Origin of the sequence: Streptomyces hyaluromycini (genome assembly GCF_002217755.1) — a bacterium.
GTDB classification, from domain to species: domain Bacteria; phylum Actinomycetota; class Actinomycetes; order Streptomycetales; family Streptomycetaceae; genus Streptomyces; species Streptomyces hyaluromycini.
Genome location: NZ_BCFL01000016.1, coordinates 1 through 57,671, shown reverse-complemented (window position 1 = coordinate 57,671; position 57,671 = coordinate 1). Strand labels below are relative to the sequence as shown.

Genomic DNA, 57,671 nt, shown 5'->3' with positions numbered 1-57,671 from the left:
CGCGTCCCTGTACCTCAACGACCAGGACAAGATGCCGCTGCAGAACGTCATGATCCAACTGGTCCAGAAACAGCAGGCCCCGGTGGGACTGGGGCAGGCGATCAAGACGGGCGAACTGTCTGGGCTCGCCGTGCAGATGGCGGTGATGGTGATGGCCCTGCTGCCGGTGGCGGTCCTGTCCCCGTTCGTCCAGAAGCACTTCAAGAAGGGGATGCTCACCGGGGCGGTGAAGGGGTAGCCGACGTCGCCTTCGGGGCGGGGCGGTCGGGGAGCGTCGGCGACTGCGGGTGCGTGGGGGCTGGTCGCGCAGTTCCCCGCGCCCCTTACGGGGCGCTGCCCAGCCGCCCCTCCCCAGCCACCCAGCTGCGGGCAGGCGTGCCGCAGGGCGGCACGGGTGGGCGCAGCGGCACCCCGCAAGCGCGGGCAAGCGAAACCCCCCGCCCCCAGCCCCCACCCCGGACCACCCACCCAACCCACGCCCACTGAAGGTTCCCCATGCCCACCCTGAGCCGCAGAACCGTCCTCGCCGGCACCGCAGCAACCGCCGCCCTCACCGCCCTCCCGATCCCTGCCGCCCACGCGGCCGAGCCCCAGCCGCAGGCGTACCGCTGGCGCAACGCAGTGATCGGCGGCACCGGATTCGTCACCGGCGTCCTCTTCCACCCCACCACCCCCGGCCTCGCCTACGCCCGCACCGACATCGGCGGCGCCTACCGCTGGGACGCCCGCACCGCCCGCTGGACGCCCCTCACCGACCACCTCGGCTGGGACGACTGGAACCTCCTCGGTGTGGAGGCCCTCGCCGTCGACCCCGCCCACCCCGACCGGCTCTACCTCGCCCTCGGCACCTACGCCCAGTCCTGGGCCGGCAACGGCGCGGTCCTGCGCTCGGACGACCGCGGTGCCACCTGGACCCGTACCGACCTCAGCGTGAGACTCGGCGCCAACGAGGACGGCCGGGGCATGGGCGAACGCCTCCTCGTCGACCCGCGGGACAGCGACACCCTCTGGCTGGGGACCAGACACGACGGACTGCTCAGGTCGACCGACAGAGGCGCCACCTGGGCGGCGGCTGACGGCTTCCCGGCCACCCCGTCCGCCTCCGGCCAGGGCGTCAGCCTCCTCGTCGCCGTCGGCCGTGCCGTGTACGCGGGCTGGGCGGACGGGGACGGCGGCGCTTCCGCTGTCAATCTCTACCGCACCACCGACGGCACCACCTGGGAGGCCGTCTCCGACCAGCCCACCGGCACCGCCGCCAAGATCCCGGTCCGCGCCGCCTACGACCGCCACGCCCGCGAGCTGTACGTGACGTACGCCGACGCCCCGGGCCCCAACGGCCAGTCGGACGGCAGCGTGCACAAGCTCGCCGTGGCCACCGGGCGGTGGACGGACGTCACCCCGGCCGTGCCCGGCGGCAGCGACACCTTCGGCTACGGCGGGGTCGCCGTCGACGCCCGCCGGCCCGGCACCGTCGTCGTCTCGACGAACAACAGGTGGTCGGCCGTGGACACCCTCTACCGGACCACCGACGGCGGCCGCACCTGGACGTCCCTCAAGGACTCCGCCGTCTTCGACGTGTCCGAGACTCCTTTCCTGAAGTGGGGAGGCGACGAGCCCAAGTTCGGGTGGTGGATCCAGGCCGTCGCCGTCGACCCGTACGACTCGAAGCACATCGTCTACGGCACCGGCGCCACCCTCTACGGCACCCGCGACCTCGTCCACTGGGCCCCGCGGATCCGCGGCCTGGAGGAGACGTCCGTCCTGCAGCTGGTGTCGCCCCCGGTCGGGGAGGCGCACCTGCTGAGCGGCTCGGGGGACATCGGCGTCCTGTACCACGAGCGGCTCACCGCGTCTCCGTCCCGCGGTATGGCCACGAACCCCGTGTTCGGGTCGGCGACGGGGCTCGCGCAGGCCGCGGGCCGGCCGGCGTACGTGGTCCGCACCGGCTGGGGCGACAACGGCAACGGCGCCTTCTCGGACGACGGGGGCCGGACCTGGGCGCCCTTCGCCGCCCAGCCCTCCCTCGCCCATGACGCACCGGGGCCGATCGCCGCCAACGCCGACGGCAGCGTGCTGCTGTGGTCCTTCGTGCACTGGGACGGGACCAAGTACCCCGCCCACCGGTCGGACGACAACGGCGCCACCTGGACCGAGAACTCCTCCTTCCCGAAGGGCGCCACGCCGGTCGCCGACCCGGCCGACCCGACGCTCTTCTACGCGTACGACACCGACACTGGAACGCTACAAGCCAGCACTGACAGTGGCCGATCATTCACGGCGCGTGCGACCGGGCTGCCCTCCGGTGACAGCCAGTTCCAGCTGGTCGCGGCCCCGCACCGGTCGGGCGACCTGTGGCTGAGCGTCAAGTGGAACGGGCTGTACCGGTCCACCGACGGGGGCGTGAGCTTCACCAAGGTCGCCAGCTGCTGGGCCGCCTACACCCTCGGCTTCGGCAAGGCCGCCGACGGTGCCGACTACCCGGCGATCTACCTCGTCGGCTCCACCGAGTCCAGCACCGCCGTATACCGCTCCGACGACGAGGCCGGGACCTGGGTCCGCGTCAACGACGACCAGCACCAGTGGGGCTGGATCGGGCAGGCCGTCACCGGCGACCCGCGCGTGTACGGCCGGGTCTACCTCGCCACCAACGGGCGCGGCATCCAGTACGGGGATCCGGTCCGATGACCGCCGGACGAAAGCCGCCGAGCATCTCCGACACCACCCGCGGGCGGATCCTCTTCGGCGGCGACTACAACCCCGAGCAGTGGCCCGAGGAGACCTGGCACGAGGACGTGCGGCTGATGAAGGCCGCCGGGGTCAACTCCGTGACCATGGGCGTCTTCTCCTGGGCGAGGCTCGAACCCCAGCCGGGGGACCGGGACTTCGGCTGGCTGGACCGGCTCATGGACCTGATGCACGGCCACGGCATCGGCGTCGTCCTCGCCACCCCCACCGCGTCCCCGCCGCCGTGGCTGGGGCGGCTGCACCCGGACACCCTGCCCCGGGACGCCGAAGGGCGCACCGAGTGGTGGGGCGGCCGCCAGCACTTCTCGCACTCCAGCGCCACCTACCGCCGCTACGCCGCCGCCATCACCGAGGACCTCGCCGCCCGCTACGCAGGCCACCCCGCCCTCACCCTGTGGCACATCAACAACGAGTACTGCACCTTCGACTACGGCGACGAGGCCGCGGCCGCCTTCCGCCGCTGGCTGCGGGCGCGCTACGGCACCCTCGACGCCCTCAACTCCGCCTGGGGCACGGCCTTCTGGAGCCAGGGCTACGACACCTGGGACGGCATCCTGCCGCCGCGTCACGCCCACTACATGAAGAACCCCACCCAGGTGCTGGACTTCTGCCGCTTCACCTCCGACATGCTCCTGGAGTGCTACGCGGCCGAACGGGACATCGTCGCCCGGCACACCCCGCACATCCCGGTGACCACCAACTTCATGCCGCTCTGGATCGGCCAGGACGCCTGGCGCTGGGCGGCCGAGGAGGACGTCGTCTCCGTCGACCTCTACCCCGACCCGCGGGATCCGCTGGGCGCGCAGCACAGTGCGCTCGTCCACGACCTCACCCGCTCCCAGGCGCGCGGCCCCTGGATGCTCATGGAACAGGCCGCCGGGCCGGTCAACTGGCGCGGGGTGAACCACCCCAAACCCCGCGGCCTGAACCGCCAGTGGTCCCTCCAGGCCGTGGCCCGGGGCGCGGACGCCGTCTGCTACTTCCAGTGGCGGCAGTCGAGGCAGGGCGCGGAGAAGTTCCACTCCGGGATGGTCAGCCACGCGGGGGAGGAGGGCCGTACGTACCAGGAGGTCAGGCAGCTCGGCTCCGAACTCGCCCGCATCGGCGACGAGGTGACCGATCGTCACGTCGGCGCGGGCATCGCGATCCTCCACGACTGGCACTCCTGGTGGGCCGGCGCCCACGAAGGCCGGCTCTCCACCGAGGTGGACCTCCCCGACGTCCTGCACGCCTGGCACCGGGCCCTGTGGGAGTCGAACCTCACCACCGACTTCGCCCACCCCGAACACGACCTGTCCTCCTACAAGCTGGTCGTCGTCCCGCAGCTCTACCTCCTCACCGACACCGCGATCGACAACCTCCTCGCCTATGTCCGCGGCGGCGGCACCCTGGTCAGCGGCTTCCTGACCGGCATCGCCGACGAGGACGACCGGATCCGTCCCGGCGGCATGGACGCACGGCTGCGCGAGCTGTTCGGCATCCGCACCCTGCACGAGTGGTGGCCGCTGGACGCGGGGGAGAGCGTCGCCTGCGAGGGCTTCCGGGGGATCCTGTGGTCGGAGGAGATCGAGGCCGCGCCCGGGGTCACGGAGACCGTGCCGTACAAGGGCGGGGAACTCGACGGGCTGCCGGCCGTGCTGCGCACCGGGCGGGCCTGGTATCTCTCCACGCTCCCGGAGCCGGAGGCGCTGCGCAAGCTGCTCGGTCGGATCGCGGCGGACGCGGGGGCGCGCCCGGTGCTCGACGGCCTGCCCGCGGGCGTCGAGGCGGTCCGCCGGGGCGAGTTGCTGTTCCTGTTCAACCACGGCCGTGAAGAGGTGAAGATCCCCTTCATGGGAACACATCGAGACCTGCTGACCGGTACGGCCGTCACGGACGAGATCCTCCTCGGCCGCTACGGAGTGGCGGTGCTCAAGCCATGACCACCACCACCGGCACCGGCACAGACGCCACCACCGGCCCCGTCCACGGCACCTGGGAGCCCGCCCCGGCCGCCCGCTGGGAGGACGCCTTCCTGAGCGGCAACGGCCATCACGGCGTCCTCGTGTTCGGCGAACCGAACGACGACCGCGTCATCGTCACCCACCACACCCTCGTCCGCCCGAACGGCGGCGAACACGCCCGCCCGCCGCACCTGGCGGCCGAACTCACCGGGGTGCAGGACAGGTTGCTCGCCGGGGAGTCCGACGCCGCCGAGAGCTTCACCGACGGCCGCCCGCTCCAGTGGGTCCAGCCCTTCCACCCCGCCTTCCAGATCCGGCTGCGCAGGCCGCACGGCCGGCCCGACGGCTACCGCCGCTCCGTCGACTTCACCACCGGCGAGGTCACCGCCACCACCGCCGACCGGACCAGCAGGGTCTTCGTCTCCCGCGCGGACGACGTGATCGTGCAGCAGATCACCGGAACCGCCGACCTCGGCATCGCCCTCGACCACCAGCTCCCCGGCGCCCCGTCCGGCCTCGGCGTCGGCCACGGCGCGCTGCGCACCCCCGAGGGCGCCCTGCTCAGCCTCCGCGCCCGCTACCCCGGCAGCGACCGCGCCTACACCGGCGTCACCCTCGTCGCCGTCACCGGCGGCACCACCGAACTCGTCCCGCCGGGCGTCCGCGTCACCGGCGCCGAGTCCGTCCTCCTCCTCACCCGCGTCCGCCGCCACACCGGCGAGCTCGACGTGACCGCCGAGGCGCGCCGACTGGGCGACCTGCTCGCCGGCCGGCCGTCGTACGACGCACTGCTCGCCCGCCACCTCGGCCCGCACCGCACCGCCTACACCCGCGTCATCCTCGACCTGGCCGCCGACCCGGCCGAACGCGCCCTCCCGGGCTCCCAGTTGCTCGAAAAGCGCGCAGAAGCAGCGCTCCTGGAAAGGCTCTTCGCCGCCGGCCGCTACCACCTGCTCTCCGCCTCCGGCCTCAACCCGCCCCGCCTGACCGGACTGTGGACCGGCGACTGGGACACCGCCTGGTCCGGCGCCTTCACCAACGACGCCAACGTCAACCTCCAGACGGCCTCGGCCGCGGCCGCCGCCCTTCCCGAAGTCACCGAGGCCTGCGCCGCACTGATCGAGCGCCAGCTCGGCGACTGGCGGGAGAACGCCCGCGCGGTGTTCGGCGCCCGGGGTGCGGTCGCGCCCGCGCACAGCGACGGCGAGTCCGGGCTGGCCTACCACTTCAGCCGGGAGTACCCCCTGCACCTGTGGACGGCCGGCGCCGACTGGCTGCTCAAGCCGCTCGTCGACCACGACGAGATCCGCGGCGAGCGCGATCCCCGCACGGCGGCGGCGCTGGCCGAAGCCGCCCGGTTCTACGAGGACTTCCTCACCCGCACCGACGCCGACGGCCACCTCGTGATCGTTCCCTCCTACTCGCCCGAGAACCGGCCCGCGAACGCCGGTTGGGGTGCGGTCAACGCGGCGATGGACCTCTCCGCCGCCCGGCACGCCCTGCGCACCGCGGCCGACTACCACCCGGGCCCGGACGCCGACCGCTGGCGGGCCCTCGCCGACCGGCTGCCCCCGCACCGGACCAACGCCGACGGCGCGCTCGCCGAATGGGCCTGGCCCGGCCTCGACGACACCTACGACCACCGCCACCTCAGCCACCTCTACGGCGTCTGGCCGCTGGACGAGATCACCCCGTACGACACCCCGGAGCTCGCGGCCGCCGCCCACCGCGCGCTCGAACTGCGCGGCGCCGAGAACGACTCGGCCCACGGCCACCTCCACCACGCGCTCGTGGCGGCCCGCCTGCGCGACGGCGCCCGCGTCGCCGCCGCCCTCGACCGGGTCCTGGACGGCGACTTCTTCCACGCCTCCCTGATGAGCGCCCACTACCCGGACCGCGACGTCTACAACGCCGACGCCGCACACGCGCTGCCCGCCGTGCTCATCGAAGCCCTCGTGCAGTCGACCCCGGACCGCCTGGTCCTGCTTCCGGCGCCGCCGGCCGCCCTGAGCACTGGCCGGCTCCACGGCATCCGCACCCGCTTCGGCGCCGGACTCGACCTCTCCTGGACCCCCGACGGCGCGCGAGCCGTCCTCACACCGCACCGGTCGCTCCGCATCGACCTGTGGACTTCCTCCGGCCGTCGGCCGCTCGACCTCGTCGCCGGAGAAGACCACGTCCTCACCCTGGGGACGTGGTAGCCACCGCACCTCCCCCCACCCATGGAAGGGACACCATGGCAACACGCACGCTCGGCAGGGTCGCCACCGCCCTGATCGCCCCCGCGCTCGCCCTCGGCGCCACCGTCGGTCTGGCCGCGGCCCCCGCCTCGGCCGCCGTCTGGAGCTCCTGCGACCAGTGGGGCAACACCATGCTGAACGGCTACACCCTCTACAACAACATCTGGGGCTCCGGCGCCGGCACCCAGTGCATCTGGGCCAACTCCGGCACCAACTGGGGCGTCAACGCCAACCACCCCAACACCGGCGGCATCAAGTCCTACCCCAACTCCAAGAAGGTGATCAACAAGACGATCACCTCGCTGGGGTCGCTCACCAGCAGCTACAACGTGACCGTGCCGTCGTCCGGCGCGTACAACACGTCGTACGACATCTGGGACACCGGATACGCCAACGAGATCATGCTCTGGGTCAACAAGACCGGTGCCGTCGGACCGCTCGGCACCTCGCAGGGCACCCTCACGCTGGGCAGCAACACCTGGACCGTCTACAAGGGCAACAACGGCTCGAACAACGTCTACTCGTTCGTCCGCAGTTCCAACTCCACCTCCGGCACCATCGACATCCTGCCGATCCTGAAGTGGATCAAGGACACCAAGGGCTGGTTCGGCAACGTCACCATCGGCGACGTGCAGTTCGGCTTCGAGATCACGTCCTCCTCCGGCGGGCTGGACTTCACCGTCAACAGCGAGAGCGTCAGCAGCAGCTGAGTCACCGGGGCGGCCCCGCCACAGGCGGGGCCGCCCCTCGCGCCGTCACGCCCGGTCGACCTCGGCGCGCAGCGCGTTGTAGTCCGCGAAGGCCGTGTCGACGTCCGCGCGGGTCAGGCCGTAGCGGGCCAGGTCGTAGCTGTGCACGCGGGTCCCCTTGGGGCGCGCGGCGACCGCCGGGAGACGGGCCGCGTCGGCCTCGGTCCAGCGGGCGCCGACGGCCGCGTAGAGCTTCGGGGCGCCCGCGGCCGGGTCGGCGCCCAGCCAGGAGTACGGCACGTCGACGAGGGACTCGCGGGGGATGAGGGCGCGGGACGCGAGGCCGCGGGCGGCGGAGCGGGCCAGCAGCTCCAGCCAGGTGGCGCCGATCCAGTGCAGGTCGAGGGGACGGGTGTTCACCGCCATGCCGTGCTCGACCAGGCTGCAGAACGAGGCCACGGCGGTGGCCGGATCGCGGTGCGTCCACACGATCACGGCGTCCGGGAAGACCGCGCGCAGCGCGTCCAGGTTCTCCAGGTGCAGCGGTGACTTCAGCACCCAGCGGCGGCGCGGGCGGCCGTACTGGAGCACCTGGTAGATCTGCTTGAGGTAGCGGTAGTCGGCGTCGAAGTCATGGGTCTCGTGCCAGGGCAGGTACTCCGGGATCACCGCCTGGGACAGCGGCATCACCGTGTGCGGCAGCGCGAAGGTGCACTCCTCCGGGCCCTCGGGCCGCAGGTTGTGGATGTGCCGGAAGCGCGGGGAGAAGAGGTTGATGCCGCCGACCAGGCGACGGGCGGTCGTGATCGCCTTCTCCCGCTCCTCCGGAGGGAGTTCGAGGCCGGGGGTGAGCAACTCCCAGAGCAGCGGGCAGCGGTGTTCCGCGGAGAGGGAGAGGATGCCGTGGGTGAGCGTGGTGGCGGTACGCGGCAGGCCCACCACGAACACCGGCCGCTCGACGGGCTCCCGCTCGATCTCGGGGTGTTCGGCGAGCAGTCGGCGGATCCGGGCCCGGTTGGCGAGATGCCGGCCGACGTGTCCGCGCGCGGACAGCCAGCCGACCGGGGTGAGATGCTCGGCTTTCGCCCAACATCGCAGCAGGTGACGGAAGTCGTCGGCGAACCGCTCGTCGCCCTCCGCGGTCCCGGCCGCGTCGAGCAGCCGGTCGAAGGCCCGGTCCGGCGTGCGGCGGGCGCGGAAGTCGGGTCTGAGGAGCAGGTTGGCGAGCGTGAGGGGGAACGGACCTGAGGGCACGGCAGCGGAACCCTTCGTGGGGGACAGGGGAGGGGATACTGACTACCCCCTCCAACTGCCCGACCACACCGACGAGTTGAGACATTTACCGGCAGGTAACGAGAGGCGTCGCAATCCGGCCGGACTACTCGGTGACCGGTAGTTCCGCCCCGTCCCGCAGGAACAGCGGGATGCGGTCCAGCGGCGCGTCCACGGTCACCGCCGCACCGCCCTCGTACGACTCGCCCGTCCACGCGTCCGTCCACCGGGCGCCCGCCGGCAGATACGCCGTCCGGGCCGTGGCGCCCGCCGTCAGCACCGGCGCCACCAGGAGGTCACGGCCGAAGAGGTACGCATCGTCGACCGTCCAGGCCGCCTGGTCTTCGGGGAACTCCAGGAACAGCGGCCGCAGCACCGGCAGGCCCTGCTCGTGGGCCTCCCGCATGACCTGGAGGACGTACGGCCTCAGGCGCTCGCGCAGCCGCAGGTACTTCTCCAGGATCGCGCCGGCCTCGTCGCCGTAGGACCACACCTCGTTCGGGCCGCCGGTCATGTCGGGGCCCAGCGGCATGCCCGGGTCGCGGAACCCGTGCAGACGCATCAGCGGGGAGAGCGCGCCGAACTGGAACCAGCGGACCATCACCTCGCGGTAGGCCGGGTCGTCAGGGTCGCCGCCGTGGAAGCCGCCGATGTCGGTGTTCCACCAGGGGATGCCGGACAGGGCCGTGTTGAGGCCGGCCGCGATCTGGTGGCGCAGGGCCGTGAAGTCGGTGCCGATGTCGCCGGACCACAGCGCGGCGCCGTAGCGCTGACTGCCCGCCCACGCCGAACGGTTGAGGGTGACGACCTCCTCGCCCTCGGCCCGCAGGCCCTCGTAGAACGTCCGGGAGTTCTCGGCCGGATAGCTGTTGCCGACCTCCAGTCCTGGGCCCGTCCAGTAGCGCAGGTTCTCCTGGAAGCCCGGCTTCAGCTCGGGCTCGCAGGCGTCCAGCCAGAAGGCCGTGATGCCGTACGGTTCCAGGTAGTTCTCCTTGACCTTCGACCACACGAACTCCCGGGCGTCCGGGTTGGTGGCGTCGTAGAACGCCACCTGGACGGTCGACGCCACCCCCTTGTCCGGCCAGTCGGCGTGCGCCGTCGGGCCGTACTGGGTGCCGATGAAGTGGCCGCGCTGCTCCATCACCGGGTGGTTCTCGCTCAGCGGGGACACCGACGGCCAGACGCTCACCACCAGCTTGACGCCCAGCTCGTCCAGTTCGCGGACCATCGCGGCCGGGTCCGGCCACTCCTTCGGGTCGAACTTCCAGTCGCCCAGGTGGGTCCAGTGGAAGAAGTCGCAGACGATCGCCGAGAGGGGCAGGCCCCGCCGCTTGTACTCCCGGGCCACGGCGAGGAGTTCGTCCTGGGTGCGGTAGCGCAGCTTGCACTGCCAGAAGCCCGCCGCCCACTCCGGCAGCATCGGCGAACGGCCGCTCACCGCACTGTAGTTGCGCTGTCCGTCGGCCGGAGTGCCGACGGTGATCCAGTAGTCGAGCTGGCGGGCCGAGTCGGCTACCCAGCGGGTGCCGTTGCCGGCCAGCTCGACGCGGCCGATCGCCGGGTTGTTCCAGAGCAGGGTGTAGCCGCGGCTGGAGACCAGGACCGGGACCGAGACCTCGGCGTTGCGCTGGACCAGGTCCAGGACCAGGCCCTTCTGGTCCAGGCGCCCGTGCTGGTGCTGGCCCAGGCCGAACAGCTTCTCGCCCTCGTAGGCGGCGAACCGCTGCTCCAGACGGTGGTGGCCGTTGCCGACCGCGGTGTAGAGACGCGGGCCGGGCCACCAGAAGTGGGCGCGCTCCTCGGCCAGCACCTCCGAGCGGTCGTCGGTGCGCAGGAACCGGACCAGGCCCTCGGCGGACACCTCGACGGTCAGGCCCCCGACCGTCAACTGCCCTTCGGCGTCACCGATCTTGACGGTCGACTCGGTGGCGGGGGGCTCGTCGAGCAGGGCCCCCGGCAGGCCTTCGAGGATCGGCCCGCCGAGCCGGGCGCGCACCCGGACCGCGTCCGGCCCCCACGGCTGTATCCGCAGCGTCTCCTGACGGCCGCTCCACTCCAGGGCACCGTCGCGCTCGCGGAAGGTGCCGACGGTGGGGGACGACTGCGCGAGGCTGACCTTGGGCCGGTCGTCCGCGGACTGGATCTGGGCAGACTGATTCATGTCACGTGCTCCTGAAGGAGTGCAGACAGGGGGGTGCCCCGGAACGGCGGGGCACTGCAAAGGGGTCAGGACCCGGCCGGTGCCGGTCCCGTGCTCGCCCGTACCGTCAGCTCGGGTGCGATCAGCACGACTTCGTCACTGCCCCGGCCGTCCAGCTTGGCGACCAGGTGTTCCACGGCGTACCGGCCCATCTCCTGGGCGGGGATGGCGACCGAGGTCAGCCGCACCGAGGCCTGGACGGCGACCTGGTCCGGGCAGATCGCGACCACGGACACGTCCTCCGGCACGGCCCGGCCCTGCTGGCGCAGCAGCGCGAGCAGCGGCTCCACCGCGGACTCGTTCTGGACGACGAAGCCCGTGGTGCCGGGGCGTTCGTCGAAGATCCGGGCCAGCGTGACGGCCATCGCGTCGTACCCGCCCTCGCACGGCCGGTGCAGCACCCGCAGGCCCACCTCCCGGGCCCGGGACCGGAGTCCGTCCAGGGTGCGCTCGGCGAAGCCGGTGTGCCGCTCGTAGACGGCAGGGGCCTCGCCGACGACAGCGATGTCACGGTGACCGAGCTTCGCGAGGTGCTCCACACACAGCGCGCCGGTCGCCCCGAAGTCGAGATCGACGCAGGTCAGACCGGAGGTGGAGGCGGGCAGGCCGATGAGCACGGAGGGCTGGTCGGTCTGGCGGAGCAGCGGCAGCCGCTCGTCCTCCAGCTCCACGTCCATCAGGATCATGGCGTCGGCGAGCCCGCTGCCGGTGACCCGGCGTACCGCGTCCGGACCCTCCTCGCCGGTGAGCAGCAGGACGTCGTAGCCGTGCAGGCGGGCCGTGGTGGCCACCGCGATCGCGATCTCCATCATCACCGGCACGTACATGTCCGTACGCAGCGGGATCATCAGCGCGATGATGTTCGACCGGCTGCTGGCCAGGGCGCGGGCGCCCGCGTTCGGGTGGTAGCCCAGCTCCCGGATGCTCTGCTCGACCCGCTGCCGGGTGGTGGTGGAGATGGACCGCTTGCCGCTGAGGACATAGCTCACCGTGCTCGCCGAGACTCCGGCGTGCTGGGCGACCTCGGCGAGGGTGACCATCCAGCTCTCCAAGTTTTGTGAAGCGCTTCGACAGTGCGCATTGCTGACAGGTGGCGAGTGAGGGTGGTTCGACAGTAGCTTCAGTGCGGGTGGGTGTCCATAGGCTGTCGAAGCGCTTCGACAGCGAATTGATGAGACGCCCTCGGCAACCTTTCCAGGGGGCGGCGGCCACAAAGAGGTCGTACGGCCGTCCGACGGGTCGTACCGCGAACCGTCCCCCGGAAGGACCCCTCGATGCAACACCGCAGACCGCGCCTGTCCAAGACGGCGAAGACGCTGCTGGCCGCCTCGGTCGCGCTCGCCGCCGCCGCGGGCGTCACCGTGGCGCAGGCCGGCGAGTCGAGCAAGAAGTGCACCGCCTTCGACACCGTCACGCTCGGCAAGTATTACGTGAACAACAACCTCTGGGGGCAGGACAAGGGCACCGGCAGCCAGTGCGTCTGGGACAACTCCCAGTCGGGCTCGACCATCTCCTGGGGGACGTCCTACACCTGGGCGAACAACAGCAAGGGCACCGACGCGGACGTCAAGTCGTACGCCAGCACGGTCCTCGGCTGGCACTGGGGCTGGAAGGTCGACAAGGCGTCCACCGGACTGCCGATCCGGGTCGGCGACCGCAAGAAGGTCACCACCAGGTGGAACTTCTCGCTCAGCTCGGCCCCCGGGACCCTGGACGTGGCCTACGACCTCTGGCTGCACGCCAAGAACACCGCGGACTGGCAGGACCAGCCCACCGACGAGATCATGATCTGGCTCAACCGCCAAGGCGGCGCCGGCCCGCTGGGCACCAAGTACGGCAGCGTCAGCCTCGACGGCGCGATGTGGGACATCTACCAGGGCAACATCGGCTGGAACGTCTACTCCTTCGTCCGCCGTGCCAACACCACCGGCGCCACGCTGAACATCGACGACTTCACCCAGGCCCTGGTCCGCCGCAAACTGCTCGGCAACGACAAGTACCTCTCCGGCATCGAGGCCGGCACCGAGGTCTTCAAGGGCTCGGGGCGGCTGGACACCAAGTCGTACTCCGTCGACATCGGCTGAGAAGCGCGTCGCGCCGGCCGGCCCGTCAGCCGATCGGACCGCGAGGACTGGTGGGGGCGGCCCGTTTCGGGTACCAACGATCCAGTAGCACTGGTCGGTAACGAACGGTCCTCAACAACCCCTTTTGTGGCGAGGTGAGCCTTAATGTCCGCCCCCACCGCCAAGAAACCCACCGTCACCGAGCGGGAGGCCCGCCAGGTGGCGGAGGCCGCCCGGGAACAGGACTGGCGCAAGCCCAGCTTCGCCAAGGAACTGTTCCTCGGGCGCTTCCGGCTCGACCTCATCCACCCGCATCCGCTCCCGGCGGACGAGGACGTGCAGCGCGGCGAGGAGTTCCTGGCCCGGCTGCACGAGTTCTGCGAGACGAAGATCGACTCGGCGCTCATCGAGCGCGAGGCGCGCATCCCGGACGAGGTGATCGCCGGCCTCAAGGAGATCGGCGCCCTCGGCATGAAGATCGACACCAAGTACGGCGGCCTCGGCCTCACCCAGGTCTACTACAACCGGGCCCTCTCCCTGGTCGGCTCCGCCAACCCGGCGGTCGGCGCGCTGCTCTCCGCCCACCAGTCGATCGGCGTGCCGCAGCCGCTGAAGATCTTCGGCACCCAGGCGCAGAAGGACGCCTTCCTGCCGCGCTGCGCCCGCACCGACATCTCGGCGTTCCTGCTCACCGAGCCGGACGTCGGCTCGGACCCGGCACGCCTCGCCACCACCGCCGTACCGGACGGGGACGACTACGTCCTCGACGGGGTGAAGCTCTGGACCACCAACGGCGTGGTCGCCGACCTGCTCGTGGTCATGGCCCGCGTGCCCAGGACCGAGGACAGCAAGGGCGGCATCACGGCCTTCGTCGTCGAGGCGGACTCGCCGGGCATCACCGTCGAGAACCGCAACGCCTTCATGGGCCTGCGCGGCATCGAGAACGGCGTCACCCGCTTCCACCAGGTCCGGGTCCCGGCCGCCAACCGCATCGGCGCCGAGGGCGCGGGCCTCAAGATCGCCCTCACCACGCTCAACACCGGGCGGCTCTCGCTGCCCGCGATGTGCGTGGGCGCCGGCAAGTGGTGCCTGAAGATCGCCCGCGAGTGGTCGGCGGTCCGCGAGCAGTGGGGCAAGCCGGTCGCGCTGCACGAGGCGGTCGGCTCCAAGATCAGCTTCATCGCGGCGACCACCTTCGCCCTGGAGGCGGTCGTCGACCTGTCCTCCCAGATGGCCGACGAGAACCGCAACGACATCCGCATCGAGGCCGCCCTCGCCAAGCTCTACGGCTCCGAGATGGCCTGCCTGATGGCGGACGAGCTGGTCCAGATCCGCGGCGGCCGCGGCTTCGAGACCGCGGAGTCGCTGGCGGCCCGCGGCGAACGCGCCGTCCCCGCCGAGCAGCTCCTGCGCGACCTGCGCATCAACCGCATCTTCGAGGGCTCCACGGAGATCATGCACCTGCTGATCGCGCGCGAGGCCGTCGACGCCCACCTCTCGGTCGCCGGCGACCTCATCGACCCCGACAAGTCCCTCCAGGACAAGGCGAGGGCGGGCGCGAACGCGGGCGTCTTCTACGCCAAGTGGCTGCCGAAGCTGGTCGCGGGACCGGGCCAGCTCCCCACGTCGTACGGCGACTTCAAGCACGGCGCGGACCTCGCCCCGCACCTGCGCTACGTGGAGCGGCACGCCCGCAAGCTGGCCCGGTCCACCTTCTACGCCATGTCCCGCTGGCAGGGCCGGATGGAGACCAAGCAGGGCTTCCTGGGCCGGGTCGTGGACATCGGCGCCGAGCTGTTCGCGATGAGCGCGGCCTGCGTGCGCGCCGAACTGCTGCGCCGCCAGGGCGACCACGGCCGCGAGGCCTACCTGCTCGCCGACGCGTTCTGCCGGCAGGCCCGCATCCGCGTCGACGAGCTGTTCACCCGCCTGTGGTCGAACACCGACGACCTGGACCGCAAGGTCGTCAAGGGCGTGCTCGGCGGCTCCTTCGAATGGCTGGAGCGGGGGATCGTCGACCCGTCGGGCGAGGGCCCGTGGATCGCCGACGCGACCCCCGGGCCGTCCCGGCGGGAGAACGTCCGCCGCCCCTTCGAGTGAGGCCGCTCAAGTGAGGCCGCTCGGGCAAGGCTGCTCGGGCAAGGCTGCTGAAGTAGCGATTCAGCAGTACTTGTCGCTCGGATCCCGCGTCGTCCAGGAGCAGGAGTCGACCTTGGCGCCGCTCGCCTTGGTCAGCGTCGCCGTGTCGCTGGTGTTGTTCCACACGTAGGCACGGCGGTTCTGGTACTTGTCCGACGCGGTGTCCGTGCCGCTGCCGGTGTGCACCTTCATCGTCTTGTGGGCGCCGATCTTGACGCTCTTGAAGGTGTACCGGTGGTTGGAGGTGTCCTTCAGAATCCAGCCCTTGAGCGAGACGGCCGAGCCGCCGGTGTTCTTGATCTGCACCCACTCGGCGTTGAGGCTGGCGTTGGAGCGGTTGTCGGTGCCCGGGCTGTCGAACCAGACGTGGTAGATGGTCACGCCCCCGGCCGCCTGGGCCGGGGTGCTGAGCAGGGTGCCGGTGAGCAGCGCGGCGCCCGCGAGCGCGGGCAGGGCGGCGCGTATGCGCGGAGTACGCATGGAGAGATCCCCCCAGGATGTCGTCCAGAAAGGGCCGGTCGTCCACCGGCCCGACTGAAGTGTTATCACATGATCTTCACGCGAACCTCACAAAGGGAATTCCACTCGATACGGCGCCAAGAACTGATAAGGCACCCCCGTGCGGGACGCGCTGTCCTCCCGGCCGCCGGAAGCGGCCACAATGGGGGGATGACCGACAGTCCCGCCAGTCCGGCACCCCTCGCCGACCCGCACCTCGTGTACGACCCGCTCGCGGGCGACGGCCCGAAGGACGTGGTGATCCTCGGCTCCACCGGATCGATCGGCACCCAGGCCATCGACCTCGTCCTGCGCAACCCCGACCGCTTCCGGGTCACCGCCCTGTCCGCCCACGGCGGCCGGGTCGCCCTCCTCGCCGAGCAGGCGCACCGGCTGCGGGTGCGTACCGTCGCGGTCGCCCGCGAGGACGTCGTACCGGCGCTGCGCGAGGCGCTCACGGCGCTCTACGGCCCCGGCGAGCCGCTCCCCGAGATCCTCGCCGGACCCGACGCGGCCACCCAGGCCGCCGCCTCCGACTGCCACACCGTCCTCAACGGCATCACCGGCTCCATCGGCCTCGCGCCCACCCTGGCCGCCCTGGAGGCGGGCCGCACCCTCGCGCTCGCCAACAAGGAGTCGCTGATCGTCGGCGGCCCGCTGGTGAAGGCGCTGGCCAAGCCCGGCCAGATCATCCCGGTCGACTCCGAGCACGCGGCGCTCTTCCAGTCGCTGGCGGCGGGGACCCGGGCCGACGTCCGCAAGCTGGTCGTCACCGCGTCCGGCGGGCCCTTCCGCGGCCGTACCAAGGCCGACCTGGCGCACGTCACCGTCGAGGACGCCCTCGCCCACCCCACCTGGGCGATGGGACCGGTCATCACGATCAACTCCGCGACCCTGGTCAACAAGGGGCTGGAAGTCATCGAGGCGCACCTCCTCTACGACATTCCCTTCGATCGCATTGAGGTGGTCGTGCATCCGCAGTCGTATGTCCACTCGATGGTCGAGTTCACGGACGGATCCACGATCGCGCAGGCGACGCCCCCCGACATGCGGGGGCCGATCGCCATCGGTCTCGGCTGGCCCGAACGGGTCCCGGACGCGGCGCCCGCCTTCGACTGGAGCAAGGCCTCCACCTGGGAGTTCTTCCCGCTGGACAACGAGGCCTTCCCGTCCGTGAACCTGGCACGGCACGTCGGTGAGCTCGCGGGCACGGCGCCGGCGGTGTTCAATGCGGCCAACGAGGAGTGCGTCGAAGCCTTCCGCGGTGGTCTGCTGCCGTTCAACGGCATCATGGAGACCGTGACGCGGGTGGTCGAGGAACACGGCACCCCTCGTACGGGAACTTCACTGACCGTGCCGGACGTCCTCGAAGCGGAGACCTGGGCACGGGTCCGGGCCCGGGAACTGACAGCGCAGAAGGCGACCGCGGAGGCGCGTGCATGACAGCCCTGATGATGATCCTCGGCATAGTCGTCTTCGTGATCGGCCTGCTGGTCTCGATCGCCTGGCACGAGCTGGGGCATCTCTCCACCGCCAAGCTCTTCGGCATCCGCGTCCCGCAGTACATGGTCGGCTTCGGCCCGACCATCTGGTCGCGGCACAAGGGCGACACGGAGTACGGCATCAAGGCCGTCCCGCTGGGCGGCTACATCCGCATGATCGGCATGTTCCCGCCGGGCGCCGACGGCCGGGTCACCGCCCGCTCCACCTCCCCCTGGCGCAGCATGATCGAGGACGCCCGCTCGGCCGCCTTCGAGGAGCTCCAGCCCGGCGACGAGACCCGCCTCTTCTACACGCGCGCCCCCTGGAAGCGCGTGATCGTGATGTTCGCGGGCCCCTTCATGAACCTGATCCTGGCGGTCGCGCTCTTCCTCACCGTCCTGATGGGCTTCGGTATCAGCCAGCAGACCACCACGGTCAGCTCGGTCTCCCAGTGCGTGATCGCGCAGAGCGAGAACCGCGACACCTGCAAGAAGACCGACGCCTCCTCGCCGGCCGCGGCGGCGGGCCTGAAGGCCGGCGACAAGATCGTCTCCTTCAACGGCGTGCAGACGACGAGCTGGAACCAGCTCTCCGACCTGATCCGGTCGACCCCCGGCAAGGAGGTCGCGATCGTCGTCGACCGCAAGGGCCAGGACGTCACCCTGCACGCGAAGATCGCCACCAACCAGGTCGCCAAGAAGGACTCCAGCGGCCAGATCGTCCAGGGCCAGTACGTCACCGCCGGCTTCCTCGGCTTCAGCGCCGCCACCGGCATCGTCCGCCAGGACCTCGGCGACTCGGTGACCTGGATGAGCGACCGCCTCGGCGAGGCCGTCGACTCCATCGCGAGCCTGCCCGGCAAGATCCCGGCCCTGTGGGACGCGGCCTTCGACGGCGCCCCCCGCCAGCCGGACTCCCCGATGGGCGTGGTCGGCGCGGCGCGGGTCGGCGGCGAGATCTTCACCCTGGACATCCCGCCCACCGAGCAGCTGGCCATGGCGCTGATGCTGGTGGCCGGCTTCAACCTCTCCCTGTTCCTCTTCAACATGCTCCCGCTGCTGCCCCTGGACGGCGGGCACATCGCGGGCGCCCTGTGGGAGTCGCTGCGCCGGAGCCTGGCCAAGGTACTGCGCCGCCCGGACCCCGGCCCGTTCGACGTGGCGAAGCTGATGCCGGTGGCCTATGTGGTGGCGGGGATCTTCGTCTGCTTCACGTTGCTCGTCCTGGTGGCCGACGTGGTTAACCCCGTGAAAATCTCCTAGCCACACCACGTTCGAAGCGGCCCGGAACACTGTGTTCCGGGTCGCTTCCATCGAGTGGGTTTACGGGTGGGGGATGTGCTCACTCCTGTGCCGGTGCCGTAATCTCGAAGCCTGGAACCCGCTCACGACGGGACCTGGACCTAGATCCACGACTTGGGGTTGCACAGCAGATGACTGCGATTTCTCTCGGCATGCCGTCCGTTCCGACCAAGCTCGCCGAGCGCCGGAAGAGCCGGCAGATCCAGGTCGGCTCCGTGGCGGTCGGCGGAGACGCCCCGGTCTCGGTCCAGTCGATGACCACCACCCGTACGTCCGACATCGGCGCGACGCTCCAGCAGATCGCCGAGCTGACCGCGTCCGGCTGCCAGATCGTGCGCGTGGCCTGCCCCACCCAGGACGACGCCGACGCGCTCGCCACCATCGCGAAGAAGTCCCAGATCCCGGTCATCGCGGACATCCACTTCCAGCCGAAGTACGTCTTCGCCGCGATCGAGGCCGGCTGCGCCGCGGTCCGGGTGAACCCCGGCAACATCAAGCAGTTCGACGACAAGGTCAAGGAGATCGCGGCGGCCGCGAAGGACCACGGCACCCCGATCCGCATCGGCGTCAACGCCGGCTCCCTGGACCGCCGTCTGCTCCAGAAGTACGGCAAGGCGACCCCGGAGGCCCTGGTCGAGTCGGCCCTGTGGGAGGCGTCCCTCTTCGAGGAGCACGACTTCCGGGAGATCAAGATCTCGGTCAAGCACAACGACCCGGTCGTGATGATCGAGGCGTACCGCCAGCTCGCCGCCCAGTGCGACTACCCCCTCCACCTCGGTGTCACGGAGGCGGGCCCGGCGTTCCAGGGCACCATCAAGTCGGCCGTCGCCTTCGGCGCCCTCCTGTCCCAGGGCATCGGCGACACGATCCGCGTCTCGCTCTCCGCGCCTCCGGTCGAGGAGGTCAAGGTCGGCAACCAGATCCTGGAGTCCCTCAACCTCAAGCAGCGCGGCCTGGAGATCGTCTCCTGCCCGTCCTGCGGCCGCGCCCAGGTCGACGTCTACAAGCTCGCCGAAGAGGTCACCGCCGGCCTCACCGGCATGGAGGTCCCCCTCCGCGTCGCCGTCATGGGCTGCGTGGTGAACGGCCCCGGCGAGGCCCGTGAGGCCGACCTCGGCGTCGCCTCCGGCAACGGCAAGGGCCAGATCTTCGTCAAGGGCGAGGTCATCAAGACGGTCCCCGAGTCGAAGATCGTGGAGACCCTCATCGAGGAGGCCATGAAGCTGGCCGAGCAGATGGAGGCGGAGGGCACGGAGTCGGGGGAGCCGTCGGTGTCGGTGGCGGGCTGAGGAAGCCCTCGTCCTGAAGGGGCTCCGCCCCTGGACCCCGCTCCTCAAACGCCGGAGGGGCTGAATTACTCAGCCCGTCCGGCGTTTGAGGACGAGGCCGCAGGCCGAAGCGGGGGTCTGGGGGGCGGCAGCCCCCAGGGACGGGAGCCTCCCGGCGGCCACTTCACAGTGCACGGGGCGGCACGGCCAAGCTTCCGCAGGTACAGTGCGGAGATCAGCAGAACCCCAAAGCGTGAGGCCCCGCACGTGTTGACGCAGACCACCTCACGGGTGCTCGAACCGAGTGACCTGGACGCCGCGCTCGCCGTACTCGACCGCGAGCCGGTCACGAACGCCTTCGTGACCTCGCGCGTCCAGGTGGCCGGCCTCGACCCCTGGCGCCTCGGCGGCGAGATGTGGGGCTGGTACGAGGACGGCATGCTCACGTCCCTCTGCTACGCCGGCGCCAACCTGGTCCCGATCTGCGCCACCCCGCGCGCGATCCGGGCCTTCGCGGACCGCGCCCGCCGGGCGGGCCGCCGCTGTTCCTCCATCGTCGGCCCCGCCGAGGCCACCGCCCAGCTGTGGCGCCTCCTGGAACCGCACTGGGGCCCGGCCCGCGAGGTCCGCCGCCACCAGCCCCTGATGGTCACCGACCGCATGCCCGCCGACATCGCCCCGGATCCGTACGTCCGCCGCATCCGCAAGGACGAGATGGAGGCGATCATGCCGGCGTGCGTGGCGATGTTCACGGAGGAGGTGGGCGTCTCGCCGATGGCCGGCGACGGCGGCCTCCTCTACCAGGCGAGGGTCGCCGAACTCGTCGGCTCCGGCCGCTCGTTCGCCCGGCTCGACGACAGCGGCAAGGTCGTCTTCAAGGCGGAGATCGGCGCGGCGACGTCCGAGGCCTGCCAGATCCAGGGTGTGTGGGTCGCCCCCGAGTACCGGGGCATGGGCATGGCGGCCCCCGGAATGGCAGCGGTCCTGCGCTACGCACTGGCCGACGTGGCCCCCGTGGTGAGCCTCTACGTCAATGACTTCAACACGGCGGCGAGAAGGACGTATCTGAGGGTCGGCTTCCAGGAGGTCGGAGCCTTCATGAGCGTGCTGTTCTAGCCCGACGTCCAGGTCACGCGCTCCGTCAGGGGCGCGGGGAACTGCGCGACCAGCCACACACAACCGCACCCGGACGGCAAACCGGAACCCCCTGTACCCTCCCCACATGACCCTCGTGATCGGCCCCCTGGACCTCCCCGCCCACGTGGACGAGGCCCTCGCAGTCCAGGCCGTCGCATTCGGCCTCGGCCCCGACGAGGTTGCGGTCCGCCGCCAGATCGTCCTCCGCCACATGCAGTACGCCGGCGCCAGGGCCCTCGGTGCCACGGCCGACGGCCTGCTCGTCGGGTTCGTCTACGGCATGCCGAACTCCCGCACCCACTGGTGGTCCACCGTCGTGGAGCCCTACCTCCGCGCCCAGGGCAACGCCGACTGGCTCGACGACTCCTTCGTCATCACCGAGCTGCACGTGCACCCCCGCCACCAGAACCGGGGCATCGGCCGCCGCCTGATCACGCTCATCACCGACGGCGCCGCCGAGCCCCGCTCGATCCTCTCCGCGATCGACACCGACAGCCCGGCCCGCGGCCTGTACCACTCCCTCGGCTACGTCGACCTGGCCCGCCGGGTGAACTTTCCCAGCGCTCCCAAGCCGTACGCCGTGATGGGTGCGCCCCTGCCGCTCCGCCGTAAGTGACCCGTCGCCGCTAACCGATTTCCACCGGCACAGCGTGCCCGGCTAACCTCCTAGCCATCAACCTTTTCCGGCAGGAGTACGAGAACCATGGCGAACGCACCGGTCCAACGCATGTCCCAGTTGATGGCGAAGACGCTGCGTGACGACCCGGCGGACGCCGAGGTCCTCAGCCACAAGCTCCTCGTCCGCGCCGGCTACGTCCGCCGTACGGCGGCCGGTATCTGGTCCTGGCTGCCGCTCGGCCTGAAGGTGCTGTCCAACATCGAGCGGATCGTCCGCGAGGAGATGGACGCGATCGGCGCCCAGGAGGTGCTGCTCCCGGCCCTCCTGCCCCGGGAGCCGTACGAGGCGACCGGCCGCTGGGACGAGTACGGCCAGGAGCTGTTCCGCCTCCAGGACCGCAAGGGCGGCGACTACCTCCTCGGCCCGACCCACGAGGAGATCTTCACCCTGCTGGTGAAGGACCAGGCGTCCTCCTACAAGGACCTGCCGGTCATCCTCTACCAGATCCAGAACAAGTACCGGGACGAGGCCCGCCCGCGCGCCGGCATCCTGCGCGGCCGCGAGTTCCTGATGAAGGACTCCTACTCCTTCGACCTGGACGACGACGGCCTCGCGAAGTCGTACGCCCTGCACCGCGCGGCATACCAGCGGATCTTCGAGCGCCTCGGCCTCGACTACCGCATCGTCGCCGCCACCGCCGGCGCGATGGGCGGTTCGAAGTCGGAGGAGTTCCTGGCCCCGGCCGAGGCCGGCGAGGACACCTTCGCCGACTGCCCGAACTGCGACTTCGCGGCCAACACCGAGGCGATCTCTTACACGCTGAAGCCGGTCGACGCCTCCGGCGTGCCCGCTCTCGAGGAGATCCCGACCCCGGACACGCCGACCATCGAGACCCTCGCCGCCCACCTCGGCGTCCAGGCCTCCGACACCCTGAAGAACCTCCTGGTGAAGGTCGACGGCGAGATCGTGGCCGTGGGTGTACCGGGCGACCGCGAGGTCGACATGGGCAAGGTCGAGGAGCACTTCGCCCCGGCCGCCGTCGAGCTGGTCAACGAGTCCGACTTCGCCGGCCGTCCCGACCTGGTCCGCGGTTACGTCGGCCCGCAGGGTCTCGGCGAGAAGGTGAAGTACATCGCCGACCCGCGCATCGCCCCCGGCACGGCCTGGATCACCGGCGCCAACAAGGAGGGCACGCACGCCAAGAACGTCGTGGCGGACCGTGACTTCACCGTCGACGAGTACGTCGATGTCGTCGTCGTGCTGGAGGGCGACCCCTGCCCGAAGTGCGGCACCGGCCTGAAGCTGGACCGCGCCATCGAGATCGGCCACATCTTCCAGCTGGGCCAGAAGTACACCAACGCGCTCAAGCTCGACGTCCTCGGCCAGAACGGCAAGCCGGTCCGGGTGACGATGGGCTCCTACGGCATCGGCGTCTCCCGCGCCGTCGCCGCCCTCGCCGAGCAGACCGCCGACGAGAAGGGCCTGGTCTGGTCCCGCGAGGTCGCCCCGGCCGACGTGCACGTGGTCGCCGCGGGCAAGGCCCTGCAGACCGAACTGGCCCTGGACGTCTCGGAGAAGCTGCGGGCGGGTGGGCTGCGCGTCCTGGTCGACGACCGCGCCGGGGTCTCCCCGGGCGTGAAGTTCACCGACGCCGAGCTGATCGGCGTACCGCAGATCCTGATCGCCGGCCGCCGCTCCGGCGAGGGCGTCCTGGAGCTCAAGGACCGCAGGACGGGCGAGCGCGAGGAGCTGACGGTGGACGAGGCGATCGCCCGCCTGACCGCCAACTGAGCCTCAACTCCCGCCGCGGCGGCCCCCGGTGACACACCGGCGGCCGCCGCGGCTTTTCAGGAACGTCTCAGACAGTTCTTCCGATCCGTATGGGAGCCTCACAGACTTCTCTCAGGCCGATACCCGAACGTAATGCGTGACAGAGAGTCACGCAGGAGGGGATCGGTCATGACCGAGAGAGTGCAAGGCAGGGAGCCGGGGGACCGGCGGGAGAGGGGCGCGGCCGCGGCGGTCCGCCGGGGGACCCGGCGCACGGCGGCTCTGGCGGCGGCGGTCACGCTCGCCGCGGCGGCCGGGGTGTTCGCCCTGGTCGGCACGATGCAGTCGGACGCCGAGACGACGGCAAGCAGCGGCAGCGGTACGACGTCGAGCTCCAGCAGCTCCGGAAACAGCTCCGACTCGACCTCGGACACGGACAGTTCCTCGTCCTCCAAGTCGACCGACTCGTCCGGTTCCTCCAGTTCATCCAGCTCGTCCTCCTCGGACCTGCAGTCCTCCTCCGACGGCCTCACCTCGGGCAGCGGCTCCACCGACTCCACGTCGGGGGCGTCATGACCGCCGCCCGCGCTCTTCGGCCGACCGCCGCCGAGTGGCGTGCCCTCGGCACCACCGTCCGCCTGGTCGTCACCGATCCGGCCCTGCTGGACTCCTGCAACCTGCTTCTCGCCCGGCAGCTCGCCGAGGTCGACGCGGCCTGCAGCAGGTTCCGCACCGACTCCGAACTGGCCGCCCTCGACACCACCCACGGCCGCCCGGTCCGGGTCAGCCCGCTGCTCGCCGAGGCCCTCGCCGTCGCCCTGCGCGCGGCCCGGGCGACGGACGGCACGGTGGATCCGACCGTCGGCTCGGCGATGGACGCGATCGGCTACGACCGCGACTTCACCCTCGTCCGCGAGGACGACCGCCCGGTCTCCCTGCGGGTGCGCCGCGCCCCGGGCTGGCGCAAGGTCACCCTGGACCCGGCGACCGGCACGGTCACCGTCCCCGAGGGCGTCCGCCTCGACCTGGGCGCGACGGCCAAGGCCTGGGCCGCCGACCGGGCCGCGCGGATGCTCGCCGACACGGCCGGCTGCGGAGTGCTGGTGAGCCTCGGTGGCGACACCGCCGTCGCCGGCGAGCCCCCGGCGGGCGGCTGGCAGATCCGTGTCCAGGACATCACCGGACCGGTGGACGAGACGCCCGCGCAGGGGCCGTACGACACCGTCGGCCTGCGCTCCGGGGGCCTCGCCACCTCCGGCACCAGCGCCCGCCGCTGGCAGCGCGGCGGCTACGACCTCCACCACATCGTCGACCCGCGCACCGGACTGCCGGTCCGCTCCCCGTGGCGCACGGTCTCGGTGGCCGCGGCCACCTGCGCGGACGCCAACGCGGCCACCACGGCGGCCCTGGTCAAGGGCACCGGCGCGGAGCGCTGGCTGACCCGCCTGGGCCTGCCGGCCCGCCTGGTGGCGCACAACGGCACCGTCGTCACCACGCCCGGCTGGCCCGCCTCCCTCGCGGCGCTGGAGGCGGCGGCGTGACCTCCGAGACCCTCTGGTACGCCAACCGGGCCACCGGCGCCGTCTGCCTGGTCCTGTTCACGGTGGTCGTCCTCCTCGGCATCGCCGTCCGCCTCCGCACCCGCCTCCCCGGCCTGCCGCGGTTCGGCACCATGAGCCTGCACCGCACGCTCTCCCTCTCCGCCACCGCCTTCCTGGCCCTGCACATCACCACCGCGGTCGTCGACGGCTACGTCAGCATCAGCCCCCTCGACACCCTCGTCCCCTTCGTCTCCGACTACCAGCCGCTCTGGCTCGGCCTCGGCACGGTCGCCTTCGACCTCATGCTCGCGGTCCTGGTCACCAGCCTCCTGAGGGACCGCCTCGGCCACCGCACCTGGCGGGCCGTGCACTGGCTGGCGTACGTCTCCTGGCCCGTCGCCCTGGTCCACGGCATCGGCATCGGCACGGACGCCGGCACCGACTGGATGACCTGGCTGACCGTGGCCTGCGTCGCGACGGTGATCACCGCCTTCGCCCTCCGTACCGCGCAGGCCGTCCGCGCCTCCCGCCAGACGCCCGCCGCACTGCTGCACACCGAAGGGGCCCACTGATGACCACGCTCTTCACCGACGTCTACATGTCCCCGCGCCTGCTGGCCCCCGGCGGCACCCCGGCCGACCTCACCACGCACGAACAGCGCTACGGCCCGCTCGCGTACGGCGATCCGGCGGCCCTCCTGCGCACCCTGGCCGAATCCGGGCTCACCGGACGAGGCGGGGCGGGCTTCCCGGCGTACCGGAAGTTCGTCGCGGTCGCCGACGCGGCCCGCCGTGGCGAGCGCGCACCTGTCGTCGTCGCCAACGGCGCGGAGAGCGAGCCGGCCAGCCGCAAGGACCGGACCCTGCTCCGGCTGTCACCCCATCTGGTCCTGGACGGGCTGCAGTTGGCGGCCGAGGCGGTCGGCGTGGCGGAGGCGTACCTCGCCGTCGAGGACGGCGCCTCCTACCTGGAGGCGGCCCTCGCCCAGCGCCGCGACCCGGTGCGCGTGCAGGTCGTGCGCCTGCCCGCCCGCTTCCTCTCCGGCCAGGCCTCGGCCCTCGTCCAGTACCTCTCCGGCGGCCCCGCCCGCCCCGCCCACCCGGTCCCGCCGGTCCGCGAACGCGGGGTGCGGCGCGCCCCCACCCTGGTCCAGAACGTGGAGACCCTGGCCCACCTGGCGCTGATCGCCCGCTACGGCGCCGCCTGGTTCCGCTCGGCGGGCACCCCCGCCGAACCGGGCAGCACCCTGTGCACCGTGCACGTGCCGGGCCGCGAAGTCCGGGTCGTGGAAGCCCCGTTCGGCATGCCCGTCGGCCGGCTCCTCCCCCTGGAGGGCGCGTCCGCGGCCCTGATCGGCGGCTACCACGGCACCTGGATCCCGGCCACCGAGGCCGCCCAAGTCCCCCTGTCCTCCGCCTACTTGGGCGCAAACGTACTGGCCGCCCTGCCCGCCGACCGCTGCGGCCCGGCCGAAACCGCCCGAGTCCTGCGCTACTTGGCGCTGCAGTCGGCGGGCCAGTGCGGGCCCTGCCTCAACGGCCTCCCGCGCATGGCCGCGGCCTTCCAGACCCTGGCCACCCCCGGCCCCCAGGGCACCACCCGCACGGACATCTCCCGCTGGGCGGGCCTGGTGGAGGGGAGAGGCGCCTGCCACCACCCCGACGGCACGATCCGCCTGGTCCGCAGCGCGCTCACCACCTTCGCCACCGAACTCGACGCCCACGCCCACGGCCACTGCACCGCGACCGACCACACCCCGCTGCTCCCCGTACCGGCGGAAGGGATCTGACATGGACCAGCACATCACCATCGACTGGACGTCCTGCCAGGGCCACGGCCTGTGCGCAGAGCTGCTCCCGGAGCACATCACCCTCGACGAATGGGGCTACCCCCTGGTGGACGGCCGCCCAATACCCCCACGCACGAGGAAACGAGCCCGCAGAGCGGCGGCCGACTGCCCCGTCCTGGCCTTGAAACTGAGGGAAGGGTAATCCCCTAGGGGCGCGGGGAACTGCGCCACCAGCCCCACCGGACCCGCAGCCGAAGTCGTCAAACCCACCCGGCGAATTCAAGCAACAGCTCCGCATCCCTCGGCCGCCCCACCCTCCGCGCACGGACACCCGACTCCACCGCCCGGAAAAGGGTCCACCCCCGCAACCGCTCCTGGTCGACCTCCAAGGACTCCGCGAGCCGCTTGATCCGCCGCCGCGTGATGGACGCCCCGGACGGGGACGCGATCAGATCCTCCACCCGGTCCCGCACCAGCCGCGCCAGATCGAACGCACACTCCCCGACCACCGGATCCGGCCCCACCGCCAGCCATGGCATCCGCCCCCCGGCCAGCACCTTGCTCTGCCGGAACGTGCCGTGCAGCAGCCGCCGCTCGGGCGGCGCGGCCAGCAACTCCTCCCGGGCCGCGACCGCCGCCGCCACCAACGGCGCCACCTCGGCGTCGCCGGCCGCCCAGGCCATCGCCGCGGCCTGCCGCCCCGTCCGCTCGGCCACGGTCTCGAAGACGTGCTCCTCCGGCGGCCGCACCCAGAGCCGCCGAAGCGTCCCCGCCGCCTCCAGCAGCGCCTTCGCCTCGGGCAGCGACCGCACCGAGACCTCCGGATGCAGTCGCTCCAGCAGCAGCACCCCCGCGGCCCCGTCGGCCTCCAGCACCTGCACCGCACCGAGCCCGCCCCAGTGCGCCAGCGCCGCCGCCTCGCTCTCCGGCCGGGCCCGCCGTGGCGCCAGCTTCAGCACGGCAGGCGTGTCGTCCGCCCGCCGCACCAGCAGCACCACACTGCTGCGCCCGCCCGGCACCTGCACCCGTTCGACGGTCAACTCGCGTAGCGCGACGGCCTGTTCCACCGCCTCCGGCAGCTTCTCCAGCCACTCGTCACCGTCCGGCGCCGTCTCACCGAGCGCCCTCACCAGGCGCCGCGGCGGTTCGAAAGCCATACGCGAGTCGTTCCTTTCCAGCTCTAGGGAGTCGCCGAAGCCGAAGCCGAAGCCGAAGCCGAGGGCGAGGCCGACCCACCGGCCGCCGCTCCGGAACCCGCCCGCTCGGCGAGCCCAGGGAAGGCTACGCTCTCCCCGCTCCAGCGCACCGCCCGCACCGCGGCCTCCCGCAGCGCCCCGGCCGCCGCGCCGCGCCGCTCGCCGGAGGATGCCCGGACCAGGTCGGAGTACACGTCGGCCACCCGCTCCTCCAGTTCGGCGGCGAGTCGTACCGCCGTCGCCGGGTCGGTGACGGCGAACGGCAGCGCGTACGCCGCGCTCGCGGCGACGGGCGCACCGCCCAGGTCCCGCACCTCGCGGACCAGCGCGTCCCGGCGGGCCCGGTGCGCGTCGTACGCCGAGTGCGCCTCGGCCAGCCGCTGCCCGCCGATCCGGCCGCCGACGACGCCGTAGCCGTACACCGCCGCGTGTTCGGCCGCCAGCGCCGCCTGGAGCGCCTTGAGCAGGCCCGCCTTCGCCTCGTCGCTCACTGGTCACCCTTCGTCAGCAGGTACGCGTGCCCCGCGCCGGCCGCAGCCACCCCGGCCAGCAGCCGTGCCAGCTCGCCCGGCACGTCGAGCAGCGCCTTGGCCCGCCGGTCGGCGAGGCTCCGCTCGGCGGCGGCCAGCGACGCGAGCGCGGACTTCTCGTCGGCGGGCACGGTCGGCGAGGCCGACGGGGACGCCGTGGCCGACGGCGAGCCGGTCGCCGTGGGCGAGGCCGTGCCCTCCTCGAACGCCGCCGCGTGCGCCGCCACTTCCGCGCGCAACGGCCGCAACCGCTCCGCGAGCCCCGGATGGGCGGCGAGGACGGCGTCGTACTGCCGCAGCAGCCCCCGACTGTCCCGTGCCGCACGCGCGCGTGCCCGTGCGGACACCGACGGACTCCCCCCGTTCCCGGCGGAGTCCGGATCGGTGGAGCAGCCCACCAGCACGGCAGCCGAGGCCACCGAAACGATCAGGCTCCTTCTGCGCAACAGAGAGGGGAACGACACGGCAGACGTCCTCAGGGGGCTCGTACGAACACACGGGCGGACATGCACTCCGCCGTGATCACGGTACCCGCGCATCCCCCCAACCAACGTCACCGCCCCGACGCCCCCAGCGACAACCCCCTAAGGGGCGCGAGGCCGTATCAATTTGCGGCTCCGCCGCGTGGGCGCGACAAGCCCCCACCGAACCCGCACCCGCCCACAAACCACAGCTCCCCCCCGTAGGCGAACGGCCCCCCCGCCGGAGGCACGCGCACGCAACACCCCCCGCGACCCGATACCCTTTGACCAGACACGCGCCCCATCCCACAACAGCACACGCGGCCGAGGAGTCACCCGGATGAGCACCACCCAGAGCGAGAGGCTGCGAGAGCTCCTGGAACCGCTCGTCACCTCCCAGGGACTGGATCTCGAAGAGATCGCCGTGGACTCCGTCGGACGCAAGCGCGTGCTGCGTGTCGTCGTCGATTCCGATGCCGGGGCGGACCTGGACCAGATCGCCGATGTGAGCCGTGAGCTCTCGGCGAGGCTCGACGAGACGGACGCCATGGGCGAGGGGGAGTACACCCTGGAGGTCGGCACCCCCGGTGCGGAGCGCCAGCTCACGGAGCACCGGCACTACCTGCGCGCCGTGGACCGCCTGGTGCGGTTCCAGCTGGCCGAGGGCGGGGAACTGGTCGCCAGGATCCTGGACGTCGACGACGAGGGCCTCGATCTGGAAGTGCCCGGTGTCAAGGGGCGCAAGGCGACCGGCCGCAGACTGGGCTTCGCCGAGATCGACAAGGCGCGTGTGCAGGTCGAGTTCAACCGCAAGGACAACAAGGACATGACGGAAGAGGAGGAGGCGTAGCCGTGGACATCGACATGAGCGCCCTGCGGGGCTTGGTTCGGGAGAAGGAGATCTCCTTCGACCTGCTGGTCGAGGCGATCGAGTCGGCCCTCCTCATCGCCTATCACCGCACCGAGGGAAGCCGCCGCCACGCGCGCGTGGTGCTCGACCGGAACACCGGGCACGTGACCGTGTGGGCGAAGGAGGATCCCGAGGACCTGGAGGAGGGGCAGGAGGCGCGCGAGTTCGACGACACCCCGTCGGGCTTCGGGCGGATCGCCGCCACCACCGCCAAGCAGGTGATCCTGCAGCGGCTGCGCGACGCCGAGGACGACGCCACGCTCGGCGAGTACGCCGGCCGCGAGGGCGACATCGTCACCGGAGTGGTCCAGCAGGGCCGCGACCCGAAGAACGTGCTCGTCGACATCGGCAAGCTGGAGGCCATCCTGCCGGTGCAGGAGCAGGTCCCCGGTGAGACCTACCCGCACGGGCTGCGGCTGCGGTCGTACGTCGTACGGGTGGCGAAGGGCGTCCGCGGCCCGTCCGTGACCCTGTCCCGTACGCACCCCAACCTGGTGAAGAAGCTCTTCGCCCTCGAGGTGCCGGAGATCGCGGACGGGTCCGTCGAGATCGCCGCCATCGCCCGCGAGGCCGGTCACCGTACGAAGATCGCGGTCCGCTCCACCCGTTCGGGTCTGAACGCCAAGGGCGCCTGTATCGGCCCCATGGGCGGCCGGGTCCGCAACGTCATGGGCGAACTGAACGGCGAGAAGATCGACATCGTCGACTGGTCGGACGACCCGGCCGAGATGGTGGCGAACGCGCTGTCCCCGGCCCGCGTCTCCAAGGTCGAGGTCGTGGACCTGGCGTCCCGGTCCGCCCGGGTCACCGTGCCGGACTACCAGCTGTCGCTGGCGATCGGCAAAGAGGGACAGAACGCCCGGCTCGCCGCCCGGCTCACCGGCTGGCGGATCGACATCCGCCCGGATACCGAACAGATGTCCGAGTAGATCACTCGGCGGATGGCGTCGGCCCCCGTCCGGGGTTCACCCGGACGGGGGGAATAGTTCCAAGCCGCAGGTCGCTTGGATTACGACAACAGTCGTTCGATCTTTGCCCCGAAGGGGTGAGGTCGGTGCGGGGAGGTAGACTTAGCAGTGTCTGGCCGGACGCGTGCCCGCGCATGCCCTGAGCGCACCTGTGTGGGGTGCAGGCAGCGAGCGGCCAAGACCGAACTGCTGCGGATCGTGGCGGTCGAGGACGAATGCGTCCCCGATCCTCGCGGTACGCTGCCCGGCCGGGGTGCATATGTACACCCCGCCCAGGTCTGTCTGGACCAGGCGGTGCGCCGCCGGGCACTCCCGCGGGCGCTCCGTGCCCCGGGCCCGCTGGACGTAAAGGCGTTGCGCCGGTACGTCGAGCAGTAACACCGTAAGAAGCGTCGTTCGGAACGTCCGTGCGGCTCTGGTACCCCGCGAGTTGGAAGTAGGTCGAGATTGCGATGAGCACTCGATGAGCACGCGATGAGTACGCCCATGAAGTAGCGACGGTCCGGACGCACCCGGACCTAAAAGGAGCGAAGTGGCTAAGGTCCGGGTATACGAACTCGCCAAGGAGTTCGGGGTTGAGAGCAAGGTCGTCATGGCCAAGCTCCAGGAACTCGGTGAATTCGTCCGTTCGGCGTCTTCGACCATCGAAGCGCCCGTAGTACGCAAGCTGACCGACGCCTTCCAGGGCGGCGGCAAGCCCGCCCCCCGCAAGGCGGCCCCCAGGCCCGCCGCGCCCTCTCCGGCGCAGGCGGCACGTCCGGCTGCCCCCAAGCCGGCCCCGCGCCCGGCTGCCCCGCAGCCCGCGGCCCCGGCCCCGGTCGCACCCGCCGCCTCGGCGGCGCCCGCGGCCCCGGCTCAGGCTCCGGTCACCCCCGCGCCGGCCGCCTCCGGCCCGCGTCCGGGTCCCAAGCCCGCGCCGCGTCCGGCTCCGGCCGCGCCCGAGTTCACCGCCCCGCCGGCCCCTCCGGCCGCCGCGGCGCCGAGCCCGGCCGCCGCACAGGGCCAGCGTCCGCAGGGCGGCGGTCCCCGTCCGGGTCAGGGCGCCCCGCGCCCCGGCGGTCGTCCCGCCCCCGGCCAGGGCCAGGCCCGTCCGGGCCAGGGCGGCGGCCAGCGTCCCGGTGAGCGCGCCCCCCGTCCGGGCGGTGCCCGTCCGGCCGGTCCGCGTCCGGGTAACAACCCCTTCACGTCCGGTGGCTCCACCGGCATGGCCCGCCCGCAGGCCCCGCGCCCGCAGGGCGGTCCGCGCCCGGGTGGCCCCGGTGCCCCCGGCGCCGGTCCCCGTCCGCAGGCGCCCGGCGCCCAGGGCGGCGGTCCTCGTCCGCAGGCTCCCGGCGGTTCCCGTCCGAGCCCGTCCGGCATGCCCCGCCCGCAGGGCGGTCCGCGTCCCGGCGGCGGTTCCGCGGGTCCGCGTCCGAACCCCGGCATGATGCCGCAGCGTCCCGCTGCCGGCCCGCGTCCCGGCCCCGGTGGCGGCGGTCGCGGTCCCGGCGCCGGTGCGGGTCGTCCCGGCGGCGGCGCCGGTCGTCCCGGCGGTGGCGGCGGCTTCGCCGGTCGTCCCGGTGGCGGCGGTGGCGCGCGTCCGGGCGGTGGCGGCGGCTTCGCCGGTCGTCCCGGCGGTGCCCCCGGCGGCGGTGGCGGCGGCTTCGGCGGCGGTCCCGGTGGCGGTGGCGGCGGCGGTCGTCCCGGCTTCGGCGGTCGTCCCGGCGGTCCCGGCGGCCGTGGTGGCACGCAGGGCGCCTTCGGCCGTCCCGGCGGTCCGGCGCGTCGCGGTCGCAAGTCGAAGCGGCAGAGGCGCCAGGAGTACGAGGCCATGCAGGCCCCGAGCGTCGGCGGCGTGATGCTGCCGCGCGGCAACGGCGAGACCATCCGTCTCTCCCGCGGCGCGTCGCTCACCGACTTCGCGGAGAAGATCAACGCCAACCCGGCGTCCCTCGTCGCGGTCATGATGAACCTCGGCGAGATGGTCACGGCCACGCAGTCCGTCTCCGACGCGACCCTTGAGGTCCTCGCCGGCGAGATGAACTACACGGTCCAGATCGTCAGCCCCGAGGAGGAGGACCGCGAGCTGCTCGAGTCCTTCGACATCGAGTTCGGCGAGGACGAGGGCGACGAGGAGGACCTGGTGGTCCGCCCGCCGGTCGTCACCGTCATGGGTCACGTCGACCACGGCAAGACCCGACTGCTCGACGCCATCCGCAAGACGAACGTCATCGCGGGCGAGGCCGGCGGCATCACCCAGCACATCGGTGCCTACCAGGTCTCGACCGAGGTCAACGACGAAGAGCGCAGGATCACCTTCATCGACACCCCGGGTCACGAGGCGTTCACCGCCATGCGTGCCCGTGGTGCGAAGTCGACCGACATCGCGATCCTGGTCGTCGCGGCCAACGACGGCGTCATGCCGCAGACGGTCGAGGCGCTCAACCACGCCAAGGCGGCCGACGTCCCGATCGTCGTCGCGGTCAACAAGATCGACGTCGAGGGCGCCGACCCGACCAAGGTGCGCGGTCAGCTGACCGAGTACGGCCTGGTGGCCGAGGAGTACGGCGGCGACACCATGTTCGTCGACATCTCCGCCAAGCAGGGTCTGTACATCGACGAGCTGCTCGAAGCGGTCGTCCTGACCGCGGACGCCTCGCTCGACCTGCGGGCCAACCCGGCCCAGGACGCGCAGGGCATCTCGATCGAGTCCCGCCTCGACCGCGGCCGCGGTGCCGTGGCGACGGTCCTCGTCCAGCGAGGCACGCTGCGGGTCGGCGACACGATGGTGGTCGGCGACGCGTACGGCCGCGTCCGGGCGATGCTCGACGACAACGGCAACAACGTGGCCGAGGCCGGCCCGTCGACGCCGGTCCAGGTCCTGGGCCTGACCAACGTCCCGGGTGCGGGCGACAACTTCCTGGTGGTCGAAGAGGACCGTACGGCCCGACAGATCGCCGAGAAGCGTGCCGCCCGCGAGCGCAACGCCGCGTTCGCCAAGCGCACGCGCCGCGTGTCGCTGGAGGACCTGGACAAGGTGCTCAAGGCCGGCGAGGTCCAGCAGCTCAACCTCATCATCAAGGGTGACGCTTCTGGTTCCGTCGAGGCCCTGGAGTCCTCCCTGCTCCAGCTGGACGTCGGCGAAGAGGTCGACATCCGCGTCCTGCACCGCGGCGTCGGTGCGGTCACGGAGTCCGACATCGACCTGGCGATGGGCTCCGACGCCATCGTGATCGGCTTCAACGTCCGCGCGGCCGGCCGCGCGGCGCAGATGGCCGAGCGCGAGGGTGTGGACGTCCGGTACTACTCGGTCATCTACCAGGCGATCGAGGAGATCGAGGCGGCCCTGAAGGGCATGCTGAAGCCGGAGTTCGAGGAGGTCGAGCTCGGTACGGCGGAGATCCGCGAGGTCTTCAAGTCGTCCAAGCTGGGCAACATCGCCGGTGTCCTCATCCGCTCGGGCGAGGTCAAGCGCAACACCAAGGCGCGCCTCATCCGCGACGGCAAGGTCATCGCGGAGAACCTCAACATCGAGGGCCTGCGTCGCTTCAAGGACGACGTCACCGAGATCCGCGAAGGGTTCGAGGGCGGTATCAACCTCGGCAACTTCAACGACATCAAGATCGACGACGTCATCGCGACGTACGAGATGCGGGAGAAGCCGCGGGTGTAAGGCCTACGGTTGGTAGCCGGCCGACGGGACTTCGGTACCGTCGGCCGGTACTTTTCCCGTCGGGATGCGACCGCCACGGGGCTTAGCCCCGGACCCCGGGCCTTCGCCCGCCCACCACCCGACTCGGTCGGCCGAGAAGGCTTCGACCGAAGGGCCACCCTCTCAACCCACCGAGTCGGGTGGTGGGCGGGCGGGGCCGGGGCCCGGGGCCAAGCCCCGTGACGGCTGAGGAAAGTCGGTCGAGCCCCCGGCAGGGACGGGGTACCGTTCCTGACAGGGCCATCGATCCCGTACCGGCGGGTTAACCGGATACATACATGTACGTGGGGACCCTGTCCTTCGACCTCCTCCTCGGCGACATCCACTCGCTCAAGGAGAAGCGCTCCGTCGTCCGCCCGATCGTCGCCGAACTCCAGCGGAAGTACGCCGTGAGCGCGGCCGAGGTGGACCACCTGGACCTTCATCGCAGGGCCGGCATCGGCCTTGCCATGGTCTCCGGCGACGCCGCGCACCTGACCGACGTACTCGACCGGTGCGAACGGCTGGTCGCCGGCCGCCCCGAGGTGGAACTGCTGTCCGTGCGACGGCGTTTCCACGGCGACGACGACTAGACCTGAGAACGACAAGAAGAAAGAACGGGAGACGGACCAGTGGCCGACAACGCGCGGGCTAAAAGGCTGGCGGACCTCATCCGAGAGGTGGTGGCCCAGAAGCTGCAGCGCGGGATCAAGGACCCGCGGCTCGGCACTCACGTCACCATCACGGACACCCGGGTCACCGGTGACCTCAGGGAGGCGACCGTCTTCTACACGGTGTACGGCGACGAGGAGGAGCGGAAGGCCGCTGCCGCCGGCCTGGAGAGCGCCAAGGGCATTCTCCGGTCGGAGGTCGGCCGGGCCGCCGGCGTGAAGTTCACGCCGACCCTCGCCTTCGTCGCGGACGCCCTGCCGGACACCGCCCGGAACATCGAGGACCTCCTCGACCGGGCGCGCCAGTCCGACCAGAAGGTCCGCGAGGCCTCCGCGGGCGCCGACTACGCCGGTGAGGCCGACCCGTACAAGAAGCCGGGTTCCGACGGCGAGGCGGAGATCGCTGCCGAGGCCGACGAGACGGACGACGCCACCGAATGACCAGCAAGCCCACCCCGCCCGACGGCCTTGTCATCGTCGACAAGCCGTCGGGCTTCACCTCGCACGACGTCGTCGCCAAGATGCGGGGCATCGCCCGCACCCGGCGCGTCGGGCACGCCGGCACCCTCGACCCCATGGCGACGGGCGTCCTCGTTCTCGGCCTTGAGCGGGCGACGAAGCTCCTCGGGCATCTCGCCCTCACCGAGAAGGAGTACCTGGGGACGATCCGCCTCGGCCAGAACACCATCACGGACGACGCGGAGGGCGAGCTCACCTCGTCCACCGACGCCTCCGAGGTCACCCGCGAGGCCGTCGACGCCGGCATCGCCAAGCTGACCGGCGCCATCATGCAGGTGCCGTCCAAGGTCAGCGCCATCAAGATCGACGGTGTCCGGTCGTACAAGCGCGCTCGGGACGGCGAGGACTTCGACATCCCGGCCCGCCCGGTGACCGTCTCGTCGTTTGCCGTGTACGACGTCCGGGACGCCGTCGCCGAGGACGGCACCCCCGTCCTCGACCTGGTCGTCTCCGTCGTCTGCTCCTCCGGCACCTACATCCGCGCCCTCGCCCGCGACCTCGGCGCCGACCTGGGCGTCGGCGGCCACCTCACCGCGCTGCGCCGCACCCGCGTCGGGCCGTACAAGCTGGACTCCGCGCGCACCCTCGACCAGCTCCAGCAGGAGCTGACCGTGATGCCGATCGCGGAGGCGGCCGGGGCCGCGTTCCGCCGCTGGGACGTCGACGACAGGCGGGCCCGCCTGCTCGTCAACGGCGTGCGCCTGGAGATGCCCGACGAGTACGCGGGCACCGGCCCCGTCGCCGTGTTCGACCCCGAGGGCCGCTTCCTGGCGCTCGTCGAGGAGCAGAAGGGCAAGGCGAAGAGCCTCGCCGTCTTCACCTGAGCCCGCTGGGCCCGTTGGGCCCTGCCCGTGGAGCGGCGACCACGGGGTCTGGCGCCGCCGCCGCTCCACGGTCCCCCCTCGGTTCCCCCCACCCCTAGGGTGTATCCACCCGCCCCGGCCTATTCACCCGACCGAGCAGGCGCTCGGAGTGAACCGGGGGAGCAGAGGGGGGCGCGTTCACCGCCCGCTCTGTCCCGCTGATCATTTCGCCCCTACGGTCGAAGACAAGGGCCTGTCCGGCGGATCCAGTCGCAGGAAATCGACGACAACGCGGCAGATGGGCGTGGCACAGCCCGCGTCTGCGGCTGGGTCCGCCGGACAGGCCCTTGGGCACGGGTGTACGGGCGGGGAGGTTCGATCATGGCGGTACGCGGCCCGCGGACCGGGAGCGGTCGCCGGACGGCGGACGGTACGCGGGAGGCGGAGAAGGAAACGGCACCGGGGCTCGACGAGCGGCTGGTCCGGGTCCGCGACCTCGCCGGGCGCCCGCGCGGCACCGGCTTCCTGGCCGATCATCACGGCACGCTCATCACCAGTCACGAGGCCGTCGACGGCCTCGCCCGGATCGTGCTGCACGCGGCCGGGGACCGTACCTGCGTGGTCGGCTCGGACGCCGTGGTCCCGCTGCCCGCCTTCGACCTGGCCCTGGTCCGCACCGAGGGCCTGGCCGTGGACCCGCTCCCGATCACCGTACGGGAACGCATCCCGGCGGGCACCTACGTACGGATCGCCGCCGACCGCTGGCGCGAGGCCCGGGTACTGGCCGCGACCCAGGTGACGTACACCGCCACCGACCGCTTCCATCTCCTCGAAGACGCCCTGGAGCTGGCGATCGGCACGGCGGGCCGGGACGCGCTGCGACTGGGCGGCGGGGCGGCCGGCGGACCGGTCCTCGACGCGGAGACCGGCGCGGTCCTGGCGGTCCTGGGTACCGCCCTCCAGTCCGGCCAGCGGGACGTGGGCTTCGCCGTCCCCCTCCACCACCCCGGCAGCGGCCCCCTGGCCGACCTCCTGGCCACCAACGCGGCGACGGTCCCGGCCTACGGCATCGACCTGAATCTGGCGGGCGTCCTGGAACTGACGGCCACGTCCGTGGGCCAGGACGGCCCCCCAGGAGCCCTGGCCGGCTACGTAGGCCGCACGGCCCCCCGCATGACACCCCCGCACACGTCAGCCCCCCACCCCGGAACGCCCCGCACCGCAGCGCCCCGCGCTGGAGCGCCCCAAAGGGGCGCGGGGAACTGCGCGACCGGCCCCCACGCACCCGCAGCCGCTCCACCACCTTTCATGGCACTCACCGGCGAATACACCGACCCCGTGCAACCAGTCGAACGCTCGACCACCGCAAGGGAACTGTCGGCCTTCGCCGAAGGCACCGGCACCGGCACCGTCCTGGCCCTCGTAGGCGCCCCCGGAACGGGCCGCACCACCGAACTCGCCGCCCTCGCCGCCCGCCGCAACCGCGAAGCGCACCCCGCCCCCACCCTCTGGCTCCGCGGCGCCGACCTCAAGGACGCCGACGACTCCGTCGCCTCCGCGGCCCGCCGCTCGCTGGAACGCGCGGTCCGGATCGTCGCCGCCTCCCGCTCCCAACTCCCCGGCGACCTGGGTGAGTTGACCGTGGAGCGGCTGGCCCGCCTCGCCGTCCGCGCCGGCCGCCCGCTCCTCCTCCTGCTGGACGGCCCCGAGGAGATGCCCCCGTTCCTCGCCCACCGGCTCCCCGCCTGGACCGAGGGCACCGCGGACTGGCTGCGCGACACCGGCGCCCGCCTGCTCGTGGCTTGCCGCGAGGAGTACTGGGAGCGCGCCGGCGCCGAATTCCCACCCGACCTCCTGCACGGAAACGGCAACGGGCACGGGCCAGGCAACGGACAAGGCGCCGAAGGCGACCCCCCGTGCATCCGGCTGACCGACCTCACCCCCGACGAGGCCCGCCGCGCCCGCTCCCGCTACGGCATCCCCGACAACGCCCTCATCGAGCGCGACGCCCGCCACCCGCTCGCCCTGCGCCTGCTCTCCGAGGTCCGCGCCGCCCTCCCGGACGCCCCGGCCGACGACGACCCGATCGACCGGCACGACGTCTTCGCCGCCTACCTCGACCTGATGTGCCTGCGCATCGCGGTCCGGCTGGCCGCCGAGAACGGCCTGCGCGGTACGGCCGTACGACGCCTCGCCGCCCGGGTCTCCGGACAGGTGCACGAGGCCGCCCGGCGCAGCCTCGGCCCCGGGCAGGGCGAGCTGGACCGGGAGTCGTTCGAAGCGGTGTTCCCCTGGGGGCCCGTCCCGGCACACCTCGGCGGCGGCTCCGGCTGGGCCTCCGCCGTGCTCACCGAGGGCCTCCTGGTACCCGCCGGCGGCGGCTACCGCTTCGCCCACGAGGAGCTCGCCGACTGGATCCAGGGCATGCATCTGGACCTGGACGAGGCCCTGCACGCCCTCGTCCACCGCCCCCGCACCCCCCTGGGCGCCCACCCCCTGCCCGTCCCGCACCACAGGGCCGGCCCGGTCGTCCAAGCCCTGCTGCTGCTCGACCGCGACTACGGGCCGACCCAACTCGCCCCACGGCTCGACGAGTTGGCGCACGCCCTCGACCTGGACCCCGGCTCCTGGTGGGCCGCGCGCCTGCTCACCCAGACCCTGCTGCGGCTGCCCGACGCGACCCCCTACACCGGGGTGCTGCGGCTGCTCGCCGACCGCGTGGTGAGCCAACAGCACACCGCACCACCCGAGTTCGGACCAGACTTCTGGACCGCGCTCGCCCTCCCGGCCGCCGACCGCTTCGATCTGCTGCGCAGGCTGGTGCTCGCCGACGAGCCGCTGCCGGAGACCGCGGGCATCGGCCGCTTCGGAGCCCGGCCGACCCGGCCGCCGACGCGCCCGCCGGCGGAGGAGCCCGAGGGCACGGTCCCGCGCTACCTGGACGCCGTGGCCCGGCTGCTGGCCGCCGACCCCACCGCCGTACAGCCGTATCTCACCCGGTGGTTCGACGACGAACGGCCGTTGCCCGCGATGCCGCACGCCACCGTGGCGACGGCGGCCCAGGCGCTGCTGCACACCCATCGGTACCGGGCCCTGGACGAGCTGACCGAGGTGCTGGTGGACGCGGCGCACCGGCGCGGTGACGAGTTGCTCGCCGTACTCGCCGAGGACGAGCCGTCGGCGGTGTGCCGGGCCGTGGACCGCTGGGCGCACGACGAGCGGCCGGCCCGCCGGGTGGCCGCCATGGCCCACGGGCTGCGCACCGCCCCGCACGTCCGCAGCGAACCCGACCGCGAACTGCTCCGCTATGCCGCGCTCGCCCTGCTCGCCCGCCCGGCCGACTGCACCGTGCACGGCGGCGCCCTCGCCCTGCTGGTCCGCGACCCGGGCACCCGCGCCCGCCATCTCCCGCAGGCGCTACGGCACTTCGCCACCGGCGACCACCAGCTCACGCCGGCCGCCCTGGTCCCGGCCCTGGTCACCCACCCCGACGAGGTGCTGGAGGCCTTCCGCGCCCGGCTGCGCGGACCGGACGCCGCACAGGTGCTGCGCACCCTCGCCCACGTCACCACACCCGCGCTCGCCCAGCGGATCACCGAGCTGGTGCTGGAGGTCGCCGAGCTGCGGCCGGAGCTCGCCGGACAGGTGGCCGGGTTCGTCGAGCGCCGCCTCGACCAGGGCACCGAGGCCCGTACCGTCCTGCTGCCGCTGGTCACCGAGCTGCTCGACGACGGCCCCGAGCCGGTCCGGGCGGCCCTCGCGACCGTACTCGGCGCGGCCGGCACCCCCGTCTCGCGGCCGCTGCGCCAGGAGCTCCTGGAGTTCCTGCTGGACCGTGAGCGGGACCCGGGCGTCCTCGACGCGCTGCTGCACGCGGCCGCCGCACAGCGCGAGGACGACGGCGACGGGATGCGCGAGCTGGTCAGGCGGACCGGGCTGCTGCTCGTCCGTACCCCGGACGGGGCAACCCTGTTCGACCGCGGGCTGGTCGACCTCGGCCGGCACGTGCCCGGATTCGCCGCCCTGATGGCCCGCTGGCTCACCGACACCCCGCAGGAATGGGCCGCGGTGGTCGGCCCGAGCACCCGGCGGATGCTCGGGAACCTGGCGGGCGTGCGGGTCCCCGCGTGACCGCGGACACGTGCGCCCGGTCACAGCGACCGTGCCGGTGTGAGACGGGTCCGGCAAACATGGCACCCTTAGACCTGCGTAAGAGGGACAACGGACACAGGTTCGAGGAGCGGTCACAGTGCAGCGCTGGCGTGGCTTGGAGGACATCCCCGAGGACTGGGGGCGCAGCGTCGTCACCATCGGTTCTTATGACGGGGTGCACCGCGGTCACCAGCTGATCATCCGGCATGCCGTGGACCGCGCCCGTGAGCTGGGCATCCCGGCCGTCGTCGTCACCTTCGACCCGCACCCTAGCGAGGTCGTCCGCCCCGGCAGCCACCCGCCGCTGCTCGCCCCGCACCACACCCGCGCCGAGCTGATGGCGGAGCTGGGCGTGGACGCGGTGCTGATCCTCCCCTTCACCACCGAGTTCTCGAAGCTGTCGGCCGCCGACTTCGTGGTGAAGGTCCTGGTCGACAAGCTGCACGCCAAGGCCGTCGTCGAGGGGCCCAACTTCCGCTTCGGCCACAAGGCCGCGGGCAACGTCGAGTTCCTCATCGAGCAGGGCACGGTGTACGACTTCGAGGTCGAGGTCGTCGACCTGTTCGTGCGCGGGGAGGCGGGCGGCGGCGAGCCGTTCTCCTCGACGCTGACCCGGCGCCTGGTCGCCGAGGGCGACATGGCGGGTGCCCGCGAGATCCTGGGCCGCCCGCACCGGGTGGAGGGCGTGGTGGTACGCGGCGCCCAGCGCGGCCGCGAGCTGGGCTTCCCCACCGCCAACGTGGAGACGCTCCCGCACACCGCCATCCCCGCCGACGGCGTCTACGCCGGCTACCTGCACGCCCAGGGCGAGGTGATGCCGGCCGCGATCTCCGTCGGCACCAACCCGCAGTTCGACGGCACCGAGCGCACGGTGGAGGCGTACGCCATCGACCGCCTGGGGCTCGACCTGTACGGCCTGCACGTCGCCGTCGACTTCCTGGCCTACGTCCGCGGCCAGGCCAAGTTCGACTCGCTCGACGCACTGCTGGAACAGATGGCCGAGGACGTCAAGCGCTGCCGGGAGCTGGTGGCGGCCGAGGAAGCCTGATCCGGCAGAGGGCTCAGCAGTACGCCGAAGGGCGGCCGGTGCGGTGAGGCACCGGCCGCCCTTCGGCGTTTCGGCTACTGCTGCGGCGGCTGCCCCTGCGGGGGCTGGGGCGGCTGCTGCGGCTGCTGGGGAGCGGCCTGCGGGGGCTGGGGCTGCTGCGGGTAGCCGTACCCAGGCTGCGGCTGCGGCGGATACGGCTGTGCCGGCTGCGCCGGGTAGGGCTGGGCGCCGGGCTGGGGCTGGCCGTACAGCTCCTGCTGCGGCGCCTGTCCCTGCGGGGGCTGCTGCGGGTACGGCTGCTGCGGCGGGTAGGGCTGCTGCTGGGGGTACGGCTGTCCGGGCCCGTACGGTTGCGGCTGTCCGGGCGCGTAGTGCTGCTGGCCCGGCAGGGGCCGGCCGGGCATCGGCGGGGCGGCGACCGGCGGCGGGTTTCCGTCGCTGGTCCACAGGCCGTGCATCTGCTGGTGCCGTACGAAGTCCTCGGCGACCATCGCCGCGAGGTTGAAGTACGCCTCCCGCACCTTCGGCCGCATCATGTCGAGGTCGACCTCGGCACCGGCGGAGAGGTGCTCGTCGAAGGGGACGACCACGACACCCCGGCAGCGCGTCTCGAAGTGCTGCACGATGTCCTCGACCTTGATCATCTTGCCGGTCTCGCGGACCCCCGAGATCACGGTGATGGACCGCGACACCAGGTCGGCGTACCCGTGCGCGGACAGCCAGTCCAGCGTCGTACTCGCGCTGCTCGCCCCGTCCACCGACGGCGTCGAGATGATGATCAGCTGGTCGGCGAGGTCGAGCACCCCGCGCATGGCGCTGTACAGCAGACCGGTGCCGGAGTCGGTGAGGATGATCGGGTACTGCCTGCCCAGCACGTCGATCGCGCGCCGGTAGTCCTCGTCGTTGAACGTGGTGGAGACGGCCGGGTCGACGTCGTTGGCGATGATCTCCAGGCCGGACGGGGCCTGCGAGGTGAACCGCCGGATGTCCATGTAGGAGTTGAGGTACGGGATCGCCTGGACGAGGTCACGGATGGTGGCCCCGGTCTCGCGGCGCACCCGGCGGCCGAGCGTGCCGGCGTCCGGGTTGGCGTCGATGGCGAGGATCTTGTCCTGGCGCTCGGTGGCGAGGGTGGAGCCGAGCGCGGTGGTCGTGGTGGTCTTGCCGACACCGCCCTTGAGGCTGATCACCGCTATCCGGTAGCAGGACAGCACCGGCGTGCGGATCAGCTCCAGCTTCCGCTGCCGCTCGGCTTCCTCCTTCTTCCCACCGATCTTGAACCGGGAGGACGCGGCGGCGGGCCGGCCGCTCTTCGCCTTCTGCTTCTTGTTGTTGAGCAGTCGGTCGGAGGACAGTTCCACGGCGGCGGTGTAACCCAGCGGCGCGGCACCGGGGTTGGTCATCTGCCGCTGGTCGTGCTGCATGGGCTGCGGCCAGGCGGCACCGGCCCGGGGGTCGACGGGCGGCTGGGGCTGGGGCTGGGCAGCCTGCGGCTCGGGGGCCTGCGGGCTCGGCGGTGCCTGAGGCGCTTGCGCGGCGCGCGGGTCCTGGGGGGCGGCCTGCGGCGGCTGAGGCTGCGGGAAGCCGTAACCACCGGGCTGGACCGGAGGCGCCGGGGGCTGCGGGAAGCCGTAACCGCCCGGTGCCTGCGGCGGCTGGAGGGGGACGCCCGGCTGCGGGAAGCCGTAGCCGCCCTGGGCGTCGGGCGCGGGGGGCTGCGGGGCGTACGGCTGGCCGGGCTGCGGGGGTGCGGGCTGGTTCCAGGCGGCGGGCGCGGGCTGCGGTGCCTGCGGCTGGAACGGCTGCGGACCCTGCGCGGCGGCGGGCTGGGGCTGGGGCTGACCGGGCGCCGGCTCCGGTGCGGCCGGCTGGACCGGCCACTGGGCGGCGGGCGCGGGGGTCGCCGGCTGGTACGACGGAGGCAGCGGCGGGACCACCACCGGGGGCGTCGGCGGGGGAGTCCAGGCGGTGGGTACGGCGTCCTCGGGAGCCGGGGGCGCGTCCTGGGGCGGGGCCGGAGTCGTGGGGACGGCGGCCTGAGGTGCGGCGGTGGGCGCGTCCAGGGGCTCGGCCGGCTCCACGGCGGCTACGGCGTCCTCGGCCTCGGGGCGGTGCTCGTCGTCGTTGTCGTCCTGGGCGTCGACGACGGCCGCGTCCTGGGACTGGGACTCGCCTTCGTCCGTGTCGTCCGCCGGGACGGCTTCCCGGACGGGCTCGCCCGTCTCGGCCGTACCGTCGGCATCCGCATCCGCATCGGCGGCCTCGAACTCGGCGCGCGGATACCCGTCCTCGTTCTCGGCGTCCTCGGCGTCCTCGGCGTCCTCGGCGTCCTCGGCGTCCTCGGCGTCGTGGCTGTCCGCGTCGGCCGACGCGGACGGCTCAGGCGCCTCGTCGGCCTCGTCGGTGTCCTCGGGCTCCACCTCGGAGCTCACCGGAAGCGCGACGACGTCGGCCTCCCATTCGGCTTCCCCGTCCGCCTCTTCGGCGGCAGCCTGCTCGGCGGCCTCGGCCACCTCACGCTTCATCGCGACCGCGGAGAACCGCATCGTCGCGCCGCTCTCCAGGTCACCGTTGTCCGGCTCCGGCTCCGGCTCCGGCTCCGACGTCGGCTCCTCGGCGGTGACCGGCTGCGGCTCGAAACCGACCGGCAGCACAGGTACGGCGGCCGGGCCGCCGGCGGGCGGGGCGGGCGGAGTGAACGGCGCTGCGGGCGGGGCGGCCGGGGTGAACGGTGCTGTGGGCGGGGCGGCCGGTGCCCCGGCGTCCGCGCTCGGCACCGGCGGCGTGAACGGCGCACCCGGCGTGGCGGTGGGCGCAGGGGTGAAGGGAGCCCCCGGTGTTGACGCGGGCGGCGGGGTGAACGGTGCTCCGGGAGTTGACGCCGGCGGGGGCGTGAACGGCGCGCCGGGCGTCGTAACGGGCGGCGGCGTGGCCGGAGCGCCCGGCGTCGGAGCGCCCGGCCCCGAAGCCGCCGGCGGGGTGAACGGCGCACCCGGCGTGGCGGTGGGCGCAGGGGTGAAGGGAGCCCCCGGTGTTGACGTGGGCGGCGGGGTGAACGGTGCTCCGGGAGTTGACGCCGGCGGGGGCGTGAACGGCGCGCCCGGACCGGACGTCGGCGGAGAGGGGGGTGGCGGCGCGAAGGGCAGCCCGGGACCCGGCCTCCCGCCCCCCTGCTGGGCGTGCGGAGGAGGGGTCAGCCCGGGGATCGGCGCCCCCGGCGGGAACGGCGAACGGGGCGGCGCGGCAGGACCCGTACCGACACCCGCAGCACCCGTTCCGGCGCCCGGCCCGCTCTCCGCGCCGGAGGCGCCGGACGTGCCGGACGCGCCTGCGGAGCCCGCACCGGCGCCCGGATCACCGGCCGCCGGACCGGAACCGTCGGCCGCGTTCTGCGTGTACCAGGCGGGCGGCGCGTAGTCGATCGTGAACTCGCCCGTCATCTCGTTGAGGGACTCCGCGTCGGGCTGGTCATCGCCGGGTGTGGCCCAGCCCCCGCGGATCCCGTCCCGATCGCTGCTCACAGTTCCTCCTGGTGTGGTCGAGCACCCTCATGCCGTGCCGGCGCGACGACCATGTCGTGTCGTTCTCAGCATCCGTATTCGTGTGAGGTAGTCCGATCCACCGGCTCTCCCCCTCGGGAAACCGACGTCCTGTTCACGGTCCGGACGTCGCGCCCCCCTCCCAGCCTAATCACCACGAGCCGCACCTCGGCAGGCCCGTCCGCCTCTCGTCAGAGGTCCGCCTGGTCACACCCTGCCCGGAAGTGGTGTGCGGAGCCTTCGTATTGCCGAACAGGCGATGAACAAAACGGGCAAGAGCCGTCAGTTCGGGTACCAGTTGGCGTCTGCCATCCTGGCCGCCCTCGCCATGAGTCCCCTGTGACGCAGAGGGCCCGGGTGAGGTCGGGTTCGCGTGAGCGCGCAGGAAACGGACGAACTGGCCCCGAAAAAGGGGACATTGCGCATTGAAGGGGCGGCACGCGCGCGTGCCGCCCCTTCAATGTCGCCGGTCACCGGACGGCCGGGCCACCGTTCACTGCGCGGCCAGACCGCCGTTGCGCTCGTTCGGCTCCAGGTCGAACTCCCCGTCCCGCGCACCCAGCACGAACGCCCGCCACTCCGCCTCCGTGTACCGCAGCACGGTGCCGTGGTCGAGCGAGGACCGCATGGCCACCGCACCCTCGGGCAGGTAGGCGATCTCGACCCGCTCCTCGTCCTGCTCGGTACCGGGCGCGCACTGCCACTCGACGCCCGAGATGTCGAGCGCGTAGAGCTCGTCCCGTTCCCGCTCCTTGCGCGCCTTCATCTCCTCAGCCGTCTCGCTCATCCCGCAGCGACCCCTTCCCCTCGTACATGGGCTGTGACCGTCACACTACTGGCGGTCGTACCGGGCTCGTACTTTCTTCCACAACCCCAGGACAGAGCCCCCCTCCGGCACTGGTACCCTGGACGACGGCCGTTTGTGTACGCACCCCCGGAGTCCCCCGTGGACCCTGGAGGCAGTGCCCAGCGGATCCCCGCCTCCCGAGTAACGGAAGCTCCCCCGAGACAAAGACCGGGGGCACTCGGTGGCCATGCAAAGACTACGAGGAGTACGCGTGTCGCTCGACGCCGCTACGAAGAAGCAGATCATCACCGAGTTCGGTACCAAGGAGGGCGACACCGGCTCCCCCGAGGTCCAGGTCGCCATGCTGTCGCGTCGGATCTCCGACCTGACGGAGCACCTCAAGGTCCACAAGCACGACCACCACTCCCGTCGTGGTCTGCTGATCCTGGTCGGTCAGCGCCGTCGCCTCCTGCAGTACCTGGCGAAGAAGGACATCCAGCGCTTCCGTGCGCTGGTCGACCGCCTGGGCATCCGCCGCGGTGCGGCGGGCGCCAAGTAAGACGCCGTGAAGGGAGCGGTTCCCGGAGAGACACCCGGGGCCGCTCCCTTTGCCGTACGTGCGGAAACGTGCGGAGTGTCACTCACGCTTTGTAGTGTGGTAGCAGGACGCAATACGCACGACACAGCACGACAGCTGACACAGCAGGACAACGAACAAGGAGAAGCGCACCCAAGCCGCCGCCGGTCCTCGGTAGTGGCCCCCGGGGGGAAGCGAGCCCCGGGTGCTTCGATCGAAGACCGGCCCGCACAGCACGGCGCGCTTCTCCGTAACCGTCCCCCCGCCACACGGGCGGACCGGGACAAAAGACGTAACGCAGACGAAAGTAACGGAGAAAACGCTAGTGGAGAACGAGACCCACTACGCCGAGGCCGTCATCGACAATGGCGCCTTCGGCACCCGCACCATCCGCTTCGAGACGGGCCGCCTGGCCAAGCAGGCCGCCGGCTCCGCCGTGGCGTACCTGGACGACGACACCATGGTGCTGTCGGCCACCACCGCCTCCAAGAACCCCAAGGACCAGCTCGACTTCTTCCCCCTCACGGTGGACGTCGAGGAGCGGATGTACGCCGCCGGCAAGATCCCGGGTTCCTTCTTCCGCCGTGAGGGCCGGCCGAGCGAGGACGCGATCCTCACCTGCCGTCTGATCGACCGCCCGCTGCGCCCGTCCTTCAAGAAGGGCCTGCGCAACGAGATCCAGGTCGTCGCCACCATCATGGCGCTCAACCCCGACCACCTGTACGACGTCGTCGCGATCAACGCCGCGTCCGCGTCCACCCAGCTGGCCGGTCTGCCCTTCTCCGGCCCGATCGGCGGCGTCCGCGTCGCGCTGATCAACGGCCAGTGGGTCGCCTTCCCGACGCACTCCGAGCTCGAGGACGCCGTCTTCGACATGGTCGTCGCCGGTCGCGCCCTGGAGGACGGCGACGTCGCGATCATGATGGTCGAGGCCGAGGCCACCGACAAGACCATCCAGCTGGTCAAGGGCGGCGCCGAGGCGCCGACCGAGGAGGTCGTCGCCGCCGGTCTGGAGGCCGCGAAGCCCTTCATCAAGGTCCTCTGCAAGGCGCAGGCCGACCTCGCCGCGAAGGCCGCCAAGCCGACCGGCGAGTTCCCGATCTTCCTCGACTACCAGGACGACGTCCTGGAGGCGCTGTCCGCCGCCGTCCGCCCGGAGCTCGCCTCCGCGCTGACCATCGCGGGCAAGCAGGAGCGCGAGGCCGAGCTGGACCGCGTCAAGGGTCTGGCCGCCGAGAAGCTGCTCCCGGAGTTCGAGGGCCGCGAGAAGGAGATCTCCGCCGCGTACCGCTCGCTCACCAAGCAGCTGGTCCGCGAGCGCGTGATCAAGGAGAAGAAGCGCATCGACGGCCGTGGCGTCACGGACATCCGTACGCTCGCCGCCGAGGTCGAGGCCATCCCGCGGGTGCACGGCTCCGCCGTGTTCGAGCGTGGCGAGACCCAGATCCTGGGCGTCACCACCCTGAACATGCTCCGGATGGAGCAGCAGCTGGACACCCTCTCCCCGGTGACCCGCAAGCGCTACATGCACAACTACAACTTCCCGCCGTACTCCACCGGCGAGACCGGCCGCGTCGGCTCCCCGAAGCGCCGCGAGATCGGTCACGGCGCCCTCGCCGAGCGCGCCCTGGTCCCGGTCCTGCCGACCCGCGAGGAGTTCCCCTACGCGATCCGCCAGGTCTCCGAGGCGCTGAGCTCGAACGGCTCGACGTCCATGGGTTCGGTCTGCGCCTCCACCATGTCGCTGCTGAACGCCGGTGTGCCGCTGAAGGCCCCCGTCGCCGGTATCGCCATGGGCCTGATCTCCCAGGACATCGACGGCGAGACGCACTACGTCACCCTCACCGACATCCTCGGTGCGGAGGACGCCTTCGGTGACATGGACTTCAAGGTCGCCGGCACCAAGGAGTTCGTGACCGCCCTCCAGCTCGACACCAAGCTGGACGGCATCCCGGCCTCCGTCCTGGCCGCCGCCCTCAAGCAGGCCCGGGACGCCCGCCTCCACATCCTCGACGTGATGATGGAAGCGATCGACAAGCCGGACGAGATGTCCCCGAACGCGCCGCGGATCATCACCGTGAAGATCCCGGTCGACAAGATCGGTGAGGTCATCGGCCCCAAGGGCAAGATGATCAACCAGATCCAGGAGGACACCGGCGCCGAGATCACCATCGAGGACGACGGCACCATCTACATCGGTGCCGCCGACGGCCCCTCCGCCGAGGCCGCCCGCACCACGATCAACGGCATCGCCAACCCGACGATGCCCGAGGTCGGCGAGCGCTACCTCGGTACGGTCGTGAAGACGACCACCTTCGGTGCGTTCGTCTCCCTGCTGCCCGGCAAGGACGGTCTGCTGCACATCTCGCAGATCCGCAAGCTGGCCGGCGGCAAGCGCGTGGAGAACGTCGAGGACGTCCTCGGCGTGGGCCAGAAGGTCCAGGTCGAGATCGCCGAGATCGACTCCCGCGGCAAGCTCTCCCTGATCCCCGTGATCGAGGGCGAGGAAGAGGCTTCCGCCGAGGACGCAAAGGACGACACCGACAAGTGACGTCGAGCAGCTCCACGACGACGGCCCGCACCTCTCCGGAGGCGCGGGCCGTCGCCCGTACCCAAACCCTGATCAAGGGCGAGAACGGCATCGGCACGGTCCGCAAGACCACCCTCCCGGGCGGCTTGCGCATCGTCACCGAGACCCTGCCCTCGGTCCGCTCCGCGACCTTCGGCATCTGGGCCCACGTCGGCTCCCGCGACGAGACCCCGACCCTGAACGGCGCCACGCACTACCTGGAGCACCTGCTCTTCAAGGGCACCACGCGCCGCTCCGCGCTGGACATCTCCTCCGCCATCGACGCGGTCGGCGGCGAGATGAACGCGTTCACGGCGAAGGAGTACACGTGCTACTACGCACGCGTGCTCGACACCGACCTGCCGCTCGCCATCGATGTCGTCTGCGACATGCTGACCGGCTCGCTCATCCTTGAGGACGACGTCAACGTCGAGCGGGGCGCGATCCTCGAAGAGATCGCCATGACCGAGGACGACCCCGGCGACTGTGTGCACGACCTGTTCGCGCACACCATGTTCGGCGACAACGCCCTCGGCCGCCCGGTCCTCGGCACCGTCGACACGGTCAACGCCCTCACCGCTGACCGCATCCGCCGCTTCTACAAGAAGCACTACGACCCCACCCACCTGGTGGTCGCGGCCGCCGGCAACATCGACCACAACAAGGTCGTACGCCAGGTCCGCGCGGCCTTCGAGAAGGCCGGCGCCTTCAAGAACGCCGAGGCGTCCCCCATCGCCCCGCGCGACGGCAGCCGTACGATCCGCACCGCGGGCCGCGTCGAGCTCCTCGGCCGCAAGACCGAACAGGCGCACGTCGTCCTCGGCATGCCCGGCCTCGCCCGCACCGACGACCGCCGCTGGGCCCTCGGTGTGCTCAACACCGCCCTCGGCGGCGGCATGTCCTCCCGGCTCTTCCAGGAGGTCCGCGAGAAGCGCGGCCTTGCCTACAGCGTGTACTCCTACACCTCGGGCTTCGCCGACTGCGGCCTGTTCGGCGTCTACGCCGGCTGCCGGCCCTCGCAGGTGCACGACGTGCTCAAGATCTGCCGGGACGAGCTCGACCAGGTCGCCGAGTACGGCCTGCCGGACGACGAGATCGGCCGTGCCGTCGGCCAGCTCCAGGGTTCCACGGTCCTCGGCCTGGAGGACACCGGTGCGCTGATGAACCGTATCGGCAAGAGCGAACTGTGCTGGGGCGAGCAGATGTCCGTCGACGACATGCTGGCCCGGATAGCGGCGGTGACCCCGGACGAGGTCCGCTCGGTCGCCCGCGACATCCTGGGACAGCGCCCGTCGCTGTCGGTCATCGGCCCGCTCAAGGACAAACAGGCCGCCCGCCTGCACGACGCCGTCGCCTGACACACCACCGGTAAGGAACGAAGACGAAGATGAGCAAGCTGCGCGTGGCGGTCCTCGGCGCCAAGGGCCGGATCGGCTCCGAGGCGGTCAGGGCGGTCGAGGCCGCCGAGGACATGGAGCTGGTCGCCGCCCTCGGCCGGGGCGACAAGCTGGAGGCGCTGGCCGACTCAGGCGCCCAGGTCGCGGTCGAACTCACCACCCCCGCCTCGGTGATGGGCAACCTCGACTTCTGCGTACGCCACGGCATCCACGCCGTCGTCGGCACGACGGGCTGGACCGACGAGCGCCTCGCGCAGCTGACGGGCTGGCTGGACCAGTCCCCGGAGACCGGCGTGCTCATCGCCCCGAACTTCTCCATCGGCGCCGTGCTGACGATGAAGTTCGCCCAGATCGCCGCGCCGTACTTCGAGTCGGTGGAGGTCGTCGAACTCCACCACCCGAACAAGGTCGACGCCCCCTCCGGCACCGCCACCCGCACCGCCCAGCTGATCGCCGACGCCCGCCGCGCGGCCGGCACCGCCCCGGCCCCGGACGCCACGGTGACCGCCCTGGACGGCGCGCGCGGTGCGAACGTCGACGGGATCCCCGTCCACGCGGTCCGCCTCCGCGGCCTCCTGGCCCACCAGGAGGTCCTCCTCGGCGGCGAGGGCGAGACCCTCACCATCCGCCACGACTCCCTCCACCACAGCAGCTTCATGCCGGGCATCCTGCTCGGCGCCCGCCGGGTGGTGACCACTCCGGGCCTGACCTTCGGCCTGGAGAACTTCCTGGACCTGGGCTGAGCCCCGGAAGGCCCCTGCTCATGCGCGCGAAGCTCTCCTACGCCCTCACGGCCGCCGTCCTGCTCTTCTACTTCGTCCTGGTCGGCAGCCGGGGCGTGATGCTCATCCAGACCGGCACGGTCCTCACCGTCACCTTCGGGGTGGCGGTGCTGATCCTGCCGGTGATCGGCCTGTGGTTCCTGTGGAAGAACACCCAGTTCGTCCGCAGGGCCAACGCCCTCTCCGCCGAACTCGACGCCGAGGGCGGCCTGCCCGTGGACGAGCTGAGGCGCACGCCCGGCGGCCGGATCGACCGGGACTCGGCCGACGAGGTCTTCGCCAAGCGCAAGGCCGAGACCGAGGCCGCGCCCGAGGACTGGCGCAGCTGGTTCCGCCTCGCCGTCGCCTACCACGACGCCCGGGACACCCCGCGCGCCCGCAAGGCGATGCAGCGCGCCATCGCCCTGCACGACGGCAAGCCGGTCGAGGCCTGAGCAGCCGTCGTACGACGAAGGGGGCCGACCCGCGCACTGCGGACCGGCCCCCTTCGCGCATGTACTCCTACCGGCGCCGGTACTCGGCCGCCCACGCCTCCACCGCGTCCGCCGCCCGGTCGAAGGCCGACATCCGGCCCACGAAGTCCATCCCGTGTGTGGTCAGCAGCGGGCCGGTGTCCTCCTGCGACCGGTCCTTGCGCACGAGGGTCAGCGCCTGCCCCTGCACGGTCCGCGGCAGACCGAGCCAGCGCACCGGCTGCTGCGCCGTACGCACCGAGACCACCCGCTTCCAGGGCACCGTCCGGGTGTACAGCAGACCCACCTGGCGCACTCCGTGCGCGCTCACCCACACGCCCATGCGCAGTATCCGCAGCGCGGCGGCGATGATCAGCAGGGCGATGCCGAGGACCGCCCCGGCGGAGGACAGCGAGCCGGTCAGGGCCAGGGCGACCGCCGCGAACAGCACGAACGAGGCGAGCAGCAGCCACAGGGCGGCCCCGCCGACCCGCCACGGCCCGGGCCGGTAGGGGCGGCGCCAGCGGTCCCGGTCGTCGTACGGCAGGGCGTTGTCGAGTGCCGCGTCATAGGGGCGGTCGGCCGTCAGGAAGGGCAGGGGCACGGCTGGTCCTCACTCAATCCATGCGTGGGCTGTGCCCGGTGAGGCTATCCGCCCGTGTCCCCGCCCACCACTCACGGGGGTCCGGAAGAGTTCAGCGCCCCTGGGAGGCCTGCGACTGCTGGGTCCCGGTGTCGGACGGCGTGGACAGCGCCGGCATACCGAGCACCAGCGAGCCCACGAGCCCGGCCACGATGGTGAGCCCGAGCAGCCACCGCCCGGCTATCTGACTCCCGGACGACCGCTGGCGGGGCGGGGGAGCGACATTGCTGCGGAACCTGTCGGCTTCGGCGAGGAAGGCGAACGGGACTGGTTCGCGCCGACCGAACATGGGCGGTGCATCCCCTCTCGGGATCGAACGACTGTCTGTCATCTACACAGACGGGCGAGTGACCCCAAAGGTGCCCGGTTTCACCGAATTCACAGAAATTCGCCGGTGTATGTCGCGCCCCGGCACCGAACGCCCCGTTGTCGGTGCCGGGCCGTAGAGTGGGCGCCGCCCGAGAGAAGTGATGGAAGGACCCTCCGAGCCGTGACCGACACCCCCGCCGACGACCTCAAGCCCAGCTTCCGGAGCGATGTCACCGTCGACCTGGTCAAGCACAGCGCGGCCGACTCCGACGTGCTGTGGGCCGCACGCGTCTCCACCGCCGGCGAGCAGTCTCTGGAAGAGCTGACGAAGGACCCGGAGCGCTCCAAGGGCCTCATCAACTACCTGATGCGGGACCGGCACGGCAGCCCCTTCGAGCACAACTCGATGACCTTCTTCATCAGCGCACCGATCTTCGTCTTCCGCGAGTTCATGCGGCACCGGGTGGGATGGTGCATCGCCGGGGACACGGAGATCACCCTGGAGAGCGAGGCCGGTCACCTGCGCCGACGCACCATCGCCGAGCTGTACGAGCTCTGGCACCTCGGCGTCGAGGACCGTCTGCCGCACTCGGCCGGGGGCGTGACGTGGCACAGCCGGGCGGGCAAGTGGATGGCCCAGGTGCGGCGCGGTGACACCGACCACTACCTCGGCCTGTACGAGAACCGCGAGGCGGCCGAGTCCGCCGTCGCGGAGTTCCGGGAGCTGCACCCCAGCACCCGCATCCGCAAGCTCGAATCGGTCCGCCGTAACCATGTGCGCTGCTACGACGAGGAAACCCTGCTCGCCCAGCGGGCGAGGATCGTCGATGTGATCGAGTCGGGCGTGAAGCCGCTCGTCAAGATCACCACCGCCTCGGGCAAGACCCTCCGCTGCACGGTCGACCACGCACTCTTCACCCCCGAGGGCTGGTGCAAGGCGGGAGAGCTCACCGTCGGGGATGCCGTCCTGGTCGCCGGTACGGCGCCGCGCCCGTCGCAGGGGCTGGTCCCGCCGAGCCTGCGCCGCGGCATCGGCGTATGGACCTCGATGCAGCGCGAGCGGCTCATCAAGGAGACCGACACCTGCCACCTGTGCGGTCAGGACTTCCCGCGGGAGCAGCTCGCCCTGGACCACGTCGTCCCGGTGGCCGGTGACCTGCTCCAGGCCCTCGACGAGAAGAACCTCGCTCCGGCCTGCGAGCCGTGCCATGCGACCAAGAGCGCGGGGGAGCAGGCGCTGGCCCAGCGCGGCGGCGAGATCGCCAAAGCGGTGCCGGACCAGGTCGTCGCCATCGAGGCGGACGGCGAGGAGATGACCTACGACCTCTCCGTGGAAGGCCCCTGGCACAACTTCCTCGCGAACGGCTTTGTCGTCCACAACTCGTACAACGAGGAGTCGGGCCGCTACCGGGAACTCCAGCCGGTCTTCTACGTCCCCGGCGAGGACCGCAAGCTGGTGCAGCAGGGGCGTCCGGGCAAGTACGAGTTCGTGCCGGGCACCGAGGCCCAGCAGGAGATCGTGGAACGCTCGATGCAGGAGTCGTACATCCAGGCGTACGAGCGCTACCAGGAGATGCTCGCCGCCGGTGTCGCCCGCGAGGTCGCCCGTGCGGTGCTGCCCGTCGGTCTCTTCTCCTCGATGTACGCCACCTGCAACGCCCGCTCGCTGATGCACTTCCTCGGGCTGCGTACCCAGCACGAGCTGGCCAAGGTGCCGTCCTTCCCGCAGCGGGAGATCGAGATGGTCGGCGAGAAGATGGAGGCGGAGTGGGCCAGGCTCATGCCGCTCACCCACGCGGCCTTCAACGCCAACGGCCGGGTCGCGCCGTAGCCCGGACGAGGCCCGTCGATCGCGCTTCTTGTCGTGCTCGGCACAGATGTACGGGTCAGCCTCGAGAAGTGTCCGTATTGCGGCATTTAGCGAAGTTCATCTAGCCTGATCAAACGGACCCGGCACTGCTTGAACCCCCGAGCAGGCAGTGCCGGGCTCCGCATTTGTCCGGACTTTCCCCGCACCCCAAGGGCAGACCGTGCCGTGAGCACCGAGTAGCGTGTAACCCATGGCTCCGACCTCCACTCCGCAGACCCCCTTCGGGCGGGTCCTCACCGCCATGGTCACGCCCTTCACGGCGGACGGCGCGCTCGACCTCGACGGCGCACAGCGGCTCGCCACCCACCTGGTGGACGCAGGCAACGACGGCCTGATCATCAACGGGACCACCGGCGAGTCCCCCACCACCAGCGACGCGGAGAAATCGGACCTGGTACGAGCCGTACTGGAGGCGGTCGGCGACCGCGCCCATGTCGTGGCCGGAGTCGGCACCAACGACACCCACCACAGCACCGAGCTGGCCCGCCAGGCAGAGCGCGACGGCGCACACGGCCTGCTGGTCGTCACGCCGTACTACAACAAGCCCCCGCAGGAGGGCCTGTACCGGCACTTCACGGCCGTCGCCGACGCCACCGGGCTGCCCGTCATCCTCTACGACATCCCCGGCCGCAGCGGCGTCCCGATCAGCACCGAGACGTTCGTCCGCCTCGCCGAGCACCCGAGGATCGTCGCCAACAAGGACGCCAAGGGCGACCTCGGCCGCGCGAGCTGGGCCATCGCACAGTCCGGCCTCGCCTGGTACTCCGGCGACGACATGCTGAACCTGCCGCTGCTCTCCGTGGGCGCGGTCGGCTTCGTCTCGGTCGTCGGCCACCTGGTCACCCCCGACCTGCGGGCCCTCGTCGACGCGTACACCTCGGGTGACGTCGTCAAGGCCACCGAGATCCACCAGAAGCTGCTCCCGGTCTACACCGGCATGTTCCGCACCCAGGGAGTCATGACCACCAAGGCCGCGCTCGCCCTCCAGGGACTGCCCGCAGGACCCCTGCGCGCACCCATGGTCGAATGTTCGGCCGAGGAGATTGCCCAGCTCAAGATCGATCTTGCCGCCGGCGGGGTACAACTCTGACAACAGACTTCTGCGCGGCCGTCCGCGCAGCAACGCTTCACAACTGAAGAAGCGGGACCACCGGTGCCCGCACCCTGCAAGGACAACGACAACTGCTTATGCACGAACGTCACGCACGCCACGTGCCCGACCGGTACGTGGCGTGCGTGGTGAGGAGAGTCTTTTGAGTCATCCGCATCCTGAACTCGCCCCGCCGCCGAAGCTCCCCGAAGGCGCCCTGCGCGTCACCCCGCTGGGCGGGCTCGGCGAGATCGGCCGAAACATGACCGTCTTCGAGTACGGCGGCCGTCTGCTGATCGTCGACTGCGGAGTGCTCTTCCCCGAGGAGGAGCAGCCCGGAATCGACCTGATCCTGCCGGACTTCTCATCCATCCGGGACCGCCTCGACGACGTCGAGGGCATCGTCCTCACCCACGGCCACGAAGACCACATCGGCGGCGTCCCCTTCCTCCTCCGCGAGAAGCCGGACATCCCGCTCATCGGCTCCAAGCTGACCCTCGCCCTCATCGAGGCCAAGCTCCAGGAGCACCGCATCCGCCCCTACACCCTGGAAGTGGCGGAGGGACGGCGCGAGCGCGTCGGCCCCTTCGACTGCGAGTTCATCGCCGTCAACCACTCCATCCCGGACGCCCTGGCCGTGGCCATCCGCACCCCGGCCGGCATGGTGGTCCACACCGGCGACTTCAAGATGGACCAGCTTCCGCTGGACGGTCGTCTGACGGATCTACACGCGTTCGCACGGCTGAGCGAGGAAGGCATCGACCTGCTCCTCGCCGATTCGACGAACGCCGAGGTCCCGGGATTCGTCCCGCCCGAGCGGGACATCTCCAGCGTCCTGCGCCAGGTCTTCGCCGGTGCGCGCAAGCGGATCATCGTGGCGAGCTTCGCCAGCCATGTCCACCGCATCCAGCAGATTCTGGACACGGCCCACGAGTACGGCCGCCGCGTCGCCTTCGTCGGCCGCTCCATGGTCCGCAACATGGGCATCGCCAGGGACCTCGGCTACCTGAAGGTCCCGCCGGGCCTGGTGGTCGACGTCAAGACGCTCGACGACCTCCCCGACCACGAGGTGGTCCTGGTCTGCACGGGCTCCCAGGGCGAACCGATGGCCGCCCTGTCCCGGATGGCCAACCGCGACCACCAGATCCGCATCGTCGACGGTGACACGGTCATCCTGGCCTCGTCACTCATCCCCGGAAACGAGAACGCGGTCTACCGCGTCATCAACGGCCTGACCCGCTGGGGCGCCAACGTCGTCCACAAGGGCAACGCCAAGGTGCACGTCTCCGGCCATGCCTCCGCCGGTGAGCTGCTGTACTTCTACAACATCTGCCGGCCGAAGAACCTGATGCCGGTCCACGGCGAATGGCGCCACCTGCGCGCCAACGCGGAGCTCGGCGCCCTCACCGGCGTCCCGCACGACCGCATCGTCATCGCCGAGGACGGCGTCGTCGTCGACCTCGTCGGGGGCAAGGCCAAGATCTCCGGCAAGGTCCAGGCCGGTTACGTGTACGTCGACGGCCTTTCCGTCGGCGACGTCGGGGAGCCGGCCCTCAAGGACCGCAAGATCCTCGGCGACGAGGGCATCATCTCGGTCTTCGTCGTCGTCGACTCGTCCACCGGCAAGATCACGGGTGGTCCCCATGTCCAGGCCCGCGGCTCCGGCATCGACGACTCGGCGTTCGCCGACGTCATGCCGAAGATCTCGGAAGTCCTGGAACGCTCGGCCCAGGACGGCGTCGTCGAACCCCACCAGCTGCAGCAACTCATCCGGCGCACCCTCGGCAAGTGGGTCTCGGACAGGTATCGCCGCAGGCCGATGATTCTCCCGGTGGTCGTGGAGGTCTGACGCGCGTACAGCGTTCGTACGACCCCTCGTACGCGTGAACCAGGAGCGGGGCGCCTCGATTTGCATCGAGGCGCCCCGCTCCAGTACGTTTACGGCTCCGCCCAGCCGGGAACCCCAGTGCTTCATGCGCTGGATCCAGGTACCCCGGACCGGGTGGAAATTCCGACTCAGAACTTCTGATAA

General features: G+C 71.6%; 45 protein-coding genes and 4 pseudogenes (1 of these 49 running past the window's edge). 37 read left to right on the top strand and 12 right to left on the bottom strand.

The annotated features are described in order from the left end of the window. The 5 genes from SSP29_RS00315 to SSP29_RS54760 all read left to right on the top strand — a co-directional run. On the top strand, positions 1-238 hold the 3' end of the coding sequence (locus SSP29_RS00315; protein WP_089098424.1) for a carbohydrate ABC transporter permease. 707 nt of this gene lie to the left of the window's left edge; the window shows 238 of its 945 coding nt (coding positions 708-945); the start codon falls outside the window, past its left edge; the stop codon is at positions 236-238. A gap of 257 nt (positions 239-495) precedes the next feature. Further along, complete coding sequence (locus SSP29_RS00310) at positions 496-2,685, top strand: sialidase family protein (RefSeq protein ID WP_089098423.1); 2,190 nt, start codon at positions 496-498, stop codon at positions 2,683-2,685. After that, positions 2,682-4,667, top strand: a complete 1,986-nt coding sequence (locus SSP29_RS00305) for a beta-galactosidase (protein WP_089098422.1) — start codon at positions 2,682-2,684, stop codon at positions 4,665-4,667. Before SSP29_RS00310 ends, SSP29_RS00305 begins: the two co-directional genes overlap by 4 nt. Beyond that, on the top strand, positions 4,664-6,889 hold the full coding sequence (locus SSP29_RS00300) for a glycosyl hydrolase family 95 catalytic domain-containing protein (protein WP_089098421.1): 2,226 nt from the start codon (positions 4,664-4,666) through the stop codon (positions 6,887-6,889). The genes SSP29_RS00305 and SSP29_RS00300 overlap by 4 nt, the downstream gene beginning before the upstream one ends. A gap of 35 nt (positions 6,890-6,924) precedes the next feature. Then, complete coding sequence (locus SSP29_RS54760) at positions 6,925-7,638, top strand: glycoside hydrolase family 12 protein (protein ID WP_089098420.1); 714 nt, start codon at positions 6,925-6,927, stop codon at positions 7,636-7,638. Positions 7,639-7,683: 45 nt separating this feature from the next. On the opposite strand, the gene SSP29_RS00290 is transcribed toward SSP29_RS54760, so the two are convergent. The 3 genes from SSP29_RS00290 to SSP29_RS00280 form a co-directional block, all read right to left on the bottom strand. Continuing rightward, positions 7,684-8,871 carry a sulfotransferase family protein gene (locus SSP29_RS00290; RefSeq protein ID WP_089098419.1) on the bottom strand — a complete coding sequence of 396 codons (1,188 nt, stop codon included), beginning with the start codon at positions 8,869-8,871 and terminating at the stop codon, positions 7,684-7,686. A gap of 124 nt (positions 8,872-8,995) precedes the next feature. Further along, positions 8,996-11,050 carry a glycoside hydrolase family 31 protein gene (locus tag SSP29_RS00285; protein WP_089098418.1) on the bottom strand — a complete coding sequence of 685 codons (2,055 nt, stop codon included), beginning with the start codon at positions 11,048-11,050 and terminating at the stop codon, positions 8,996-8,998. Positions 11,051-11,115: 65 nt separating this feature from the next. Next, positions 11,116-12,129, bottom strand: coding sequence for a LacI family DNA-binding transcriptional regulator (locus SSP29_RS00280; protein ID WP_089098417.1), 1,014 nt, complete (start codon positions 12,127-12,129; stop codon positions 11,116-11,118). 234 nt (positions 12,130-12,363) lie between these two features. Here SSP29_RS00280 and SSP29_RS00275 point away from each other — a divergent pair, with 234 nt between their 5' ends. Together SSP29_RS00275 and SSP29_RS00270 are read left to right on the top strand one after the other, a co-directional pair. After that, positions 12,364-13,173 (top strand): GH12 family glycosyl hydrolase domain-containing protein, encoded by an 810-nt coding sequence (locus SSP29_RS00275; protein ID WP_089098416.1) that lies wholly within the window; start codon positions 12,364-12,366, stop codon positions 13,171-13,173. Positions 13,174-13,317: 144 nt separating this feature from the next. Further along, a complete protein-coding gene (locus tag SSP29_RS00270) occupies positions 13,318-15,252 on the top strand; it encodes an acyl-CoA dehydrogenase family protein (protein ID WP_089098415.1) in 1,935 nt (644 codons plus the stop codon). A gap of 60 nt (positions 15,253-15,312) precedes the next feature. Here SSP29_RS00270 and SSP29_RS00265 read toward each other — a convergent pair whose 3' ends face one another. Continuing rightward, positions 15,313-15,771: a lamin tail domain-containing protein gene (locus SSP29_RS00265; RefSeq protein WP_089098414.1), complete on the bottom strand. Its 459-nt coding sequence runs from the start codon at positions 15,769-15,771 to the stop codon at positions 15,313-15,315. 189 nt (positions 15,772-15,960) lie between these two features. Here SSP29_RS00265 and dxr point away from each other — a divergent pair, with 189 nt between their 5' ends. The 11 genes from dxr to SSP29_RS00210 all read left to right on the top strand — a co-directional run bounded on the left by dxr (position 15,961) and on the right by SSP29_RS00210 (position 26,898). After that, a complete protein-coding gene (dxr, locus tag SSP29_RS00260) occupies positions 15,961-17,232 on the top strand; it encodes a 1-deoxy-D-xylulose-5-phosphate reductoisomerase (protein ID WP_089098413.1) in 1,272 nt (423 codons plus the stop codon). After that, positions 17,229-18,533, top strand: a complete 1,305-nt coding sequence (locus SSP29_RS00255) for a site-2 protease family protein (protein WP_089098412.1) — start codon at positions 17,229-17,231, stop codon at positions 18,531-18,533. Before dxr ends, SSP29_RS00255 begins: the two co-directional genes overlap by 4 nt. A gap of 170 nt (positions 18,534-18,703) precedes the next feature. After that, complete coding sequence (gene ispG / locus SSP29_RS00250) at positions 18,704-19,861, top strand: flavodoxin-dependent (E)-4-hydroxy-3-methylbut-2-enyl-diphosphate synthase (RefSeq protein ID WP_089098411.1); 1,158 nt, start codon at positions 18,704-18,706, stop codon at positions 19,859-19,861. Between the two features lie 246 nt (positions 19,862-20,107). Then, a complete protein-coding gene (locus SSP29_RS00245) occupies positions 20,108-20,956 on the top strand; it encodes a GNAT family N-acetyltransferase (protein WP_089098410.1) in 849 nt (282 codons plus the stop codon). A gap of 106 nt (positions 20,957-21,062) precedes the next feature. Beyond that, the gene (locus tag SSP29_RS00240) at positions 21,063-21,593 is read left to right on the top strand and encodes a GNAT family N-acetyltransferase (protein WP_089098409.1); all 531 of its coding nucleotides are present in this window, start codon (positions 21,063-21,065) and stop codon (positions 21,591-21,593) included. 87 nt (positions 21,594-21,680) lie between these two features. Beyond that, entirely contained in the window at positions 21,681-23,387 is a 1,707-nt protein-coding gene (locus SSP29_RS00235; protein ID WP_089098408.1) for a proline--tRNA ligase, read from the top strand. A 168-nt stretch (positions 23,388-23,555) separates the two neighbouring features. Next, entirely contained in the window at positions 23,556-23,942 is a 387-nt protein-coding gene (locus SSP29_RS58295) for a hypothetical protein (RefSeq protein ID WP_150133294.1), read from the top strand. Next, on the top strand, positions 23,939-24,907 hold the full coding sequence (locus SSP29_RS00225) for an FAD:protein FMN transferase (RefSeq protein ID WP_089098406.1): 969 nt from the start codon (positions 23,939-23,941) through the stop codon (positions 24,905-24,907). Before SSP29_RS58295 ends, SSP29_RS00225 begins: the two co-directional genes overlap by 4 nt. Then, a complete protein-coding gene (locus SSP29_RS00220; protein WP_089098405.1) occupies positions 24,904-25,479 on the top strand; it encodes a ferric reductase-like transmembrane domain-containing protein in 576 nt (191 codons plus the stop codon). The genes SSP29_RS00225 and SSP29_RS00220 overlap by 4 nt, the downstream gene beginning before the upstream one ends. Next, positions 25,479-26,696, top strand: coding sequence for an NADH-ubiquinone oxidoreductase-F iron-sulfur binding region domain-containing protein (locus SSP29_RS00215; protein ID WP_089098404.1), 1,218 nt, complete (start codon positions 25,479-25,481; stop codon positions 26,694-26,696). The genes SSP29_RS00220 and SSP29_RS00215 overlap by 1 nt, the downstream gene beginning before the upstream one ends. Before the next feature lies 1 nt (position 26,697). Beyond that, a complete protein-coding gene (locus SSP29_RS00210) occupies positions 26,698-26,898 on the top strand; it encodes a ferredoxin (RefSeq protein ID WP_089098403.1) in 201 nt (66 codons plus the stop codon). Positions 26,899-26,956: 58 nt separating this feature from the next. Here SSP29_RS00210 and SSP29_RS00205 read toward each other — a convergent pair whose 3' ends face one another. Genes SSP29_RS00205 through SSP29_RS00195 form a run of 3 tightly spaced genes read right to left on the bottom strand, consistent with a single transcriptional unit; the run spans position 26,957 to position 28,886 of the window. After that, complete coding sequence (locus SSP29_RS00205; protein ID WP_089098402.1) at positions 26,957-27,853, bottom strand: aminoglycoside phosphotransferase family protein; 897 nt, start codon at positions 27,851-27,853, stop codon at positions 26,957-26,959. A 23-nt stretch (positions 27,854-27,876) separates the two neighbouring features. Continuing rightward, positions 27,877-28,383: a ferritin-like domain-containing protein gene (locus SSP29_RS00200; protein ID WP_089098401.1), complete on the bottom strand. Its 507-nt coding sequence runs from the start codon at positions 28,381-28,383 to the stop codon at positions 27,877-27,879. Beyond that, entirely contained in the window at positions 28,380-28,886 is a 507-nt protein-coding gene (locus SSP29_RS00195; RefSeq protein ID WP_150133292.1) for a hypothetical protein, read from the bottom strand. The genes SSP29_RS00200 and SSP29_RS00195 overlap by 4 nt, the downstream gene beginning before the upstream one ends. 337 nt (positions 28,887-29,223) lie before the next feature. Between SSP29_RS00195 and rimP the strand changes: the two genes are divergently transcribed. From rimP to SSP29_RS00150, 9 genes are all read left to right on the top strand, one after another. Next, positions 29,224-29,733: a ribosome maturation factor RimP gene (gene rimP, locus SSP29_RS00190; RefSeq protein ID WP_089098400.1), complete on the top strand. Its 510-nt coding sequence runs from the start codon at positions 29,224-29,226 to the stop codon at positions 29,731-29,733. A gap of 2 nt (positions 29,734-29,735) precedes the next feature. Next, a complete protein-coding gene (gene nusA, locus SSP29_RS00185; RefSeq protein WP_089098399.1) occupies positions 29,736-30,722 on the top strand; it encodes a transcription termination factor NusA in 987 nt (328 codons plus the stop codon). Between the two features lie 147 nt (positions 30,723-30,869). Continuing rightward, positions 30,870-31,139, top strand: coding sequence for a YlxR family protein (locus tag SSP29_RS00180; protein WP_089098398.1), 270 nt, complete (start codon positions 30,870-30,872; stop codon positions 31,137-31,139). Between the two features lie 154 nt (positions 31,140-31,293). After that, positions 31,294-34,413: a translation initiation factor IF-2 gene (infB, locus tag SSP29_RS00175; RefSeq protein ID WP_089098397.1), complete on the top strand. Its 3,120-nt coding sequence runs from the start codon at positions 31,294-31,296 to the stop codon at positions 34,411-34,413. A 317-nt stretch (positions 34,414-34,730) separates the two neighbouring features. Next, entirely contained in the window at positions 34,731-35,024 is a 294-nt protein-coding gene (locus SSP29_RS00170; RefSeq protein ID WP_046732584.1) for a DUF503 domain-containing protein, read from the top strand. A gap of 39 nt (positions 35,025-35,063) precedes the next feature. Then, on the top strand, positions 35,064-35,543 hold the full coding sequence (gene rbfA / locus SSP29_RS00165; protein WP_089098396.1) for a 30S ribosome-binding factor RbfA: 480 nt from the start codon (positions 35,064-35,066) through the stop codon (positions 35,541-35,543). Further along, a complete protein-coding gene (gene truB, locus SSP29_RS00160; protein ID WP_089098395.1) occupies positions 35,540-36,445 on the top strand; it encodes a tRNA pseudouridine(55) synthase TruB in 906 nt (301 codons plus the stop codon). The genes rbfA and truB overlap by 4 nt, the downstream gene beginning before the upstream one ends. Positions 36,446-36,805: 360 nt before the next feature. Continuing rightward, entirely contained in the window at positions 36,806-40,555 is a 3,750-nt protein-coding gene (locus tag SSP29_RS00155; protein WP_089098394.1) for a trypsin-like peptidase domain-containing protein, read from the top strand. 118 nt (positions 40,556-40,673) lie between these two features. Beyond that, positions 40,674-41,624, top strand: a complete 951-nt coding sequence (locus SSP29_RS00150) for a bifunctional riboflavin kinase/FAD synthetase (RefSeq protein ID WP_089098393.1) — start codon at positions 40,674-40,676, stop codon at positions 41,622-41,624. 74 nt (positions 41,625-41,698) lie between these two features. Here the strand turns inward: SSP29_RS00150 and SSP29_RS52310 are convergent, their stop codons facing one another. From SSP29_RS52310 to SSP29_RS00140, 3 genes and pseudogenes are all read right to left on the bottom strand, one after another. Further along, entirely contained in the window at positions 41,699-44,401 is a 2,703-nt protein-coding gene (locus tag SSP29_RS52310) for a MinD/ParA family ATP-binding protein (RefSeq protein WP_438363778.1), read from the bottom strand. Positions 44,402-45,016: 615 nt separating this feature from the next. After that, positions 45,017-45,145 (bottom strand): annotated as a pseudogene (locus tag SSP29_RS61500) (SCO5717 family growth-regulating ATPase); the annotation flags it as partial. A 511-nt stretch (positions 45,146-45,656) separates the two neighbouring features. After that, positions 45,657-45,950, bottom strand: a complete 294-nt coding sequence (locus SSP29_RS00140; protein ID WP_089098392.1) for a DUF397 domain-containing protein — start codon at positions 45,948-45,950, stop codon at positions 45,657-45,659. A 271-nt stretch (positions 45,951-46,221) separates the two neighbouring features. On the opposite strand from SSP29_RS00140, the gene rpsO reads away from it, so the two are divergent. From rpsO to SSP29_RS00115, 5 genes are all read left to right on the top strand, one after another. Beyond that, complete coding sequence (gene rpsO, locus SSP29_RS00135) at positions 46,222-46,509, top strand: 30S ribosomal protein S15 (RefSeq protein ID WP_089098391.1); 288 nt, start codon at positions 46,222-46,224, stop codon at positions 46,507-46,509. A 343-nt stretch (positions 46,510-46,852) separates the two neighbouring features. Continuing rightward, positions 46,853-49,078 carry a polyribonucleotide nucleotidyltransferase gene (locus tag SSP29_RS00130; protein ID WP_089098390.1) on the top strand — a complete coding sequence of 742 codons (2,226 nt, stop codon included), beginning with the start codon at positions 46,853-46,855 and terminating at the stop codon, positions 49,076-49,078. Further along, complete coding sequence (locus SSP29_RS00125; RefSeq protein WP_089098389.1) at positions 49,075-50,454, top strand: M16 family metallopeptidase; 1,380 nt, start codon at positions 49,075-49,077, stop codon at positions 50,452-50,454. The genes SSP29_RS00130 and SSP29_RS00125 overlap by 4 nt, the downstream gene beginning before the upstream one ends. A 29-nt stretch (positions 50,455-50,483) precedes the next feature. After that, positions 50,484-51,236: a 4-hydroxy-tetrahydrodipicolinate reductase gene (gene dapB / locus SSP29_RS00120; protein ID WP_089098388.1), complete on the top strand. Its 753-nt coding sequence runs from the start codon at positions 50,484-50,486 to the stop codon at positions 51,234-51,236. A 20-nt stretch (positions 51,237-51,256) separates the two neighbouring features. Continuing rightward, positions 51,257-51,709, top strand: coding sequence for a tetratricopeptide repeat protein (locus SSP29_RS00115; RefSeq protein WP_089098387.1), 453 nt, complete (start codon positions 51,257-51,259; stop codon positions 51,707-51,709). Between the two features lie 67 nt (positions 51,710-51,776). Here SSP29_RS00115 and SSP29_RS00110 read toward each other — a convergent pair whose 3' ends face one another. Together SSP29_RS00110 and SSP29_RS00105 are read right to left on the bottom strand one after the other, a co-directional pair. Then, on the bottom strand, positions 51,777-52,331 hold the full coding sequence (locus tag SSP29_RS00110; RefSeq protein ID WP_089098386.1) for an SCO5741 family PH domain-containing membrane protein: 555 nt from the start codon (positions 52,329-52,331) through the stop codon (positions 51,777-51,779). A 91-nt stretch (positions 52,332-52,422) separates the two neighbouring features. After that, the gene (locus SSP29_RS00105) at positions 52,423-52,659 is read right to left on the bottom strand and encodes a hypothetical protein (protein WP_089098385.1); all 237 of its coding nucleotides are present in this window, start codon (positions 52,657-52,659) and stop codon (positions 52,423-52,425) included. A 201-nt stretch (positions 52,660-52,860) separates the two neighbouring features. Here SSP29_RS00105 and SSP29_RS59495 point away from each other — a divergent pair. The 5 genes and pseudogenes from SSP29_RS59495 to SSP29_RS00090 all read left to right on the top strand — a co-directional run. After that, a pseudogene (locus SSP29_RS59495) lies at positions 52,861-53,151 on the top strand (FAD-dependent thymidylate synthase); the annotation flags it as partial. Continuing rightward, positions 53,131-54,057, top strand: a pseudogene (locus tag SSP29_RS00100) (HNH endonuclease); the annotation flags it as partial. The pseudogenes SSP29_RS59495 and SSP29_RS00100, both read left to right, overlap by 21 nt. Then, positions 54,058-54,510: pseudogene (thyX, locus tag SSP29_RS61495) on the top strand (FAD-dependent thymidylate synthase); the annotation flags it as partial. A 229-nt stretch (positions 54,511-54,739) separates the two neighbouring features. Next, positions 54,740-55,639 (top strand): 4-hydroxy-tetrahydrodipicolinate synthase, encoded by a 900-nt coding sequence (gene dapA / locus SSP29_RS00095; protein ID WP_089098383.1) that lies wholly within the window; start codon positions 54,740-54,742, stop codon positions 55,637-55,639. Between the two features lie 163 nt (positions 55,640-55,802). After that, on the top strand, positions 55,803-57,488 hold the full coding sequence (locus SSP29_RS00090; RefSeq protein WP_089098382.1) for a ribonuclease J: 1,686 nt from the start codon (positions 55,803-55,805) through the stop codon (positions 57,486-57,488). Positions 57,489-57,671 lie beyond the last annotated feature (183 nt).

Coding starts and splice junctions, on each gene's coding strand:
- dxr (WP_089098413.1), top strand. CDS start 15,961: ATGACCGACAGTCCCGCCAGTCCGGCACCCCTCGCCGACCCGCACCTC.
- SSP29_RS00285 (WP_089098418.1), bottom strand. CDS start 11,050: ATGAATCAGTCTGCCCAGATCCAGTCCGCGGACGACCGGCCCAAGGTC.
- SSP29_RS00235 (WP_089098408.1), top strand. CDS start 21,681: ATGGCGAACGCACCGGTCCAACGCATGTCCCAGTTGATGGCGAAGACG.
- SSP29_RS00105 (WP_089098385.1), bottom strand. CDS start 52,659: ATGTTCGGTCGGCGCGAACCAGTCCCGTTCGCCTTCCTCGCCGAAGCC.
- SSP29_RS00255 (WP_089098412.1), top strand. CDS start 17,229: ATGACAGCCCTGATGATGATCCTCGGCATAGTCGTCTTCGTGATCGGC.
- SSP29_RS54760 (WP_089098420.1), top strand. CDS start 6,925: ATGGCAACACGCACGCTCGGCAGGGTCGCCACCGCCCTGATCGCCCCC.
- SSP29_RS00270 (WP_089098415.1), top strand. CDS start 13,318: ATGTCCGCCCCCACCGCCAAGAAACCCACCGTCACCGAGCGGGAGGCC.
- SSP29_RS00280 (WP_089098417.1), bottom strand. CDS start 12,129: ATGGTCACCCTCGCCGAGGTCGCCCAGCACGCCGGAGTCTCGGCGAGC.
- SSP29_RS00275 (WP_089098416.1), top strand. CDS start 12,364: ATGCAACACCGCAGACCGCGCCTGTCCAAGACGGCGAAGACGCTGCTG.
- SSP29_RS00170 (WP_046732584.1), top strand. CDS start 34,731: ATGTACGTGGGGACCCTGTCCTTCGACCTCCTCCTCGGCGACATCCAC.
- SSP29_RS00210 (WP_089098403.1), top strand. CDS start 26,698: ATGGACCAGCACATCACCATCGACTGGACGTCCTGCCAGGGCCACGGC.
- SSP29_RS00115 (WP_089098387.1), top strand. CDS start 51,257: ATGCGCGCGAAGCTCTCCTACGCCCTCACGGCCGCCGTCCTGCTCTTC.
- SSP29_RS00305 (WP_089098422.1), top strand. CDS start 2,682: ATGACCGCCGGACGAAAGCCGCCGAGCATCTCCGACACCACCCGCGGG.
- SSP29_RS00225 (WP_089098406.1), top strand. CDS start 23,939: ATGACCGCCGCCCGCGCTCTTCGGCCGACCGCCGCCGAGTGGCGTGCC.
- SSP29_RS00300 (WP_089098421.1), top strand. CDS start 4,664: ATGACCACCACCACCGGCACCGGCACAGACGCCACCACCGGCCCCGTC.
- SSP29_RS00310 (WP_089098423.1), top strand. CDS start 496: ATGCCCACCCTGAGCCGCAGAACCGTCCTCGCCGGCACCGCAGCAACC.
- rimP (WP_089098400.1), top strand. CDS start 29,224: ATGAGCACCACCCAGAGCGAGAGGCTGCGAGAGCTCCTGGAACCGCTC.
- SSP29_RS00140 (WP_089098392.1), bottom strand. CDS start 45,950: ATGAGCGAGACGGCTGAGGAGATGAAGGCGCGCAAGGAGCGGGAACGG.
- SSP29_RS00240 (WP_089098409.1), top strand. CDS start 21,063: ATGACCCTCGTGATCGGCCCCCTGGACCTCCCCGCCCACGTGGACGAG.
- SSP29_RS00265 (WP_089098414.1), bottom strand. CDS start 15,771: ATGCGTACTCCGCGCATACGCGCCGCCCTGCCCGCGCTCGCGGGCGCC.
- dapB (WP_089098388.1), top strand. CDS start 50,484: ATGAGCAAGCTGCGCGTGGCGGTCCTCGGCGCCAAGGGCCGGATCGGC.
- SSP29_RS00155 (WP_089098394.1), top strand. CDS start 36,806: ATGGCGGTACGCGGCCCGCGGACCGGGAGCGGTCGCCGGACGGCGGAC.
- SSP29_RS58295 (WP_150133294.1), top strand. CDS start 23,556: ATGACCGAGAGAGTGCAAGGCAGGGAGCCGGGGGACCGGCGGGAGAGG.
- truB (WP_089098395.1), top strand. CDS start 35,540: ATGACCAGCAAGCCCACCCCGCCCGACGGCCTTGTCATCGTCGACAAG.
- SSP29_RS00205 (WP_089098402.1), bottom strand. CDS start 27,853: ATGGCTTTCGAACCGCCGCGGCGCCTGGTGAGGGCGCTCGGTGAGACG.
- ispG (WP_089098411.1), top strand. CDS start 18,704: ATGACTGCGATTTCTCTCGGCATGCCGTCCGTTCCGACCAAGCTCGCC.
- dapA (WP_089098383.1), top strand. CDS start 54,740: ATGGCTCCGACCTCCACTCCGCAGACCCCCTTCGGGCGGGTCCTCACC.
- SSP29_RS00215 (WP_089098404.1), top strand. CDS start 25,479: ATGACCACGCTCTTCACCGACGTCTACATGTCCCCGCGCCTGCTGGCC.